The 45,703-nt window shown below is 34.5% G+C and carries 42 protein-coding genes, 1 tRNA gene and 1 pseudogene; 20 read left to right on the forward strand and 24 right to left on the reverse strand.

What is annotated here, in order from left to right; all coding sequences use genetic code 11:
* Positions 1-136: 136 nt before the first annotated feature.
* From K8V80_RS11680 to tsaB, 5 genes are all read right to left on the reverse strand, one after another.
* Positions 137-1,312 carry a 1-deoxy-D-xylulose-5-phosphate reductoisomerase gene (locus tag K8V80_RS11680; RefSeq protein WP_276778242.1) on the reverse strand — a complete coding sequence of 392 codons (1,176 nt, stop codon included), beginning with the start codon at positions 1,310-1,312 and terminating at the stop codon, positions 137-139.
* Between the two features lie 187 nt (positions 1,313-1,499).
* A complete protein-coding gene (gene rimM, locus K8V80_RS11685) occupies positions 1,500-2,021 on the reverse strand; it encodes a ribosome maturation factor RimM (protein WP_006743425.1) in 522 nt (173 codons plus the stop codon).
* The gene (gene murA, locus K8V80_RS11690; RefSeq protein ID WP_006743426.1) at positions 2,018-3,322 is read right to left on the reverse strand and encodes a UDP-N-acetylglucosamine 1-carboxyvinyltransferase; all 1,305 of its coding nucleotides are present in this window, start codon (positions 3,320-3,322) and stop codon (positions 2,018-2,020) included. Before murA ends, rimM begins: the two co-directional genes overlap by 4 nt.
* Before the next feature lie 59 nt (positions 3,323-3,381).
* Complete coding sequence (locus K8V80_RS11695; protein WP_006743427.1) at positions 3,382-3,987, reverse strand: DUF4290 domain-containing protein; 606 nt, start codon at positions 3,985-3,987, stop codon at positions 3,382-3,384.
* 43 nt (positions 3,988-4,030) lie between these two features.
* Positions 4,031-4,723 (reverse strand): tRNA (adenosine(37)-N6)-threonylcarbamoyltransferase complex dimerization subunit type 1 TsaB, encoded by a 693-nt coding sequence (tsaB, locus tag K8V80_RS11700; protein WP_276778244.1) that lies wholly within the window; start codon positions 4,721-4,723, stop codon positions 4,031-4,033.
* Positions 4,724-4,800: 77 nt separating this feature from the next.
* Here tsaB and K8V80_RS11705 point away from each other — a divergent pair, with 77 nt between their 5' ends.
* The 3 genes from K8V80_RS11705 to nadD all read left to right on the forward strand — a co-directional run bounded on the left by K8V80_RS11705 (position 4,801) and on the right by nadD (position 6,915).
* Positions 4,801-5,679 carry a YicC/YloC family endoribonuclease gene (locus tag K8V80_RS11705; RefSeq protein ID WP_006743429.1) on the forward strand — a complete coding sequence of 293 codons (879 nt, stop codon included), beginning with the start codon at positions 4,801-4,803 and terminating at the stop codon, positions 5,677-5,679.
* A gap of 3 nt (positions 5,680-5,682) precedes the next feature.
* Positions 5,683-6,249 (forward strand): guanylate kinase, encoded by a 567-nt coding sequence (gene gmk / locus K8V80_RS11710; RefSeq protein ID WP_006743430.1) that lies wholly within the window; start codon positions 5,683-5,685, stop codon positions 6,247-6,249.
* Between the two features lie 81 nt (positions 6,250-6,330).
* Positions 6,331-6,915 carry a nicotinate (nicotinamide) nucleotide adenylyltransferase gene (nadD, locus tag K8V80_RS11715; protein ID WP_276778246.1) on the forward strand — a complete coding sequence of 195 codons (585 nt, stop codon included), beginning with the start codon at positions 6,331-6,333 and terminating at the stop codon, positions 6,913-6,915.
* Here nadD and K8V80_RS11720 read toward each other — a convergent pair.
* Positions 6,905-7,798: a metallophosphoesterase gene (locus tag K8V80_RS11720; protein ID WP_276778248.1), complete on the reverse strand. Its 894-nt coding sequence runs from the start codon at positions 7,796-7,798 to the stop codon at positions 6,905-6,907. The two genes, nadD and K8V80_RS11720, sit on opposite strands and share 11 nt — an antisense overlap.
* Before the next feature lie 68 nt (positions 7,799-7,866).
* Here K8V80_RS11720 and K8V80_RS11725 point away from each other — a divergent pair, with 68 nt between their 5' ends.
* Complete coding sequence (locus K8V80_RS11725) at positions 7,867-8,766, forward strand: 1,4-dihydroxy-2-naphthoate polyprenyltransferase (protein ID WP_276778250.1); 900 nt, start codon at positions 7,867-7,869, stop codon at positions 8,764-8,766.
* Here K8V80_RS11725 and K8V80_RS11730 read toward each other — a convergent pair whose 3' ends face one another.
* Positions 8,767-9,258 carry a metallophosphoesterase family protein gene (locus K8V80_RS11730; RefSeq protein WP_276778252.1) on the reverse strand — a complete coding sequence of 164 codons (492 nt, stop codon included), beginning with the start codon at positions 9,256-9,258 and terminating at the stop codon, positions 8,767-8,769.
* A gap of 406 nt (positions 9,259-9,664) precedes the next feature.
* Between K8V80_RS11730 and K8V80_RS11735 the strand changes: the two genes are divergently transcribed.
* From K8V80_RS11735 to K8V80_RS11755, 5 genes are all read left to right on the forward strand, one after another.
* Positions 9,665-11,296, forward strand: a complete 1,632-nt coding sequence (locus K8V80_RS11735; RefSeq protein WP_006743435.1) for an ABC-F family ATP-binding cassette domain-containing protein — start codon at positions 9,665-9,667, stop codon at positions 11,294-11,296.
* A gap of 39 nt (positions 11,297-11,335) precedes the next feature.
* On the forward strand, positions 11,336-11,782 hold the full coding sequence (locus tag K8V80_RS11740; protein ID WP_006743436.1) for a DUF6769 family protein: 447 nt from the start codon (positions 11,336-11,338) through the stop codon (positions 11,780-11,782).
* Positions 11,783-11,883: 101 nt separating this feature from the next.
* Positions 11,884-13,026: an efflux RND transporter periplasmic adaptor subunit gene (locus K8V80_RS11745; protein ID WP_276778254.1), complete on the forward strand. Its 1,143-nt coding sequence runs from the start codon at positions 11,884-11,886 to the stop codon at positions 13,024-13,026.
* Between the two features lie 14 nt (positions 13,027-13,040).
* Positions 13,041-16,124, forward strand: coding sequence for an efflux RND transporter permease subunit (locus K8V80_RS11750; protein WP_276778256.1), 3,084 nt, complete (start codon positions 13,041-13,043; stop codon positions 16,122-16,124).
* A gap of 4 nt (positions 16,125-16,128) precedes the next feature.
* Positions 16,129-17,304 carry a TolC family protein gene (locus K8V80_RS11755; RefSeq protein ID WP_006743439.1) on the forward strand — a complete coding sequence of 392 codons (1,176 nt, stop codon included), beginning with the start codon at positions 16,129-16,131 and terminating at the stop codon, positions 17,302-17,304.
* Here the strand turns inward: K8V80_RS11755 and K8V80_RS11760 are convergent.
* A complete protein-coding gene (locus K8V80_RS11760; protein ID WP_276778259.1) occupies positions 17,299-18,735 on the reverse strand; it encodes a methyltransferase RsmF C-terminal domain-like protein in 1,437 nt (478 codons plus the stop codon). The two genes, K8V80_RS11755 and K8V80_RS11760, sit on opposite strands and share 6 nt — an antisense overlap.
* Positions 18,736-18,913: 178 nt before the next feature.
* Between K8V80_RS11760 and cls the strand changes: the two genes are divergently transcribed.
* The 3 genes and pseudogenes from cls to K8V80_RS11775 all read left to right on the forward strand — a co-directional run bounded on the left by cls (position 18,914) and on the right by K8V80_RS11775 (position 21,566).
* Positions 18,914-20,152: a cardiolipin synthase gene (cls, locus tag K8V80_RS11765; RefSeq protein ID WP_276778261.1), complete on the forward strand. Its 1,239-nt coding sequence runs from the start codon at positions 18,914-18,916 to the stop codon at positions 20,150-20,152.
* Between the two features lie 114 nt (positions 20,153-20,266).
* Positions 20,267-21,060: pseudogene (locus tag K8V80_RS11770) on the forward strand (thymidylate synthase).
* 11 nt (positions 21,061-21,071) lie between these two features.
* On the forward strand, positions 21,072-21,566 hold the full coding sequence (locus K8V80_RS11775) for a dihydrofolate reductase (protein ID WP_276778263.1): 495 nt from the start codon (positions 21,072-21,074) through the stop codon (positions 21,564-21,566).
* A gap of 1 nt (position 21,567) precedes the next feature.
* Here K8V80_RS11775 and K8V80_RS11780 read toward each other — a convergent pair whose 3' ends face one another.
* Positions 21,568-22,044, reverse strand: a complete 477-nt coding sequence (locus K8V80_RS11780; protein WP_006743444.1) for an Lrp/AsnC family transcriptional regulator — start codon at positions 22,042-22,044, stop codon at positions 21,568-21,570.
* A gap of 138 nt (positions 22,045-22,182) precedes the next feature.
* Between K8V80_RS11780 and K8V80_RS11785 the strand changes: the two genes are divergently transcribed.
* Together K8V80_RS11785 and K8V80_RS11790 are read left to right on the forward strand one after the other, a co-directional pair.
* Positions 22,183-23,454, forward strand: coding sequence for a M64 family metallopeptidase (locus K8V80_RS11785; RefSeq protein ID WP_006743445.1), 1,272 nt, complete (start codon positions 22,183-22,185; stop codon positions 23,452-23,454).
* Positions 23,455-23,478: 24 nt separating this feature from the next.
* Positions 23,479-24,012: a GNAT family N-acetyltransferase gene (locus K8V80_RS11790; RefSeq protein WP_006743446.1), complete on the forward strand. Its 534-nt coding sequence runs from the start codon at positions 23,479-23,481 to the stop codon at positions 24,010-24,012.
* Positions 24,013-24,138: 126 nt separating this feature from the next.
* Here K8V80_RS11790 and K8V80_RS11795 read toward each other — a convergent pair whose 3' ends face one another.
* The 9 genes from K8V80_RS11795 to K8V80_RS11835 form a co-directional block, all read right to left on the reverse strand.
* On the reverse strand, positions 24,139-25,209 hold the full coding sequence (locus K8V80_RS11795) for a hypothetical protein (protein WP_276778266.1): 1,071 nt from the start codon (positions 25,207-25,209) through the stop codon (positions 24,139-24,141).
* An 816-nt stretch (positions 25,210-26,025) separates the two neighbouring features.
* Complete coding sequence (locus tag K8V80_RS11800; protein WP_006743447.1) at positions 26,026-26,487, reverse strand: ExbD/TolR family protein; 462 nt, start codon at positions 26,485-26,487, stop codon at positions 26,026-26,028.
* Positions 26,487-27,080, reverse strand: coding sequence for an ExbD/TolR family protein (locus K8V80_RS11805; protein WP_006743448.1), 594 nt, complete (start codon positions 27,078-27,080; stop codon positions 26,487-26,489). Before K8V80_RS11805 ends, K8V80_RS11800 begins: the two co-directional genes overlap by 1 nt.
* Positions 27,081-27,119: 39 nt before the next feature.
* Positions 27,120-27,587, reverse strand: coding sequence for a hypothetical protein (locus K8V80_RS11810; protein ID WP_006743449.1), 468 nt, complete (start codon positions 27,585-27,587; stop codon positions 27,120-27,122).
* A 6-nt stretch (positions 27,588-27,593) separates the two neighbouring features.
* Entirely contained in the window at positions 27,594-28,400 is an 807-nt protein-coding gene (locus K8V80_RS11815) for a MotA/TolQ/ExbB proton channel family protein (protein ID WP_006743450.1), read from the reverse strand.
* Positions 28,401-28,476: 76 nt separating this feature from the next.
* A tRNA-Ser gene (locus K8V80_RS11820) sits at positions 28,477-28,564 on the reverse strand.
* Between the two features lie 166 nt (positions 28,565-28,730).
* Positions 28,731-29,507 (reverse strand): TatD family hydrolase, encoded by a 777-nt coding sequence (locus K8V80_RS11825; RefSeq protein ID WP_276778269.1) that lies wholly within the window; start codon positions 29,505-29,507, stop codon positions 28,731-28,733.
* Between the two features lie 35 nt (positions 29,508-29,542).
* Entirely contained in the window at positions 29,543-30,517 is a 975-nt protein-coding gene (locus tag K8V80_RS11830; protein ID WP_276778271.1) for a polyprenyl synthetase family protein, read from the reverse strand.
* A 60-nt stretch (positions 30,518-30,577) separates the two neighbouring features.
* Positions 30,578-31,276, reverse strand: coding sequence for an energy transducer TonB (locus K8V80_RS11835; RefSeq protein ID WP_276778273.1), 699 nt, complete (start codon positions 31,274-31,276; stop codon positions 30,578-30,580).
* Between the two features lie 252 nt (positions 31,277-31,528).
* Between K8V80_RS11835 and cmk the strand changes: the two genes are divergently transcribed.
* The 3 genes from cmk (at position 31,529) to pfkA (ending at position 34,199) form a co-directional block, all read left to right on the forward strand.
* The gene (gene cmk, locus K8V80_RS11840) at positions 31,529-32,224 is read left to right on the forward strand and encodes a (d)CMP kinase (protein ID WP_006743454.1); all 696 of its coding nucleotides are present in this window, start codon (positions 31,529-31,531) and stop codon (positions 32,222-32,224) included.
* Positions 32,225-32,246: 22 nt separating this feature from the next.
* The gene (locus tag K8V80_RS11845) at positions 32,247-33,110 is read left to right on the forward strand and encodes a 4-hydroxy-3-methylbut-2-enyl diphosphate reductase (protein WP_276778275.1); all 864 of its coding nucleotides are present in this window, start codon (positions 32,247-32,249) and stop codon (positions 33,108-33,110) included.
* 108 nt (positions 33,111-33,218) lie between these two features.
* Positions 33,219-34,199 carry a 6-phosphofructokinase gene (gene pfkA / locus K8V80_RS11850; RefSeq protein WP_006743456.1) on the forward strand — a complete coding sequence of 327 codons (981 nt, stop codon included), beginning with the start codon at positions 33,219-33,221 and terminating at the stop codon, positions 34,197-34,199.
* A gap of 419 nt (positions 34,200-34,618) precedes the next feature.
* Here the strand turns inward: pfkA and K8V80_RS11855 are convergent, their stop codons facing one another.
* The 4 genes from K8V80_RS11855 to K8V80_RS11870 form a co-directional block, all read right to left on the reverse strand.
* Positions 34,619-35,962 carry a citrate/2-methylcitrate synthase gene (locus K8V80_RS11855; RefSeq protein ID WP_276778277.1) on the reverse strand — a complete coding sequence of 448 codons (1,344 nt, stop codon included), beginning with the start codon at positions 35,960-35,962 and terminating at the stop codon, positions 34,619-34,621.
* Between the two features lie 20 nt (positions 35,963-35,982).
* Entirely contained in the window at positions 35,983-37,176 is a 1,194-nt protein-coding gene (gene icd / locus K8V80_RS11860) for an NADP-dependent isocitrate dehydrogenase (protein ID WP_006743458.1), read from the reverse strand.
* Positions 37,177-37,178: 2 nt separating this feature from the next.
* Positions 37,179-39,422, reverse strand: coding sequence for an aconitate hydratase (locus tag K8V80_RS11865; protein WP_276778279.1), 2,244 nt, complete (start codon positions 39,420-39,422; stop codon positions 37,179-37,181).
* 178 nt (positions 39,423-39,600) lie between these two features.
* A complete protein-coding gene (locus K8V80_RS11870; protein WP_276778285.1) occupies positions 39,601-40,353 on the reverse strand; it encodes an acyl-[acyl-carrier-protein] thioesterase in 753 nt (250 codons plus the stop codon).
* A gap of 232 nt (positions 40,354-40,585) precedes the next feature.
* Here K8V80_RS11870 and K8V80_RS11875 point away from each other — a divergent pair, with 232 nt between their 5' ends.
* On the forward strand, positions 40,586-41,197 hold the full coding sequence (locus K8V80_RS11875) for an FKBP-type peptidyl-prolyl cis-trans isomerase (protein ID WP_006743461.1): 612 nt from the start codon (positions 40,586-40,588) through the stop codon (positions 41,195-41,197).
* 78 nt (positions 41,198-41,275) lie between these two features.
* On the opposite strand, the gene K8V80_RS11880 is transcribed toward K8V80_RS11875, so the two are convergent.
* The gene (locus K8V80_RS11880; RefSeq protein ID WP_006743462.1) at positions 41,276-42,556 is read right to left on the reverse strand and encodes a serine dehydratase subunit alpha family protein; all 1,281 of its coding nucleotides are present in this window, start codon (positions 42,554-42,556) and stop codon (positions 41,276-41,278) included.
* Positions 42,557-42,773: 217 nt separating this feature from the next.
* On the opposite strand from K8V80_RS11880, the gene K8V80_RS11885 reads away from it, so the two are divergent.
* Positions 42,774-43,886: a PCMD domain-containing protein gene (locus K8V80_RS11885; protein ID WP_276778281.1), complete on the forward strand. Its 1,113-nt coding sequence runs from the start codon at positions 42,774-42,776 to the stop codon at positions 43,884-43,886.
* A gap of 11 nt (positions 43,887-43,897) precedes the next feature.
* Entirely contained in the window at positions 43,898-44,683 is a 786-nt protein-coding gene (locus tag K8V80_RS11890) for a porin family protein (protein WP_006743464.1), read from the forward strand.
* Between the two features lie 349 nt (positions 44,684-45,032).
* Here K8V80_RS11890 and K8V80_RS11895 read toward each other — a convergent pair.
* The coding region (locus K8V80_RS11895; protein WP_276778283.1) for a hypothetical protein at positions 45,033-45,703 on the reverse strand (671 nt) is incomplete at its 5' end.

Genomic DNA, 45,703 nt, shown 5'->3' on the forward strand with positions numbered 1-45,703 from the left:
ACTTTAAATAAACGTGCAAATAAGAAGTGTCCCCCTTCATGAACAATAACAAGCAGGGAAAGGCTCATCATTAATTGCAGTGCTTTTATTAAAAATGTTTCCATTACAATATTTCTCGATTATTATTATTACTATTCTATTTCATCACTTTTGAAACGAATTCAGAAGCGAAAATACGAGCCTCACTATCTGTGGCTACATAATCATCATAAGATGGAGTTTTTAGGTGAGCTACTTTAAGCATAGTTTGCTCAATAACATCACTCATCTCCAAAAATCCTATTTTATCCTTTAAAAATGCACTTACTACAATTTCATTAGCTGCATTTAAAATGCAAGGCATATTGCCAGCTTGATGCATTGCCTCATAAGCCAAAGCTAAATTTCTAAATCGGGTAATATCTGGAGTTTCAAAGGTTAATGTTGAGTATTCTACAAAACTTAATCTTTTAACTGAAGATTTTACTCTATTGGGATAAGAAAAAGCATATTGTATAGGTGTTCTCATATCTGGTGCACCCAATTGTGCTTTAACAGAACCATCTTCAAACTGTACCATAGAGTGTATTACAGACTGAGGATGTACCACAACATCAATCTGGCTAGGATCTACGCCAAATAACCATTTTGCTTCTAGAACCTCAAAACCTTTATTCATCATAGATGCAGAATCTATAGTAATTTTAGCCCCCATATCCCAATTAGGATGCTTTAGTGCCTGAGTTTTAGTAACTCTAGCTAAATCACTTAAAGATGTTGTACGGAATGGACCACCAGATGCTGTTAATATGATTTTTTCTATTGGATTATCGTATTCGCCCACTAAACACTGAAATATTGCTGAATGTTCAGAATCTACAGGAAGAATGGGAACTCTATACTCTTGAGCTAAACTATTTATTAACTCACCAGCAACAACTAAAGTTTCTTTATTCGCTAGTGCAATTATTTTTTTAGCCTTAATTGCTTCTATTGTTGGTTTTAATCCAGCATACCCCACCATTGCAGTCAATACAATATCAATAGGATGAGCTGTTACTATTTGAGTTAGAGCATCTGCCCCAGCATAAACTTTAATCGGTAAGTCTTGTAGAGATTCTTTTAAATAGGAATATTTACTTTCATTAGCAATAACTACAACATCTGGAAGAAACTTCCTTGCCTGTTGTATTAACTCATCTACTCTATTATTTGCTGTGAGAGCATATACCTCAAACAAATTAGGATGTTCACTGATTACATCTAATGCCTGAGTACCTATAGAGCCAGTAGAGCCTAATATTGCAATCTGTTTTTTTCTAACTTCATTCATAGTTTTGATCTTAGCGTAATCTACGCAACTTGAAATAAACGTTCGATGAAACGAAGCCAATTCAAATCACAAAAATAGATAAGGGGGATTCTTAAATAAATCTCCCTTATATTATAAGATATTAGCGCACAAAGGTAATCAATTATGCGCTAACAATACTAGGTTCTTTAGGGTATTTAACTGTTTCCTACAAAGAAAGTAACCCTTCAGGTAAATTCATTTGGATAATGCGTTTATCATCATCCACCCCTACTATCAGACTTTCATCAGCAGGGATTAAAATCTCTTCACCAGAATAATTTACTTTAAATAGGACATTAAGTGTAGATTCGTCAACATCAATAATTTCACCAATCTCACCTATTGTAGTATCCGTTATTAGAAAGTTTTTAAAGCTCAACCAAGAGTAATGGTCAACTTCTTCAGAAGATTCTACTAAAGTATTAGGTAAGTATATTTCAACTTTAGTAAACCGTTTTGCTTTGTTTTCAGAATCAACATCTTGTAATTTAATCAAAGCAGTAGTATCCGTTTTAAATCGATATTCTTCAATAAAAAATGGAACTAAAATACCATCAAGCTTACATATTATAAAATCAGGATCAGCTAAATCAAAGATGTCATTGATAAATTCTACTGAAAGTTCACCTGAAATACCGTGAGTCTTTGTAAAAAAGCCCACCTGAATAACTTCTTCTTCTCTTATCATATACGTGTAATTCTTGCCCCTATAGCATTTAGGCGATCTTCAATATTCTGATATCCACGGTCTATCTGTTCTATATTATGAATACGACTCACCCCTTTTGCACTCATTGCAGCAATTAGCAGAGCAATACCTGCACGAATATCTGGAGATGTCATATTACCTCCACGGAGTTGAATCTGTTTATTGTGTCCATTAACAACAGCACGGTGAGGATCGCACAAAATGATTTGAGCGCCCATATCAATTAATTTATCGACAAAGAATAAGCGACTTTCAAACATTTTTTGGTGAATGAGGACACTCCCCTTTGCTTGAGTAGCAATAACTAACATAACACTTAATAAGTCGGGTGTTAATCCAGGCCATGGAGCATCAGCAATAGTCATAATAGAACCATCAATAAAAGTATCTATCTCATAACCATCTTGAGCGGGGACAAAGATATCATCACCTATTTGCTCAAGCTCTATGCCTAGTCTTTTAAAACTATCTGGAATAATTCCTAAATTCTCGTAAGAAACATTTTTAATCGTAATTTCACTACCAGTCATAGCAGCCATACCAATGAATGAACCCACTTCTATCATATCTGGCAAAACAGTATGTTCGGTACCTTTCAACTTATCCACACCTTCTATAGTGAGTAAATTAGAAGCAATACCACTGATCTTAGCGCCCATTCTATTCAACATCTTACAGAGTTGCTGCAAATAGGGTTCACACGCTGCATTATAAATAGTAGTAATCCCTTCAGCTAAAGTAGCAGCCATCACAATATTTGCTGTACCCGTAACAGAAGCCTCATCCAATAACATATAGCAACCCTTTAGTTTACTAGCTGTCAATTCACACATACCATCGGCATCGTTATATTCGAACTTTGCACCTAATTTTTGGATTCCAAGAAGATGTGTATCTAGTCTACGACGACCTATTTTATCTCCTCCAGGTTTGGAAATAACAGCTCTGCCAAAACGAGTAACCAAAGGACCTATCAACATTACTGAACCACGCAAACTAGAACATTTTTTCAAGAAATCATCACTTGCTAAATATTCTAAATCTACATTTTCAGCTTTAAAACTATAGGTGTCAACTCCTTTCTTCTCTACTTTAACACCAATTCGTCTTATCAATTGGATTAAGTTATTTACATCAAGAATATCAGGAATATTATGGACAGTAATTTCTTCAGAAGTTAGAAGTGAAGCACAAATAATTTGTAAAACTTCATTTTTTGCACCTTGAGGATAAATATCACCATGCAATTTATGTCCACCTTCAATAATGAATGAAGCCATAGCTAAAAAGTTATAACAGGTTATACAATTATATAAACACTATAATAGTCAAAATTTTTCTAATGTTTATAATTTCGACGTTGATTATTTCTATTCTTAGGGCGATTTTGATATTGTGAGACGCGAGCATTCATTATTTTAAGGATAGCATCATTCAGTCTTAATGTTCCTCTTGATAAATCTCTCAAATCATTATCAATTTTTTCGTCATCAATAGAATCTCTATTCCAAGTTGTATAACTTTTTTTCATATGGTTTGCTATCAACGCAACCAAATGATTCTTTTCATCCCCATCTTCTAGTTTATCTGCCTCACTGATAAGTTTTTCAATAGTTTTACCATAGTGACGAAAGCGGATACGAGTTTGAGGGTAAGGTAGAACTGAAGGGCGAGTATGAAGATTGTCTTCACGCACAATTTCGTAAGGATAGTCAATATCAAGCTTAAAATCGGACATTATAGCTAAATGATCCCATAGTTTATGTTTAAAATCGGGAACATCGCGCAAATGAGGGAACATATTCCCCATAATATCTATTATCGTATTTGCACATCGCTGACGTTCACTTCTATCCTCAATAGTCAATGCGTAATTAACCATATTCTGAATACTTCTACCATACTCTGGCAAAGGCATTCTCATCTTCTGTGTATTATACTCCATACTTTCCTTTCATAATTTTCTTTTAATATTCTTACTATACAACTTATAGTATATTCTTTTTAGGCTTAGTTGCTACAAATTCTTTCAAGTAGAAAGGTTCAAAATAGGCTACATCCACAAAGTCTTTATTCCAAATTGCTTTTTCGGCTAAAGGCATCATACTACCAGCCAAAGCATTTATATTGTCAATAAAGTGAGCATTCGGATGAGTTATTTGGTCTTTGCATTTTGCAGCACCATCACCAAAGAAATACACAGGTTGTTTATCTAAAAACTCAATATAAGAGTTTTCATCAATAATATCTGCAGAGATCGGCTTTTGTTCATTCAAAGATCTATCATAGATAGCAGAATAAACTTCCATTCTACGAGCATCAATCATTGGACATAATAGAGCATCTTCGGGTATCTCCTTATGCAACAATACAGGCACAGCCAACACTTTAAGTGTAGGTATTGCTATTAATGGAACATTGCGACCATAACAAATCCCTTTTGCCATTGAGACACCGATACGCAAACCCGTATAAGAACCTGGTCCACAACTAACAGCAACTGCATCTAAAGGAATTCCATGACTATCTATAAACGATAGGGCTTCATCTACGAATACGCCAAGAAGTACGGCGTGTGAAGGTCCCTTAAATTCTTCTTTCTTAAATATTACATCTGTGTCTTGACTTACTGCAACTGAGCATACAGCAGTAGACGTTTCAATGTGTAGTATACACGACATAACTTTCAATTTAATATTGTGCAAAGATAACTCATAATTACGAAAAAACCTTTATTTTTGTGCAAAACAACAAGTATATGATACAATCAATGACGGGATATGGTAAAGCTATTGCCACTCTACCCGATAAAAAGATAACAATCGAGATTAAATCTCTTAATAGTAAATCATTAGATTTATCAACAAGGATAGCTCCTGCATACCGTGAAAAAGAGATTGAAATTCGTAAGATTTTATCAAAACAAGTTTCTCGTGGTAAAGTAGATTTCAATCTATGGATTGACAAAGAAGATTTATCTGATGCTGCAGTTACGATTAATGAAGCTCTTATTGAAGGGTATTATAAGCAAATTAGTACAATTTCGCAAAATTTAAACATCCCTGTTCCAAACGATTGGTTCCAGACACTCCTTAAAATGCCAGATGTTCTTACTAAACCAGAGATACAAGAGGTTAGCGAAGAAGAATGGCAAATTGTTCTAAAAACAATTGAAGAGGCTATTGAGCACCTAAATACATTTAGAAACCAAGAAGGTGCTGCTCTTGAGAAAAAATTTGTACACAATATCGATACAATAGAATCTCTTCTAGCTACTATAGATCCTTACGAAAAAGAACGTGTAGAAAAAATCAGAGAACGCATTACTGATTCTCTTGAAAATGCTCTTGACGTAGAATATGATAATAATCGCCTAGAGCAAGAACTGATTTTCTATATTGAGAAATTAGATGTTAACGAAGAAAAGCAACGTCTTAAAAACCACTTAACTTACTTTGTTACTACACTTAACAGCAAAGCTGGTCAAGGAAAGAAACTAGGTTTTATTGCTCAAGAAATTGGTCGTGAAATTAATACACTTGGCAGTAAATCAAACCATGCAGAAATGCAACGTATCGTAGTTCAAATGAAAGACGAGCTAGAGCAAATCAAAGAACAAGTATTGAATGTATTATAAGTAATGGCGGGAAAACTAATTATATTTTCGGCCCCATCGGGTTCGGGCAAATCAACAATAATCAACCATCTTCTTACTCAAAATTTAAATCTAGCCTTCTCTATATCTGCTACTAGCAGACCTCCTCGTGGCTCAGAGAAGCATGGTATAGAATACTTCTTTTTAACTCCAGAAGAGTTTAAGAAAAGGATAGCGAATAATGAGTTTTTAGAATATGAAGAAGTTTATCCAGATCGCTTCTATGGCACTTTAAAAAATCAAGTTGAAAAGCAAACTGAAGCTGGTCAAAATGTTATTTTTGATGTAGATGTTGTGGGTGGATGCAACATCAAAAAATATTTCGGAGATAAAGCCCTTTCTATTTTTATTCAACCCCCTTCTATTGAAGAACTTCGCAAACGATTAGAAGGAAGAGCTACTGATTCCCATGAAGTTATTGAACAAAGAATCAGTAAAGCTGAATATGAACTAGGCTTTGCTTCAAAATTTGATTGTGTTATTATCAATGATAATCTAGAGCATGCTTTAAATCAAGCAGAGAAGATTATCAAAGATTTTGTTGAAGCATAAAATATAATCCTCAAATACACTGAACCTCAATAAGCATATATTTGTATACCTATTGAGGTTCTTTTTTTATACCCTATAGAGATGAAGAAAAAAATTGCAATTTTTAGTGGATCTTTTAATCCGATACATATCGGACACTTAGCACTAGCCAACTATATTTGTGAATCCAATTGGATTGATGAATTGTGGTTTATGGTAACACCTCATAATCCACTAAAGGAGGTAAGGGATCTAGAATCCGACACTCTTCGTCTTGATATGGTACAACTAGCCATACAAGGTTATCCTAAATTCAAAGCATCTGATTTTGAGTTTGCTCTTCCCCAACCTTCGTATACCATCAACACCTTAGATGCATTAAAAGAAAAGTACCCAGAATATGAGTTTTATCTTTTGATAGGTGCAGATAACTGGGACTTATTTGATAAATGGAAAGATGCAGATAAATTGATTTCCAAATACAATTTATTAATTTATCCTCGCGTAGGACATACCATTAACAAAGAAAATCTTCCTGAACATGTATATTATATTGACTCACCCGTTATAGAGGTTAGTTCGACATTTATTCGTGAGAATATAGAGAAAGGGAAAGATTTCAGATATTTTTTACATCCCAATGTTTATTCCTTTATCAAGGATAAAAAATTATATACTAACGAATAGATTTTAAGTGGATGAGTACTACCTCACTTGGAGCTCCTATTCTTATATTTTTATTAGACGTACCTATTCCATTAGTTACAATCATTGGGATCCCTGCAGAATTATAGACCAACCCCGTTAGAAATTTCTGATCATATTTTGAAGGAACAATTGGTGCTACACCAAAGATTCTAACTTGTCCTCCATGAGTATGTCCAGCCAACACTAAATCAGAATTACGAATAACAACATCTTCGGCATAATCTGGAGTATGAGTTAGTAAAACCACAAAATCTTTATCCGATAACCCCAAAGTCGGTGATATTCCATTTTTTGTCAGATTAAAAGGATTTTTAATTCCTACCACTTGAATAAAAGAACCTTTATACTTAATTGTATCTACTTTATGCTCTAACAGCTGAATACCATTGCGCTGCATAGCCTTAGCTACAACATCATATCCACGTTCATAATCATTATTCCCCATTACTCCATAAGCACCCATAGCAGGTTTTACTTCTCCTAATCTATCAAAAAGGGTATCAATTAAGTTGGTATTTTCATGATAATCGCCGCCAAGACACATAATATCATAGTTCAATGTTTTTAAATAAGAGATCAGAGCATTCAGATCTTTAGTCTTAAAAAGACTCGGATAATGTGTGTCAGAAATAAACAAAATAGTCTTCCCATCAAAAGATTTAGGAATATCGGTATGTACCACTGTATATTCTTTTAAGCGATCTATACCACACTCTGCCACATTTAGTCGAGTAGTGGTAGAACTAATACCAGGCTTTCTACTTACAGTTAAGCTATCTTTTGATGTACTACAAGAAGTTAGTATGAATAGTAGGCACGTTACAATGCCTAGCATATATAAGGAATGATTCTTTCTTTTCATATTTTTATTCTAAACTATGTTATAAGCTTTTTATATCTTTGCAAAACGTATTCAAAACTACAGTATTAATGGTTAATGTACAAACAAACTCAATACGTGCTTGGATATTGGCGGCACGACCTAAAACTTTATCGGGGGCAATTGTTCCCGTAATTATAGGAGCTTCTCTGGCTTACTTGCACGATTCTTTTCAACTAATTCCAACTTTGATATGTATTACTTTTGCTGGATTAATGCAAATTGCAGCCAACTTCATCAACGATCTATACGATTATCTCAAAGGAACAGATAGAAAAGAAGATCGCTTAGGACCAGATAGAGCTTGTACTCAAGGATGGATTACTCCAAATGCGATGAAGAAAGGAATAGCTGTAGTTATAATAATCGCTTGTGCTATTGGTTCAACTCTCATCTATTATGGCGGCTGGACTTTAATTTTGATAGGTATCCTATGTGTTATCTTTGCCTTTGCTTACACCACTGGTCCTTACCCTCTATCTTATCATGGCTATGGAGATATTCTTGTCCTTCTATTTTTTGGTTTTGTTCCTGTAGGCGGAACTTACTATGTTCAAGCGCTAGATTGGAATATGGACGTAACCATGGCATCCATAGTGTGTGGATTAATTATTGACACTCTACTTGTAGTCAACAATTACAGAGATTATATTGCTGATTTTAGGAGTGGAAAAAAGACCCTTATTGTACGCTTTGGAAAAGATTTTGGAGCCTATTTATACCTAGGTTTAGGATTAGTAGCTTCAGTTATTAGTCTTACTTTTGTTTATAAAGGATATATATTTGCTGGTATTTTACCTCAATTTTACCTCATCCCTCATATAAAAACTTATGCAGAGATGAAGAAAATATATGAAGGAAAAAAGTTAAACCTTATATTGGGTAAAACTTCTCAAAACATACTACTAATGGGTTTTCTACTTTCTTTAGGTTTTATTTTAAGTAGATAATTAGCCTGCTAATTCTATAACTTCTAAATCTTTAAAAACACCTTTATCTATAGTAAAGCGCACCATTGTACGCACTTTGTGAAAACCCGAAATTCCTGCTGCTCCAGGATTGATATGTAACATATTTAATGTTTTATCATATTTTACTTTTAAAATATGAGAGTGTCCACTAATAAACAACTGAGGGGGATTAATAAATAGAGAGCTCTGAATTGAAGGGTCATATTTACCTGGATAGCCTCCGATGTGTTTTATAACCACTTCTGCACCATCTACTTTAAAACGATTTACCTGAGGATAAATCTTACGTATATCTTGTCCATCAATATTTCCATAAACGGCTCTTACTTTCTTATACTCAGCTAGTTTTTGAATTAAAACGAGTGAACCTATATCTCCAGCATGCCATATTTCATCGCAATCAGCAAAATAAGTTAAATACTTATCATCCCAATATCCATGAGTATCTGATAATAATCCAATTTTTGTCATTCCTATTTCGTTTATTAAACGAAGGTACAATCTTTAGAGAAAAACAACAATCAAACTTTAAAATAGTCCTTTTCTCATCTTCATATATTTCCTCGTACATAGATAGTTTAACGGATATCTATTATCATCATGACACCGACAAGAGTAAACTTTGACACCGACATCGTAATGACATGTCGGTGTCAAAGTAAACCTACTCTTATTCCTAAAAGATCATTTATGACATGAGGCTCAACACTTTCAGTAGAGCTAGTTCTCTACTTTTTCAAAATCGATTTTACAATTAGTATATCATTAAATTTTAATATTCCCCTTTCCCACTTCATTATCTTCAATATATTTAAGAAATAGACTGATAGACAACTCGTAAATTAAGAGTATCTTTGCCGCTTCAATTAACACATTTATGGTATCAGTAGACGGATTAACAGTAGAATTTGGAGGTTCAGCCCTATTTAGTGATGTATCTTTTGTAATAAACCCTAGTGATAGAATAGCCCTAATGGGTAAAAACGGAGCAGGTAAATCTACTTTGCTTAAAATTTTATCAGGAAAAAGAGAAGCTACTCGAGGAAAGGTTGCTGCTCCAAAAGATTGTAAAATAGCTTATTTGCCTCAGCATTTAATGACAGAAGATGGTAGAACTGTCTTTGAGGAAGCTGCTCAAGCTTTTTCTCACATCCACGATATGGAAAAAGAGATTGCTGATATCAATGAACAACTAGCTACAAGAACAGATTATGAGAGCGATGAGTACATGCAGCTCATAGAACAAGTAGCTACATTAAGTGAAAAGTTTTATACTATTGAAGATATCAATTATGATGAGAATATAGAAAAGGCTTTACTGGGGCTAGGCTTTTCTAGAGCAGACTTTGATCAACCTACCAATAAGTTCAGTGGTGGCTGGCGTATGCGTATCGAATTAGCTAAACTATTACTCCAAGAACCTGATGTCCTTTTACTTGATGAGCCTACAAACCATTTAGATATTGAGTCTATTCAATGGCTTGAAGAGTTTTTAGTTGCCAACAATAAAGCAGTTGTAGTTATTAGCCACGATAGAAAATTTGTGGATAGCATTACTACTCGTACGATTGAAGTTACTATGGGTAGAATTTACGATTACAAAGTAAACTATTCTAAGTACCTAGAGCTTCGAAAAGAAAGACGAGAACAACAATTAAAAGCATACGAAGAACAACAAAAGTTCATTTCTGATACTAAGGATTTTATAGAAAGATTCAAAGGAACTTATTCTAAAACTTTACAAGTACAAAGTAGAGTTAAGATGCTCGAAAAACTCGAAATTATACAAGTAGATGAAATTGATACTTCAGCAATTCGACTACAGTTTCCTCCTGCACCTCGCTCAGGAAGTTATCCTGTTATCATGGAAGGCGTTGGCAAAACTTATGGAGATCATGTTGTATTCAAAGATGCCAACTTAGTAATTGAAAGAGGAGATAAATTAGCTTTCGTTGGAAAAAATGGTGAGGGAAAATCAACCCTAGTGAAATGTATCATGGAGGAAATCGAACATGATGGAGAATTGAAAGTTGGTCATAACGTCAAAATAGGCTATTTTGCACAAAACCAAGCATCTCTACTCGATGAAGAGTTAACTGTATTCCAAACGATTGACGATGTAGCCGTAGGTGAAATAAGAAATAGGATAAAAGATTTATTGGGTGCCTTTATGTTTGGAGGAGAAGAATCAACAAAGAAGGTAAAAGTACTTTCGGGTGGAGAAAGAACTCGATTAGCTCTTCTTAAACTTTTATTGGAACCTGTAAACTTATTAATTCTCGATGAGCCTACCAATCACCTAGATTTAGTCACTAAAGATATTTTAAAACAAGCACTGATTAAGTTTGATGGAACATTTATTGTTGTTTCTCATGATAGAGATTTCCTAGATGGACTAGTAGATAAAGTCTATGAGTTTGGTAATAAGAAGGTAAGAGAGCATCTAGGTGGAATCTACGATTTCTTGGAATCCAAGAAAATAGAATCACTTCAAGAATTAGAACATTAAAAAAAAGTTTATCTTTGCCAATATACCCTATATAGATAAATGCTTAAAAAGAAATTCATAGCGTGGACACTAGCTTGTATTGCTCTCCTGATGATAGCGATACCTACTATTCCACACCATCATCATAAGGACATGTATACGATATGTCTCAACACCAGTGATGATGCTATGGATTCTTCTGGGCTTTGTGATTGCGATCTAAAAGGGGATTGTCAACATCAACAAGGTCCTTCTTCTGATAAGAAAACATGTACCTCTGGCTGTATCACCAATATTAATGCTATCAAACTGGATATGAGTGATATTGATCACTTACAACCCTTTGATTTCCAGCTTTTCAATATTCATATCTCTGAATTACTGATATCCTTTTTATGCCCTGATAAGCATTTGGGGCATTGTGATACTTTATATATTGAAAAGGAACATTTCGTCCCCCTCATTGCTCCTTTTGGCAAACGAGCTCCCCCATTTTATAATGCATAAATAGAATAAGCGCTTCTTATCATACTAGACAAGAAGTCGTTTATAAAGTCGTTATTGGACTTTAAACCCACAAATCTATCTATCATTATAAAAATCTCAAAATGAACAAAATATTATATTTTGCACTTTGTAGTGCATTCTTATTAGGTGCTTGTAAAGCAAACACCTCAGAAAACCATGACCACGCCGAAGAAGCTCACGCACACGACCACGAACATGGAGAAAATGTAGTAGAACTCTCAAAAGAAAAAGCGAAAGCAGCAGGGGTCCTATCAGATATTATTAAAGTAGAGCCTTTTCAAAATGTAATCAAAACAGGAGGTAAGATTCTAGCAGCACAAGGAGATGAGTCTGTTGTAGTAGCTACCATTCCAGGGATTGTTAGTTTACCTCATAAATTGGTTGAGGGATTAGCTATACAAAACGGACAAAGAGTCGCTTCATTATCTTCAAGAAATATTCAAGATGGTGACCCAGCACAACGTGCTCGCATCAATTTTGAAATCGCAAAACAAGAGTATGAACGTGTATTACCACTAGTCGATAGCAAAATTATTACTCAAAAAGACTTTGCTAAAATCAAACAAGAATACGAAAATGCGCGTATCAGCTATGAAGCAAATGCTAAAGGACACACAGCCAACGGACAAGATATTAAATCTCCACTAGCTGGTTATGTGAAATCAATCTATGTAAAAGAGGGTGATTATGTTAATGTAGGGCAGCCACTAATGAGTATAACTAAAAACAAACGTCTGTACTTAAGAGCAGAGGTTTCTGAGCGATATTATACGCAATTAAAAGATATTACGTCTGCACACTTTAAATCATCTTACTACGACCAAGTTTATAAACTGGATGACTTGCAGGGAGAAGTTATTTCTTTTGGCAAAAACCCATCAGAAAATGGTTATTTATTACCAATTACCTTTGCTTTTAATAATATAGGAGATATTGTGCCAGACTCTTTTGTTGAAGTGTATCTCCTTTCTAAAAATAAAGAAGATGCAATAGCCCTACCCTACTCTGCAATTACTGAGGAACAGGGTTTGTACTTTGCATACAAGCAACTCTGTGAAGAAGAGTATGAGAAAGTAGAAATAAAATTAGGAGTTGATAATGGAGAAAAAGTAGAAATACTTTCTGGGATAAAAGAAGGCGATAGAATCGTACAAAAAGGTGCTCAGCAAATTAAATTAGCTTCAGCAACTAGTTCTATTCCAGCTCATACACACGAACATTAAAATAGAGTAGAACTATGCTAAATAAAATAATACATTTTTCATTAAAGAATAGATTAGTAATCTTATTCGCAGCTATTCTATTGATTATTGCTGGGACATACGTGGCCAGTCATACAGAAGTAGACGTCTTTCCCGACCTCAATGCACCCACTGTTGTTGTGATGACAGAAGCTCATGGAATGGCAGCTGAAGAAGTAGAACAATTAGTTACATTTCCCGTAGAAACCTCTGTAAATGGAGCTACTGGGGTAAGGAGAGTAAGATCTTCATCCACTACAGGCTTCTCTGTCGTATGGGTAGAATTTGATTGGGATATGGACATTTACCTTGCCCGTCAGATTGTTTCTGAAAAACTCGCTATTGTAAGTGAATCTTTACCAGACAACATAGGTAAGCCAACTCTTGGACCTCAATCATCTATTCTTGGAGAAATGCTGATCATTGGTATGACAGCAGATTCTACGTCAATGCTTGATTTGCGTACTTTAGCAGATTGGAGTATCCGTCCTCGATTACTTTCTACAGGAGGTGTTGCTCAAGTTTCTGTACTGGGTGGAGATGTAAAAGAGTATCAAGTACTCATAGATCCCAATCGGATGAAACATTACGATGTCTCTTTAAATGAAGTTCTAGAAGCTACCAAGCAAATGAATCTGAACACGAATGGTGGTGTTATCTATGAACATGGAAATGAATATATCGTGCGTGGTATTCTATCCACCAATGATGTTGAGCTTTTGGGTAAATCTGTTATCAAGACCATAGACAATCATCCTATTTTATTAGAAGATGTAGCGAACGTTAAAGTTGGGGCGAAAGAACCCAAACTAGGAACTGCATCAGAAAAAGGAAAACCTGCTGTATTACTCACTGTCAACAAACAACCAGCAACGAGTACCATTGAACTTACTGAAAAGATAGAAGAAGCCTTAGAAGATTTAAAACAAACTCTTCCGACAGATGTCAAGATTAGCACAGATATATTTCGCCAGAGTCATTTTATAGAAAACTCCATAGGAAATGTGGAACAAGCTATTATTGAAGGAGGTGTATTTGTAGTAATTGTACTCTTCCTTTTCTTAGCCAATATAAGAACTACTATTATTTCTCTAGTTACTATACCCATTTCCTTTGTATCAGCAATATTAGTTATGCACTATATGGGCTTAACTATAAACACAATGAGTTTAGGTGGTTTAGCTATAGCTATAGGTTCATTGGTAGATGACGCTATTGTTGACGTAGAAAATGTTTATAAACGATTACGGGAAAACAAACTGAAACCTAAAGAAGAGAGATTGAATACTCTAGAGATAGTATTTAATGCTTCTAAAGAAGTGCGTATGCCTATATTAAACTCTACACTGATTATTGTAGCTAGTTTTGTTCCCCTCTTCTTTTTGAGTGGAATGGAAGGACGTATGCTCGTTCCTCTCGGCATCTCATTTATCACAGCCTTATTTGCATCAACTGTTGTAGCTTTAACTTTAACTCCGGTATTATGTAGCTACTTATTAAATACCGACAACACCGATAAAGTACCTAAAGAAGCTTTCTTAGCTGTTTGGCTAAAAAAATATTATAAGATAAGTCTACACTGGGTACTAACCCATAAAAAAGTAACTGTTGGATCAACATTAGCTTTATTTGTAGCAGCATTAATCACATTCTTCACCCTAGGTAGTAGCTTCTTACCTCCTTTCAACGAGGGATCATTCACTATTAACATAAGCTCATTACCAGGTATTTCTTTAGAAGAAAGTGATGCAATGGGGCAACGTGCTGAAAAAATATTGATGAACATTCCCGAAATTCAAACTGTTGCTCGCAAAACTGGTCGTGCAGAGCTTGATGAACATGCATTGGGTGTAAATACATCTGAAATTGAAGCTCCTTTTGTTATTAAAGATAGAAGTAGAAGTGAATTAGTAGCTGATGTACGTGAAAAGCTATCAACAATCAATGGTGCAATGATAGAGATTGGTCAGCCTATCAGTCATAGAATTGATGCTATGCTCTCGGGTACTCAAGCCAATATTGCTATTAAATTGTTTGGCGATAATCTAAATCGTATGTTCCAAATAGGGAATAACATTAAATCTAAGATATCTGATATTGAAGGAATTGTCGATTTAAATGTGGAGCAGCAAATTGAGCGCCCTCAATTAAAAATTACTCCCAACAGAACTTTGCTTGCTAGGTATGGTGTTACAATGCCACAATTCGCAGAGTTTATCAATGCCAATCTAGCAGGAGAAGTAACATCTCAAGTTTATGAGCAAGGTAAAACTTTTGATTTAACTGTGAAGGTGAAACAGGATGTCAAAGACACTATGGAAAAATTAAAAGATCTATTGATAGACACATCTGATGGAAAGAAAGTACCAATAGCTCAACTTGCTGAAATAAAATCGGCTATGGGTCCGAATACCATTAGCAGAGAAAACGTAAAAAGAAAGATTGTCATTTCTGCCAATATCGCTGATAGAGATTTAAGAGGAGTGGTAAATGATATACAACAACGCATAAAAGATGACATTCAACTACCAGAAGGTTATCATATTGAATATGGAGGACAGTTTGAAAGTGAACAGGCTGCTAGCAGAACTTTAGCCATAACTTCTATAATGTCTATTATGGTTATCTTCTTACTTTTATACAATGAGTTCAAGAGTGCAAAAGAAGCTGGTGCAATCTTATTAAACTTACCTTTAGCTCTTATTGGTGGCGTGTTTGTTCTAGCTTGTACTACTGGAGAATTAAGTATTCCAGCAATTATTGGATTCATTTCTCTATTTGGAATTGCCACACGTAACGGTATGCTTTTAATTAGCCACTACAATTATCTACAAGAAGTGGATGGAATGGCGATAGAAGATAGCATTATCCAAGGATCATTAGATCGATTAAACCCTATTTTAATGACTGCTTTGACCTCTGCTTTAGCATTGGTTCCTCTTGCTATCAGTGGAGATTTACCAGGAAATGAAATTCAAAGTCCTATGGCTAAAGTTATTTTAGGGGGATTATTAACATCCACTTTATTAAATGGATTTATCATTCCTATTGTCTATCAAAAAATGCATCAAAAGAAATAAGAATATGAAAAGATATATCATTTTCGCTTTAAGTCTGTGTACAGCATCGCTTGCATTTGCTCAATCTGATCTTCAAGTCATATTAAAACAAATAGAGGCGAATAATCCAGAGATTCAGGCGAATCAAAAATTAATGGAAGCACAGGTATGGGATACAAAATCTTCTAACAACCTAGATAACCCAACAGTATCTTATGCTCATGTATGGGATTCTAAAAACAAGAGTGAAACAGAAAGCGAACTAGAAATTACACAAGGGTTTGAGTTTCCAACAGCTTATATTCACAGAAACAAAGTAAACAAAAGAAAAATAAAGGCACTAGAAGCAACTTTCCTTTCCCAACGCCAGAATATATTGCTTCAAGCAAAAGAAGTTTGTTTAGATTTGATTATGCTTCATCAACAAAAGACAATTTTAGATCAAAGACTAAATTATGCAGATAAGCTATATGAAGCGTATCAAAAGATGCTCGAAGCAGGTGATGCTACAAGCATAGAAGTAAATAAGATTAAACTTGAGAAATTAAATATTCAAACGGAGTCAACCATCAATGCATCTGAATTAAAAAAGAAAGAAGCAGAGCTTGTTACTTTAAATGGGAACAAACCTATTTCTATACTTCATAGCGAATATCCATCAATTGATTTACCTGATTATAATTTAATTAAAGATGAAGCATTCGATTCTAGTTTTGACATCCAATATGCTCGTAGTGAATATGAGGCGGCTGTCAAACAAATAGCTGTAAATAAGGCTGGATGGTTTCCTCATTTAGAACTAGGTTATAAAAGGAATAGTGGTACAGGACACCATGCCAACGGACTTGTTGTTGGTTTTTCTATTCCACTATTTAATAATCGAGGAAAAGTAAGTAGTGCAAAGGCCAATGCAATAAGCAAAGCTTTCTCAGAAGATTTGGTAAAAAACAAGTTACAGTCAGAAATTTATCAATCGTATGAAGAAGCCAAAGCCATGAAAGAGCAAATTGACTCTTATGAAAAAACTCTAGATATTGAGGGAGCACTGAGTTTACTAGAAAAAGCCCTCCAAGGTGGAGAGCTTAGTATGACGGCCTATTTTGTTGAGATAGCCACAGTATATCAAAGTGCACAGAACTTGATACAAATACAGAATATGTATCAAAAACAAATAGCTAAACTATATAAACACCGCTTATAAAGTAAGAAGCTGCTGGGGCATATAACCACTTCTTATCCTCCACTCAGTAGGATATAGATTATTTGATCGATTGCCCAAGCTCTTTACAAAGCCTAAAGGCATATTCTTATAAGTTAGAATAACAAAACCCTTAGAGGTCATTGCTGGTAAAGTAATGGCCTCTTTGCGTAAATAAGCAATAGCCTGTTCATAACTTATCTCTACTTTCTCAAAAGTATTTATTTGAAGTAAGTTACTTAAAGCCAAAGCATGATGAGGAATACAGGCTTTCCCTTTGATATAAGCAATAGGTGTACCCGCATGTACTATGCGCATTTTCTCCTTTTGGTATAACTGCAAATAAGGCATATATAATTTAGGAAAAGCAAAAAGTGTATCATTATATACCACGCTATCATAGACCTCATTGGAGTTGTTAATCCAATTTATTGACTCTTCAAATATTTTATTATTAATCGCTTCTTGGGCTGTAATGCGTTTTTTACTCTTCCCTTTTTCTTTAGGAAAGCGAAACTCTACCACATCATCTTCCTCTAAAGGTTTCTGAATTACCGAAACAAAAAATCCCTCTCCCTTTGTTTTATGAGGCATAAAACGATAGGTGTTGAGTGTTTTACTATACAATGATCGAGTGATATTCCAAGAATCTTCTATTTGAACAGGCAAAGATTGAGCACCATAGGTATCTAGTATCCAAGCCACATTTTCTTCATTCTCTTTTGTATTATAAGTACAAGTGCTATAGATTAATAATCCTCCTGGTTTTAAAGAATGCCAAATAGAGGAAATAATATCCCTCTGTCTCTTCCAACACACGTCAACATTCTCTACACTCCACTCAGCAATAGCTCCTTCATCTTTTCGAAACATCCCCTCGCCTGAACAGGGCACATCTGCGACAATTAAATCAAACATATTAGTGTATTCACTAAAATCTTCTGAACTATTATTGGTGACAATAACATCGGGATGCCCCCACTTAAGCAAGTTTTCAGAGAGGATTTGTGCTCTTTTTCTAACTATCTCATTTGCTATTAAGAGGCTATTAGAAGGTAATAAACTTCTTAAAAGAGTTGTTTTACCACCTGGAGCAGCACACAAATCCAAAGCAACAATATTCTTGTGCGGCAAGTGTTGTTTTACAATCTGTTCAATAAACATAGAAGAAGCTTCTTGCACATAATAAGCTCCTGAATGAAATAACGGATCATAAGTAAAAGTAGGACGAGCACTTAAATAGAACCCTGATTCGCACCAAGGTATAGATTCGAAAATATCTTGAGACAAACAAATACCATATTTATCTATCTTATTTTGATTTAAACGAATGCTAATGGGTTGAGGCTCTTCTAAGGCTTCACTCAACTTTTGCCACTCAACATCGCCTAATAAACTTTGGGTTTGAGTTATAAATTGTGGAGGTAAATTCATATTTTAAAAATAAAAACGTGCAAATATCCTTCTTTTTATCTTTCTATCCAACACTAAACAGTCTAAAAAAGCATTCTTATAAAACTCATTTAGACTCTTAACGTTTCTTTTAATATGGAAGTTATAAAAAAACGATATTAATTGTACCTTTGCCTATTCAACTTAAAAATAAAACATTTTGAGACAACGTATAGGAATATTAATACTCTCTATATTTTGCTTTCTTAACTTAAACGCCCAGACAGAACAACCCAGTGATTCTATTTTTACAGAGTTCCTTAAAGAATATGGAATTCCTGTAACCAACAATAACGACGTTAAGTTACTACCAAACGGAAGAGAGAAGTTTGAAGACCTTTTTGCCCACATGAGAAAGGCCAAACACCACATTCATCTTGAATATTTTAACTTCAGAAATGACTCCATAGCTAAAGCTGTATTTGAGCTACTTGCTGAAAAAGTAAAAGAAGGAGTTGAAGTGCGTGCTCTCTTTGATGCCTTTGGGAATTGGTCAAATAATAAACCTTTGAAGAAAAAACATATTCAAGCCATACACGATTTAGGTATTGAAATTGTAAAATTTGATCCAATTCGCTTCCCCTACATCAATCATGCAATGCATAGAGATCATCGTAAAATTGTTATTATTGATGGTATAATAGGCTATACGGGTGGTATGAACATAGCAGATTATTACATTAATGGCTTGCCCAAAATAGGAAATTGGTATGATATGCACATGCGTATTGAAGGTAGTGCTGTAAAATACTTACAAGAAATATTTTTGAATACTTGGAACAGAGAAACAAAACAACATATTGGTGGTCCTAAATATTATCCCGACCCTATTCAAATAGATAAGAATATTCAAAAGCCAATAGCAATTGTTGATAGATGGCCCAAGCGAACTCCCAAAGCGATTAGAGATACCTATAAAGAAGCCATATTATCAGCTAAACATAATGTTCGCATTATTAATCCCTACTTTTTACCTACTAAATCTATTCGTAAGGCATTGCATAAGGCTATGAAGAAAGGGGTAAAAGTAGAAATTATGATCCCTCTAAAATCGGATATTCCTTTTACACCTGAAGCCTCTTTTTATGCCGTAAATAAACTACGTAAAAAAGGAGCAGAGATATATCTTTTTAATGAAGGCTTTCACCATACAAAGACAATGACTATTGATGACCATTTTTGTACTGTGGGCAGTGCCAACTTAAATAGCCGAAGCCTCAGATACGATTATGAAACAAATGCTTTCATAATGAATGAAGACGTCACTCATCAGCTAGATTCACTTTTCTTTAAAGATATGAGTAGAAGTACTAAATTAACAAAGGAAGGTTGGAAAAACCGATCGGGTTGGAAAAAATTTGTAGGCTGGTTTGGACACCTTCTTACTCCATTCTTATAATTTAAGAGATTCAATCAAGCAGATAAATCTATCTAAGAAGTTAGAAGAAAGCAATAAGAATATTATTTTTTGATACCTTTGTTATTTATAAGCGTAAATGACTAATATAATAAAATGAAACAATATTTAGACTTACTTCAAAGAGTTAAATCGGAAGGTGCAAAAAAGAAGATAGAACTGGAACTGGTACTATAAGTGTCTTTGGGCACCAAATGCGATTTAATATGGCAGATGGCTTTCCATGTCTTACAACAAAGAAATTACATCTGAAGTCTATTATTTACGAACTATTATGGTTTTTGAATGGGGATACCAATGTAACATACCTGCAAGATCATGGAGTAAGAATTTGGAATGAATGGGCTGACTCTAATGGAAATCTAGGTCCTATTTATGGCTATCAATGGAGATCTTGGCCTGGCTACAATGGTGAAACTTTTGATCAAATAAAAGAAGCAATTCGTATGATCAAAGAAACCCCTGATTCAAGAAGAATTCTTGTCAGTGCTTGGAATGTAGGCTGCATATCTGAGATGAAATTACCTCCATGTCACATTTTATTTCAGTTTTATGTTGCTAATGGTAAACTTAGTTTACAATTATACCAAAGAAGTGCCGATATATTTTTAGGTGTTCCTTTTAATATTGCATCTTATGCTCTACTGCTACAGATGGTAGCCCAAGTTACAGGGTTAGAAGCCGGTGAATTTATACACACTCTAGGTGATGCACACATTTACAATAATCACCTAGAACAAGTTGACTTGCAACTTACCAGAGAACCTCGTAAGCTCCCTAAAATGCACATCAATCCAAGAGTAAAAGAGATTGACCAATTTAAATTTGAAGATTTCGAATTAACTGATTATAATCCTTACCCACATATACCAGGAAAGGTATCTGTATAAATATTAATACTATGCCTAAAATAACACTTATTGCTGCTATAGATAGAAATAATGCCATTGGGTATAAAAACCAATTACTATACAAACTACCCAATGACTTAAAACGCTTTAAAGAGTTGACAACAGGTCATACACTCATCATGGGCAGAAAAACTTTTGAATCTTTACCTAAAGGAGCTTTACCCAATAGACGAAATATTGTTCTTTCAAAGAGTGTGAGTACTCCCTACCCTAAAACTGAGGTTTTTGAATCTTTAGAAAAAGCTTTAGCTCAGTGCTCTGAGGATGAAAAAGTATTTATAATGGGTGGAGAAAAAGTGTATCATCAAACACTTTCTATAGCAAATGTGTTAGAAATTACAGAAATAGATAGTGAAGTGAGTCAAGCTGATGCCTTTTTTCCTGAAATTAACAAAAATGTATGGATAGAAAAAAAGCGTATTCCCCATCCTGCTGATGATAAACACGCTTTTGATTTTTATTATGTTACTTATATGAAAGAATAAATTATTCTTCAGTAGGTAATTCATCCAAAGGAATCTGTCTGTTTATGGCTTCATTGAACGATATAAGAGTTTCAGTTCGAGCTAAACCAAGAGGTTGAAGCTTTGTATGGATAATACTTAAAAGATGATTATTATTTCGTGCGTATATCTTAATAAAGATATCATAACGACCTGTAGTAAAGTGACATTCCACAACTTCAGGTATAGCACGAAGAGCTGCAATGGCCGACTCAAAGTTTTCACGTTCTTTTAGGAATAAACCCACATAGGCACAAGTTTGAAAACCAACTTTCTCAGGGTCCAATATATATTGAGAGCCTTTAATAACTCCAACATTAATCAACTTTTGTATTCGTTGATGAATAGCAGCACCAGAAACCTTGCATGCTCTAGCAACCTCTAAAAAAGGGATACGAGCATTATCAGAAATCAATTGTAATATTTGTCTATCAAGGTCATCCAATTCATACTTACTCATAATAGTCACTATTTGATTTATATTTATAATCAAAGGTACGATATAATAGTAAAATAATAACATTATTGACCATATAAACTTTAAATCTCAACCTAAGGATTTGACAGTAAATAACTAAATTATCAAAATCTAAATAAGATGAAACAACTACTTTGGCTAATAGGTATATGCTTGACTTTACCACTGAATGCACAACATTTTGAGGAGTTCTTTGAACACCGAACATTACGTGTAGATTATATTTTTAGTGGAGATAGTAAAAAACAACAAATAAGTGTAGATGGTTTATCTACCTATCCTATTTGGGCAGGTAAAACAAAGAAATTAGCCATTAATCCACTTAAAGGAAATGGATCAATTCGAGTTAATGATGAAACTACCGGAGAATTACTTTATACATATTCGTTTTCTTCTTTGTTTCAAGAATGGCTCGATACAGATGAAGCAAACCATATACAAAGGGCATTTGAAAATACTTTTTTAGTACCTTTTCCAAAGAAAGATGTTATTATCACAATCAACTTATTTGATATTTCTCATAAACGAATAGCCAAACTATCTCATAAAGTGAGTCCTAATGATATATTAATAGAAAAGAAAGGATTCGAAGATATTACCCCATACCGCATTCTTCAAAGAGGAAACGTAAAGAATCCTATTGATGTGGCTATTTTAGCCGAAGGATATACAGCTCATGAGATGAATCGTTTTTACCAAGATGCAGAAAAGGCTATGGAAAGTATTTTTAATCATGAACCGTTTAAAAGTAACAAGGAAAAATTCAACTTTATAGCAGTTGGAAGTATATCTAAAGACACAGGCGTAAGTATTCCTCATAAAGACAGATGGCGAGCAACTGCTTTTGGAGCCCATTTCGACACTTTTTACTCAGAAAGATATCTAACTACAAGAAATGTAAAATCAATCCATGACGCATTAGCAGGTATACCTTATGAGCACATTATACTTCTTGCAAATACAGACCAATATGGTGGTGGGGGAATATACAATTCCTACACACTAACTTCTGCTCATCACGAGATGTTTGAACCAGTTGTAGTGCATGAGTTCGGACATAGCTTTGGCGGATTAGCAGACGAGTATTTTTATGAACAAGACACAATGACTGATATTTACCCTTTAGATATTGAGCCTTGGGAGCCAAATATCACAACACTCGTTAATTTTGAATCAAAATGGAAATCAATGCTGAAAGAAGGCACTCCCATCCCTACATCTTCTAGTGATACTAAGAGTTATCCTTTAGGTGTATATGAGGGAGGAGGTTATTCTACTAAAGGCATTTATCGTCCTGCCTTCGACTGTAGAATGAGAACAAATACATTTGCTAATTTCTGCCCTGCATGTCAAGCAGCATTAACGAAACTGATCAACTTTTATACTGACTGAAAATAAAACTTAATTAAGATATCAATGATAGAATTAAAACGTATTACAACATCAGATACAGCTCACTACGAGTTTGTTGAACATCTGCTAACAACATCTTTTCCTTTGGAGGAATATAGACCCTTAAAACAATGGATGACTCACACAGACTCAAATGACCTATTCCAAAACAATATCGTTTTAGATGAAGGTAAGCCTGTAGGGCTACTTACTTATTGGAACTTAGGCAAATTCTATTACATAGAGCACTTTGCAATCTCAGAACCTCTAAGAAATAAAGGATATGGACAAAACGTTCTTGACCTACTAGAAAAAGAGGTAGATATGCCGTTAATTCTAGAAGTTGAAACTCCCGACAACGAAACAGCGAAAAGAAGAATCGAATTTTATAAACGATACAACTTTACATTATGGGCGAATGAATATACTCAGCCACCTTATAGACCTAATGGTATGGCTGTACCAATGCTATTGATGAGTAGAGGTGATCTTAATCCAGAAAGAGACTATGACGAGATATGCGAAAAGTTATATCAGGAAGTATATAATATTGAATAATTCAACATTATAAATTCAGAATATATAAAGCTCCAATAGACATCACATCTATTGGAGCTTTATTTGTTATAATAATTGTAAATGACAAGACTCTACATTTACTAAACACCCCAAAGCATTAAGAAATCATTTATACCTTGCTTTTAATACAATGGGGCCTAATTCTTTTATTTCATCTTGATTAGTAAAAAACACTCTTCCATTTTTAGATAAAACCTCCCAAGCAATAGCACTAGTTATATCAGGCATTGTTGGATCATCAACAAACTCAAAAGTCTTCTCTCCAGTCATTTTTACGGGCTGTGAAAAATCCTCGTGAATAATAAGTACATCGCCACGACCACCTACTACAGCACGATACATTTCTTGTAAATCTGTTATAACTAATCCCTCAGAAACAGACTCATTCATATCAACAATAGCCTTAGTTCTATTTTTAAACTGAATGTCTTTAAAGAGCTCCCAACCTTGTCTAATAATATCATGCTCACTAGCATTATTATAATTAATAAGTGAATGTCCTACATAAATTTCTGGCTTACTAGCTACCTGCTGTAAAAAACTATAGTTAGCAGCTGTAGAGATAACAAGAACATTCAACCCTTCTTCATTAAATATTTTCACAACAGATTGATCTACTTCTCTGAAAAACTTTCTTATCATATCATCTTGCAAATCTGGATCACTTTTTAAATCTAAATTCGTCACATAATATGGATTTTCAGTAAATGGAAAATTATCACGATGTATCTCTTGAGTGATAGTATCATTCATAGCTTCATATAAATGTACTCCCCCTTGAGAAAGAACTAATATAAAATACTCCTCAACACGACTAAAAGATTTAATCACAGATCGTATATCAAACTTATCACCAACAATCACTCGATCAGCATATGTAGGCCAAGTCAACCTTATATATTCTTTATTATTATTTGATAAGAAGATGTGCAAACTATCCAAATTAAGCCTTACATCAATTTCCTTGCCCACATTAACAATATTAGCCAAAAGAGGTTCTATCGTACTTCTTTCATATTTATCTAATACTTGTTTTTCGGCTTCAGCTAACAGATTTTTCAGTTGAATAGAATCTTTAGTAGTATCAGGGTGAACTCTATGCGTATTCATTGAAATTGTTACACTAGGATTATTCCTTTCGTTTGCTAATTGTAGTATTTTATCCTTCGTCGCCATAAAATAGAATTTTTAAAATTTAGTATTTCACTGATTATATGGTACTCATTCTATATACCCAACACGAACTTAGGATAAAATGTTCCTCATTTTTAAAAGTTACAATTAATCATATATAACTTGATAATCAATATATTAAAATGCAAAAAGGAAGAGAAAAATACATTTTAAAACAGTTGTTATATTAAAGAATGAAAAGAATAAGAGATAGATTAAGCTACTGTCGCAACTAATGAATTATACCTAAATATACAACATACAATTCTTGATTAATAAGTGAATTTTAGTTAAGGCCACAAGTAGATATTTAAAAGTAGGTATACCTAAATACATAAAAATATTTTTCATACCAACCAAGCAGTTATATTAGATATAAAGAAAAAACAATTGAAGTTGCAAATTATAGAAATCTTTAAAATTCAGCGTAAAACAATCAATTTTATCGGATATTGCCGAATCTCATTCTTGCATAAACCTCTAGGCATAGGTAGCAAGATAAAATTCAAAGGAAACTACTAGATATGAGTTGCATCTATCTATCCATTACTAACTAAATCAAAAGATAAACATATACTAAAAGCCTAGTAAACTCTTTAAAGCCCGAGAGAGTTTCAAAATGAGATAAGAGGTATTGATTCTTTTAACCTCTCATATATTATGTGAATAGTTCCAATGACCATCTTAAACTTTAAATTAGTACCGATGGAATGTGAATATTTAGTGCCTAGATACCAAAAAGAGGGTATGTCGATCGACATACCCTCTTTTAATATATTTAAATCTCGCAAACTAATAAAGTTTTATACGAGAGGTGATTTATTCACCCTTTTTTCTAGCAGAATAAGTAATTTTCAATGCAGATGCCTGTCTTAATTCAGTCTTTACATCCGATACAATACCCATTTTTGTGTCTCCGTCAATTTTTAAAGATACACGCATAAGCGGTTTATCTTCTTCGTTCATAGATGCACGTTCTTGAGTTACAAACTCACGAATATCACCTTCTTGTGAAGCGAATGAATCATTGATTTGAACACGGCTAGCAGTACCACTCTTTCTATCAACTGGAGGTCCAATATAGATAAAAGTTACAAGTGATTTCTTTTCTAGCTTTTCTAGTTCTGTACCTTGAGGAACTTGAAATTTAACTTTTAAAGACACTTCACGCATAGTAGTTACGATCATGAAGAAGAATAAAAGTGTAAAAATTAAGTCGGGTAAAGAAGAAGTATTCAGCGTAGGCATACCCCTTTTTCCGGTTTTATTAAACTTTCCCATTATTTTTTCCCTCCATAAGTTTTAGGCACAGCTTCTGAAATCTTCTGTGGATAAATCAAACGAACAGCTTTTTGCTGATCTTCAGATAAAGAAGCAAATGGTTTTTGCCACTTTTCTCTTGAGATTTGATCACGAAGTTCATTATAAGCAGCTACCAGCTCGTTTTGAACCTCAAAGTATACTTTATAAGAAGTATCACCATCATTTTGAACTGAGATAACATGGTTTTTAGTCACCACATAATCACCAAAATAAGGTATTTCCATTGTTACTTTTTCAGGTTTATTGCTATCATTGCTCGGATTAGCAATAAATTCCTTTGCTCTTTCTCTTAGTCTACTAATAGGAATAACTTCACCATTACACATGAGTTCGTTATTTCTATTAATCATAACTGCAAGAATATTTCTCTCCTTAATTTTAACGTCATCGTTAACTTGCTCATTTTCATCTGGCATAGGAGGAAGCTGTCTAGCTAACCCCATATCAGTATCCATAGATGTAGTGATCAAGAAGAAAATTAGCAATAGGAACGCAATATCTGCTGTAGAACTTGAGTTAATCTCAGGAACCGATCTTTTTCCTTTTGCCATAGTTATTACATTTTAAATTTAAGTGTATTCGTAAATAAATTACGAGAATCTTCTTTTAACGCTACTAAAGATCATAGATGCAATAGTAACTACTAATAAGAAGTAAATAGAGTATAAGAACATATCTGTTAGCTTTAACCAGAATGGAACATTATCTGTACCATCATAGCCCGGTAAAACTAAAGCTTCTTCACTACCACTAAACCATGCAACAACTAAAACTGCAACTAGCAATAACACACCAATTAGTGATTTTATTGCTTTTACTGGATTTTCTTTTAAAGCTGCTCCAAATTGAAACACGAAAGCCAAAACAGTCACAGCAATAGCAGAACCAAGCAATACATACATCAGATATATCAATGCTTCAGTATTTGCTGGGTTAGAAAGTTCAGGAACAACTGGCTCTGCCATCTCTCCACCAAAGTAGAACATTCCTAGAACGATCAAAATAACAGCAAACAATGCATATAAGATATAATATGATATTTTATATGATAATTTCATTGTTTATTAGTTTTTGTATTTCAAGTTATATTTAATGATCAAATCAAGAAGTGTTACAGAAGAATCTTCCATTTCACTTGTAATAGATTCAATCTTAGCAAGAATATAGTTATAGAATACTTGTAAGATAAGAGCTACGATCAAACCAAAGATAGTTGTAATCAAAGCAACTTTCATACCACCAGCAACAACTGTTGGAGAAATATCACCTACTTGTTGAATCTTATCAAACGCCATAACCATACCAAGTACTGTACCTAAGAAACCTAAAGATGGAGCCATCGCGATGAATAGAGTAATCCATGAACAGCCTTTTTCTAGGTAACCAGCTTGTACACCACCGTAAGAAACAATTGATTTTTCTACTACGTCTATACCTTGATCAATTCTCATAAGACCTTGATAGTAAACAGAAGCTACTGGACCTCTAGTATCTCTAGCGATATTTTTTGCTTCTTCTACATCACCTTTTTCAAGTGCTGCTTCAATTGATTCAACGAATTTTTTTGTGTTGATTTCAGCTAAGCTTAGGTAAATGATTCTTTCAATACAGAAAGCTAAACCAATAACTAGAGCGATAGCTACTAAACTCATAAAGAAAGCATCACCTTCAATAAACTTTGTTTTTAATTCTTTGTGAAGGCTACCTTCAACTACGAAATCATCAACAGCTGCGTCTGCTTGAGCAACAGCATCATTTGAAGGAGTTGCTTGTTCAGTTTGAGCCTCTGCAGCATCTTGTGCTTGAGCTAGCTGAGAAGAGCCAAAAGCCATAGCTCCAACAACAGCAACAATTGCAAATAACTTTTTCATTGTGTGTCTAATTTTTAAGATTAATTAATTAATTTAATATTTACTTTTTGTTGATTTAATTTAGTTATCTAATTCGCGGAGAGAGCGGGATTCGAACCCGCGATACACTTTTGGCGTATACACGCTTTCCAGGCGTGCCTCTTCAGCCACTCGAGCACCTCTCCTCTCTTCTGTTTTTCAAAAATTCAATATCCTAAGAGGAAAATGCCCAGCTTAAAATATATTTTAGTTACAAATGTATTCTTTTTTTTTATCATCTCCCTATTATTAGGAGATATTATATAGCTACTGTTCTATAAATTAATAAACTTTAAAAACTTTCTTGCCGATTTATAATGCAAACAGATTAAAGGTATTCATTTTTGTTTGATCTGCCATTCTTTCTAGTGAAATATTATAAATTTCAGCTAATTTTCTAATTACATGAAAAACATACGCACTCTCATTTCTACGACCTCTAAAGGGAGCTGGAGCTAAATAAGGTGAATCTGTTTCAATCAACAATCTATCTAAGGGTGTTTTTTTTATAAATTTAGAAAGATTAGAGTTTTTAAAAGTTACTATTCCATTAATCCCAATCATCCAATTTTTAAGAGGTAAAAATCGATCTAAGTCTTTTTCCTCTCCTGAAAAACTATGAATAACACCTCTCGTATTTTCAAACTCAGGTTTATTCAAAATTTCTTCTATTTCTGAATAAGCATTACGAGCATGAATAACGACCGGTAAATCTTCTTCTAAAGACCAGTTTAATTGTTTTTCAAAAGCAAGTATTTGCTCTTTTTTAAAGCTTATATCCCAATAAAAATCTAGTCCTACTTCTCCTATTGCAATAAATCGACTCCTATCTAAAGTCAATTCTTTATGAATTAGCTCTAGCTCTTCTTGGTAGTTCTCTTTAACAGATGTTGGGTGCAAACCCATCATTGGTTTTAAATAATCGGGATAACGATCGCACACACGCAACAACCTATCTATAGACAAAGAATCAATGTTTGGTAATAAAACCTGAGAAACTCCTATTTCTTGAGCATTACTTATCACTGTTTCTAAATCCGAATCAAAATCTTCTTGATAAAGATGAGCATGAGAGTCTATAAAATCCATAATCTTCCTAAAATAATAATTTTGTCAAAATATTATCAAATATTTCTAATCATTAATTTAGCAGCAAGATCTTGGAGTAGCTTTTTCTTATCATCAGAAACTGATACTAAAGATAAAGAATTTAATGCTTTATCATAATATTCATTCATTTTCTGCTTACAAATCTCATCTATTCCCAATTCATTATAAATCTCTGTAATGGCTTTAATCTTCTTCTCTGAGTTAAATTCTTTAGTATCAATCCAGGTTTCCAAGTCTTCTTTGACTTTACCGGTAGCCCTATTACATGCTTGAATAAGCATATATGTTTTTTTATTACTTACAATATCATCTCCTGTCTGTTTTCCAAAAACTTTAGGATCACCATATACATCTAAGTAATCATCTTGAAGTTGGAATGCTAAACCTACATTTAGTCCAAAATCATACAATAGATTCGTATCTTCATCAGATGCTCCTGCTATAATAGCACCCATTTTAATGCTACTTGCTAATAATACAGCTGTTTTCAATCGAATCATATCTAAATAATCTTCAGCTTTTACACTGTTTTTAGTTTCAAATTCAATATCATACTGCTGACCTTCGCATATTTCTAATGTAACCTTATTAAATTCATTTAGAACAGCGGACAAGTTTTCTTGAGGAGCTTTTGCCAATAAATGATAGGATAAAATAAGCATAGCATCTCCTGATAGAATAGCTGTATTAGCATTCCAAACATTATGCACTGTTGGCTTATTTCTTCTTAAATCAGATTTATCCATTAAATCATCATGTAGCAATGTGAAGTTATGATAAACCTCTATTGCACAAGCAGCAGGAAGAGTCTTTTCTAAATCATCTTTATACAACTGATAAGCCAATAGCATAAGAATAGGACGAATTCTCTTCCCTCCTATTGACAATACATAATGTATTGGCTCATAAAGATTTTTAGGATCTTTCTTTTCGTTAAGAGACTTTAAGTAATTGTTTACTAATGATTTTAAATCAGATGTAGTTTTCATAAGTATCGTACTTCAAAAAAAAAAGGCTGCAGCTAGGCAGCCTTTTTTATCTATATAAGATTATTTTAATCTAAATGTTACTGGTACTGTATATTTAACACGTACTGTTTTACCACCTTGTTTACCTGGTTTCCACTTAGGCATAGACATGATCACACGGATAGCTTCTTTGTCTAATGAAGGGTCAACCCCACGCACAACTTTAGGATCAACAATTGTTCCGTCTCTATTAACGACGAATTCTACAACTACACGTCCTTGAATACCATTTTCCTGAGCAATAGTTGGGTATTTAATATTCTTACCCAAGAATTTCATCAGCTCTGCAATACCTCCTGGAGGTTCGGGCATTTCTTCAACCACAACGAAGATTTCTTCTTCTTGAGGTGCTGCTTCTTCAATGACTGTAGGAGCTACGAACTGTTTCACTTCCACTTTTTGACCTAAATCCTCATTTGTTGCAATTTGTATATCAGCAACATCTTCATCGTCATCAACAACGTTAAGGATTTCTGTCACCTGTGGCGGTACTTCCGCTGGTGGTGGTGGTGGAGGAGGGGTATTATCTTGCTCTGTAATAGGCATGATATCCTCCTCGAACGAGATGTCTGCTACGGCCTGGCTTGTATCGATCTTTATATCGCGTTTAGACCACTCGAAAGAAACGAATAGCAACGCAAGAACGATAACATAACCTAGAATGTGCCAAGTTGATTTTCTTGGCTCCAAGTCCGCTTTAGGGGATTTTTTTACTTCCATATTATGTTTGTTAATAAAATGTGATCAACTTTATGTATTCGCAAATATAGGATTATTTCATTTATATGTCATTTTTATATTGTAGATTATCTTATTAATAGCTCTATTTTTACATTTATTAAGAAATAAACTGATATAGTTTTCCGTTATTTAGAATGTCTATAAGCTATTAAAATTAAATATTACTGTATCTTTGGACATATATTCGAAGTAAAACAGATATATTTTACGCTAATCCAAACATAATCAATTATGAAGAAGATAACTATTGCTGTAGATGGATTTTCATCATGCGGTAAAAGTACGATGGCTAAAGATTTAGCTCGAGAAATAGGTTATATCTATATAGATAGTGGCGCAATGTACAGAGCTACCACATTGTTTGCTCTTCAAAATAACATATTCGATAGTAATAATGAAATAGATACTTCTCTATTAAAAGAATTACTTCCATCAATGATAATTAGTTTTAAACTAAACCCTGAAACAAAAACTCCTGAAACTTACTTAAATAACCAGTTAGTAGAGAAAGAAATTCGCTCTATGGAAGTTTCTCAACGAGTAAGTCCTATTGCTGCAATAGACTTTGTGAGAGAGGAGATGGTGAAGCAACAGCAGGCTATGGGTAAAAATAAAGGAATTGTCATGGATGGAAGAGATATAGGAACAACTGTTTTTCCTAATGCCGAACTTAAAATATTTGTAACTGCTACACCACAAGTGAGAGCTCAACGCAGATACGATGAAATGATAGCAAAAACAGGGAAGGCTGATTTTAATGAAATATTAAAAAACATTGAAGAAAGAGACTATATCGACCAAAATAGAAAAGTGAGTCCACTTAAACAAGCAGACGACGCACTTGTTCTAGACAATAGCAGTTTAACAATTGCCGAACAAAAAGAGTGGTTACTTCAACAATTTGCACGAGTAGCTTCTCAAAGTTAACAACATTATTACTTAATATTTTATGGCACAAATAGAAATAGATAAAGGCTCTGGCTTCTGTTTTGGAGTTGTCACAGCCATCACTAAAGCAGAACAGGTTCTAGCTGAAGGTAATAAGCTATACTGTCTAGGAGATATCGTCCATAATAGCAAAGAGGTAGAGCGCCTAAAAAAAATGGGATTAATATCGATAGACCACAGTCAGTTCGAAAAATTAAAAGATGCGACAGTACTTTTAAGAGCACATGGCGAACCACCATCAACTTATGAGTTGGCTAAAAAAAATAATATTACAATAATTGACGCTACTTGCCCTGTTGTTCTAAGACTTCAGAAAAAAATAAAGAAAGAGAATGATACAGAAGAAGAAAAAGACAAACAAATTGTAATTTATGGAAAAAATGGTCACGCTGAAGTTTTAGGTCTAGTAGGGCAAACAGAAGGAGAAGCCATCGTCATAGAAAGTTTAGAAGAAGCCAAACAGCTTAATTTCAATAGAGATATTCGCCTTTATTCTCAGACGACGAAATCTCTTGATGAATTCCAAAAAATTGTAGCCTATATTGAAGAGCATATTTCTCCAAATGCTACATTTAAATTCTTTGATACAATCTGTAGGCAGGTAGCAAACCGAATTCCTAATATTAAGAACTTTGCATCTTCACATGATCTTATTTTCTTTGTTAGTGGTAAAAAAAGCTCCAATGGGAAAATACTATTCAATGAATGTAAAAAGATGAATGAAAATACTCATTTTATAGATGGGGTTGAGGAAATCAATTTAGATTTACTTAAAGAGGCTAAATCTATTGGCATTTGCGGGGCAACTTCTACACCAAAATGGCTAATGGAAGAGATTTTAAATTTTATCCAAAATAAAGAGTAATAGATTTTAACTTTATTTATTATTTAAGACGTTTGATTTTTATCAAAAAAGGAGAATTAACCCCCTTTTTTCTATCTTTGTAGGAACTACTTTAAAAAGCAAATCGTAATGAAAACTATTCAGTGTGTAGGGATACTAACCTCTGGTGGTGATGCACCAGGAATGAATGCGGCTATACGTGCTATTACCCGTGCAGCTGTATATAAAGGACTAAAAGTCAAAGGGATATATAGAGGATACAAAGGTCTGGTTACCGGAGAAATCAAAGAATTCAAGAGTGAAGATGTTAGTAACATCATCCAAATGGGTGGAACTATCCTTAAAACAGCAAGATGCAAGGAGTTCAAAACCGAAGAAGGAAGAAAACAAGCTTATGAAAACATTCAAAAAGAAGGCATCGATGCTCTTATTGTAATCGGTGGTGATGGTTCTCTTAGCGGAGCTAGAATTTTTGCTCAGGAATACAATCTTCCTTGCATCGGACTACCTGGGACTATTGATAACGACTTATTTGGTACAGATATTACCATAGGTTATGATACAGCCTTGAATACTATACTTGATGCTGTGGATAAAATTAGAGATACAGCCTCATCTCACGAAAGACTATTCTTTGTTGAAGTGATGGGACGTGACGCAGGTTTCTTAGCTCTCAATGGAGCTATTGCTGCTGGAGCAGAAGCTGCTATTATACCAGAATTCAGCACAAAAGATGACCAATTAGAAGCTTTAATTAGTCGTGGATTTAGAAAATCTAAAACAAGTAGTATCGTACTTGTAGCAGAAAGCGAACTAACAGGTGGAGCAATGCACTTAGCTGAACGCGTTAAAAATGAATATCCTCAATATGATGTACGTGTTACTATTCTGGGTCACTTACAACGTGGTGGTAGTCCAAGTGCCAACGATCGTATCTTAGCTAGCCGCTTGGGTGTAGCAGCTATTGATGCCCTTATGGAAGGTTATCACAATGTAATGATTGGTATAGAAAATGATGAAGTAGTTTATGTTCCTTTTAGAAAAGCTATAAAGAATGATAAACCGATAAAAGAAGAGTTAGTGCAAGTACTTGCTGAACTTTCTATCTAATCATACTGAATCAAATATTATAATATGATAAGGACTTGTCTTTTAATAGATGAGTCCTTTTTCTTTTTTTAAATTTTAATCAAGACTGATTTATCGAAGTCTATACTTACAGAAAACAAGAGGTATTACTCTAATTAGGTAAGAATACACTAATATCGCCTTATGTACTCTTAATTTGTAGAAGAAAGACAAGGCATTGCGGGGTTATTTCACCCCTTTAAGAATATGACTTTGACACCGACATGAGAACACTCTGACACCGACATGACGATTACATGTCGGTGTCAAAGTATACTATCTTTCCTCTTAAAATACGCCATCTCGCTAACAGTTTAAAAGAGGTTTGCTCATTAACAGAAATATAAAATGGGCTACCTAAAAAATAGATAGCCCATTGTTGAGAGAGAGTATAAAAAAACTTATCTCCTACTTAAAGGAACATAATCTTGATCAGTAACAACTGTCTTATAAGCAGGACGGATAATACGTTTACCTTGGAAGTTTAATTCTTCATTTCTATGAGCACACCATCCTACGATACGAGCCATAGCAAATAATGGAGTATAGATTTCATGAGGTAATCCTATCATTTCATATACGAAACCTGAATAGAAGTCCACATTACTTGAAACTGTCTTTCCATTTGCTTTTACTCTAGCAAAAGTCTTAATCGCTCGATCTTCAAGCAGCTCAAGGAATGCAAATTCTTTTTCTCTTCCTTTTTCCTTAGCCAAATCTCTAGCCAATTCTCTTAACAATAAAGCTCTTGGATCTGAAATGGTATACACAGCATGGCCAATACCGTAAATAAGACCACTCTTATTGTATACTTCTTTACGCAACATGCGTTCAAAGTATGCATCAATTTCTTTGGTATCCGACCAGTTGGTTATGTTTTCTTGTAAGTGATGGAACATATCCACAACTTGTATATTGGCACCACCATGAAGAGGTCCTTTTAAGGAGCCTATACCAGCAGCAATAGCAGAGTAAGTATCTGTACCCGTTGATGATGTTACACGTACTGAGAATGTAGAGTTGTTACCACCACCGTGTTCAGCGTGCAACATGAGTAATAAATCTAATGTACGAGCATCCAACTCTGTGAAGTCTTTCATTAGCATATACAAAAAGTTTGCTGCTAAACTTAATTCTTCTCTAGGGTGCCTTACGTGTAATGAACGACCAAAGGTAGCGTGTCTCAACATATTATAGGCATATGCTATAATGGTGGGGAATTTAGCTATCAAGTTAATACTTTGGCGCATCAAGTTATCACGAGAAGTATCATCAGGATTTTCATCAAACGTATATAATTCGAGAACACTACGAGCCAAAATATTCATAATATTAGAGCCTTCTAGTTCTAATATGTTCATAAATGTTTTATGCTCCAAAGCTGTATTATCTACCAATAGCTTTCTAAAATCTTCCAATTCATCTCTATCAGGCAAATCTCCCGATAAGAGCAAATAAGCTACCTCCTCAAACCCAAAGCGCTTATCAGCCATCACCCCATGTGCTAAATCTTCAACATCATATCCTCTATAGAAAAGCTTTCCAGGAATAGGCTTCATGCCTCCCCCTTCAATCCTTTCATAACCTACAACATTACCTATTCTGGTTAATCCAACTAAGACTCCTGTACCGTCATCGTTACGTAAGCCTCGTTTTACATCATATTTTTTGAATAAGTCATTATCAATCTTGGCACAATCTTTCATCTTTTCTGAAAGCTTGTAAATTAAAAATTCATCTTTCATAGTTACCAGTTTAAATTAAATTACAAATCCTTGATTCGTTTAACTAACTCGTCACCGAAATCCGTTGTAGTTAATTGAACGCTATTTTCCATAAATCGAGCTAAGTCATAGGTTGCTCTACTTGCTTCAAAACTTTGTTCAAGTACCTTAACAACTAAGTCTGCGGCTTCTTGCCATCCCATATATTCAAGCATCATCACTGCTGATAAAATAATAGAACATGGATTCACCTTATTTTGACCAGCAATGGCTGGAGCAGTACCATGGGTTGCTTCAAAAATAGCATAACCAGTATCGTAATTTATATTTGCACCTGGAGCGATACCTATACCTCCTACCATCGCAGCCAATTGATCGGATATATAGTCACCGTTTAGGTTTAATGTAGCAATAACACTATAGTTTTTAGGCTTAGTTAAAGTGTTTTGCAAAAATGCATCTGCGATATTATCATTAATAGTGAGTTTACCTGAAGCAATAGCATCACCAAATTCTCTTTCGGCTAACTCATAACCCCATTTACGGAATCCACCTTCAGTAAACTTCATTATATTCCCTTTGTGTACTAAAGTAACAGTTGGTAATTCATGATCAATAGCATATTGACAAGCTGCTCTCACTAAGCGTTCTGTTCCTTCTTTTGAAACAGGTTTTATACCAAAAGAGGAAGTCTCTGGGAAACGCACTTTGGTTACACCCATTTCATTGTGAATGAAATCATAAAACTTCTTTGCTTCTGGAGTGCCTGCCTCCCACTCAATACCAGCATAGATATCTTCTGTATTTTCTCTGAAGATATGCATATCTACAAGCCAAGGAGCCTTAACTGGAGATTCAATACCCTTAAACCACCTTACTGGGCGTAAGCAAACATATAAGTCGAGAGTTTGTCTTAATGCCACATTTAGTGAACGAATACCTCCACCGATAGGAGTGGTTAAAGGTCCCTTAATACCCACTAAATACTCCCTAAAAGCATCTAATGTTTCATCAGGTAACCAAGATTCAGTTTGGTTAAAAGCTTTTTCTCCAGCAAGTACTTCTTTCCACTCAATAGCACGTTTGTTGCTATAAGCTTTTTGAATGGCTGCATCAATTACTTTTTGCATTACTGGAGTTATCTCTGCTCCTACTCCATCTCCCATTATAAAGGGAATAATTGGTTTATCAGGAACAATAAGTTTCCCTTTTTTATCTTTAGTTATTTTATTCATAGTTATCTAGCGTTTAATGCAGATCCAGCACGGAACCATTCAATCTGCTGTTGGTTATAGGTATGTTGAACTTCAAATTCATCTTTTGAACCATCTGTATGAGTTACCACTACTTTCAGATTCTTATTAGGAGCGAAATCTTTTAATCCGATAATAGACAATTTGTCTTTTTCTTGAATCTTATCATAATCTGCAGGATTTATAAATGTAATAGCAAGCATCCCCTGTTTCTTTAAGTTGGTTTCGTGAATACGAGCAAAACTCTTAGCTAGAATAGCTTTTACATTTAAGAAACGAGGTTCCATAGCAGCATGCTCTCTACTTGAGCCTTCACCATAGTTATCTTCGGCTACAACAATTGAAGAAATCTCTTTAGCCTTGTATTGTTTCGCAGTACCCGAAACTGTCTCATAAGTAGAGGTTAGTTGATTCCATACTTTATTAGCTTCATCATTGAATGCATTTATAGCACCCATAAGCATGTTATCAGATATATTTTCAAGATGTCCTCTAAATCTTAACCAAGGACCAGCCATAGAAATATGGTCTGTAGTACATTTTCCTTTTGCTTTAATAAGAAGAGGCATATCTACCAAATCGCCACCATTCCATTTAGGGAAAGGTTGAAGCAACTGTAAACGTTGAGAATCCGAAGCCACATTAATTTCTTTTTTAGCTCCTGTGGGCGCAGTATAACCAGCACTACCATCTTCAAATCCTTTTGGAGGCAATTCGTATCCACTAGGTTCTTCTAGTTTCACCAATTCTCCTTTATCGTTTTTCAATTTATCAGTAAGAGGATTAAAACATAAATCACCAGCAATCGTCAATGCAGTAACTAGCTCTGGTGAAGCAACAAAAGCATGAGTATTTGGATTGCCATCTGCACGTTTAGCAAAATTTCTATTGAAAGAAGTTACTATAGAGTTTTTGCGTGTAGGGTCATCAGTATGACGTTTCCACTGACCAATACAAGGTCCACAAGCATTTGCCATTATTGTAGCTCCCACTTTATCAAAAACATCCAGCATTCCATCTCGCTCGATAGTAGCTCTAATCTTTTCAGACCCTGGATTTACAATAAATGGAGAAGCCACCTTAATTCCTTTGTTTACAGCTTGTTTAGCAACCGATACAGCTCTTGTAATATCTTCATATGAAGAGTTAGTACAAGAACCTATCAAACCCACTTCCATCTTTCGAGGATAATCATTTTTCTTTACTTTTTCTGCAAACTCAGATATTGGAGTAGCAGCATCTGGTGTAAATGGACCATTTATATAAGGTTCTAATTGAGATAAATCTATCTCTATAACTCGATCATAATATTTTTCAGGATCAGCCTCAACTTCTGGATCTGGACGAAGATCTTTTTCTACAGTATTAGCAAGCTTAGCTACTTCTTCTCTATTAGTAGCTTTCAAATACACACCCATTCTATCATCATAGGGGAATAAAGATGTAGTTGCGCCTACTTCAGCACCCATATTACAAATTGTGCCTTTACCAGTACCAGACAAGGATTTAGTGCCTTCACCAAAATATTCTATAATGGCATTGGTTCCTCCTTTAACAGTAAGTATCCCAGCTAGTTTCAGAATAACATCTTTTGGAGCAGCCCAACCATTCAGTTTGCCTGTTAGCTTAACCCCAATAAGTTTTGGCATTTTTAATTCCCATTCCATACCAGTCATTACATCAACAGCATCTGCACCACCCACACCAATGGCAACCATCCCTAGACCTCCAGCATTGGGAGTATGAGAGTCTGTTCCAACCATCATTCCACCTGGGAAAGCATAGTTTTCAAGTACAATTTGGTGTATAATACCCGAACCAGGCTCCCAAAAACCAATATTATAGCGAGAAGAAACATCACGCAAGAAATCATACACTTCTCCATTTGTCTTATTCGCTATCTGTAAATCTTTTTTGGAACCTTGATAAGCCTGAATCAAGTGGTCACAATGTACCGTTGAGGGAACTGCCACTTTCTCTTTGCCAGCATTCATAAATTGGAGAAGAGCCATTTGAGCAGTAGCATCTTGCATAGCAACTCTATCAGGTCTAAAGTTCACGTAATCCACTCCCCTCTCATAATTCTTAAGATCTTCATCTTTAAAGAGATGAACATAAATTATTTTCTCAGCCAAGGTTAAAGGTCTATTCAAAACCGATCTTACTTTGGCAATTTTACTGGGATACGCTTTATAGAAGTTGCGTATCATTTCAATATCATGTACCATACTTAAGGTTTTTATATCGTTGTTCAGTTTATTAACACTTGCTATTTGATTTATGTTTAAGCATTTAAGGCTTTTGTAAGTTGTAATTATTTGCCAAATTCTTTTTTTATTACACAAAAAAAGCAGATAAGCCCATTTAAGCTTATCTGCCCTATTTAAATCTATAAATTTTTCTCTATTATTTTTTAGTGTTAAAAATAATTTTAGATCGACAAACTACTTGTTCGTCATTTCGTTTTACTTCAATATGATATTCTATCTCATCTACAGCATCAACATAAAAGCTTAGCTTATCACCATAATAACTTTCTGCCACGTATGCCATTTCAAATCTCTTCACACCTTGATATTTGAATTTTTCCAGAGGAAATAGGTCTAATATATGTTCGATATAACGTACACTATTTACATGTCCATTTATATCTATGTCCGTATATTTCGCTTCTAAGTGAGTTATGGGTGTAGTGGTAGATACTTTTATTCGAGAAGGCTTATCAATAGGACAAGGCTTATCTACTATATATTGACTAATATCACCACCGTGAAGTTCTATTAAATTAGCTGGTTTACGAGTATTTAGATTAATCATTGCCCACACAGAGCGTGCATAGCCAATACATTTATCATCTTTATCATATATCGCATAATTTCTATCTGTAAATAAGCGATAAACATTCTCTACCCATGTCTGTATTGTGAAATTCTCATATTGATAAGGCAAATCATCCAACTCAATTGCTAACCGTGAAAGTACCCAAGTATAGTTATCTTCGTTTAGCTTAGCTATACCAAAACCTCTTTCTGAGGAGTGAAAGCCTGCACAGTTTAATAAATGATTCCCCAATACTCCTAACGTTAACTTGCCTGAGAAGTCAACATGAAATGGTTCGGCAACATATTTGTATGAACCTATTTTCTTATCATTATCCATCATAGTTCATTTAGTCCATTAAGAATTGGCAAAGATACTCTAAATAGAAGTTATTGACTTACTGCCGCTCGATAAATTTTGTTTCTATTTATTTTAAAAGACTAATACTTCTACTTTAAATCGTTAAATGTACTACTCAGAAGAAAGAAACTTAAATTTATTCCTATCTTTGCCAAACTTTATACGTACTACTCTGTTAGTACTCTATTCTTTAACTTAAAAATTGATTTCAATGGCTATTACTGATAATAAGTATATTGCAGTAGCATACAAATTATATGCACTAGAAGATGGTAATAAAGAGATGATTGAAGAGGCAACAATTGACCGCCCATTCCAGTTTATCTCTGATTTAGGAACAACTCTTCCAGCATTTGAACTTGGAGTAAAAGATTTGAAAAAAGGAGAAAGCTTTTCTCTTACTTTGACCAAAGATCAAGCTTATGGTGACTATAACGAAGAACATGTTCTTGAATTACCAAAACATATCTTTGAAGTAGATGGAAAGTTTGACAACGAACACATCTTCCCAGGTAACATTGTTCCTCTTATGGATGAAGATGGTCGTACTCTAAACGGTGCTGTACTTGAAGTAAAAGACGATATCGTTGTTATGGATATGAATCACCCACTAGCTGGTAGTGACATCGTATTCGAAGGTAGCGTTGTTGAAACAAGACCTGCTACTACAGAAGAAATTCAAGGTATGGTTAATATGATCACTGGCGAAGGCGGTGGTTGTGGTTGTGGCTGTGGTTCATCGGACGATTGTGGATGTGGCTCTTCAGATAATGAAGGAGGCTGTGGATGCAATAGTGGTGGTTGCGGTAGCGGCTGTTGCTAATATTAATTGACTTTAATCAGCAAAATAAAAGGAGAGATTTTTCAATCTCTCCTTTTATTTTTATCCTATCGACGTTCATTATTTATTCGTCATAATATCTAGAACAATCTTATCTGTTTCGAGCATTCCAGATGAACCAATGCGAGTTAAATTTCGTATTGTTTTATCCACATCTTCATCAACAATACCTTCTGCAGAGGTTACATATTTACCATCCATAGCCATCATCGCAGAGAGCATTGCAGTAGAAACACCTGTTGCCACTTTTAAGGAGCAACTAGGCTTAGCACCATCACAAAGCATCCCTGTTATGTTTGCAATCATATTTTGAATGGAATAACATACTTCTTTATAACCACCTCCCATTAGATAAGTTATACCACAACTCGACCCAGTACCGGAGACAACACACCCACATAGTGCTGATAATCTACCCAAACTTTGTTTGATATAAATTGCAGTAAGATGGCTCAAGATTAATGCCCTAGCTAAGTCTTCTTCCGATTTACCCATTTCTTCTGCATAAACTACTACAGGTAGAGTAGCAGAAATACCTTGATTGCCACTGCCCGAATTACTCATCACTTTCACCATAGCTCCAGCCATACGAGCATCACATGCAGCAGAGGTATAAGATAGCACCTTGGTGTACACACTCTCGCCTATTAGATTGCTCTTACTGCCTGTTAGTAGCATACGCCCAATGGAGTGACCATAATTCTTATCAAAGGCAAATTCAGCTGCGGCTTTATTCACTTTGCCTGCTTCTAAAATAAAACGGATATTCTCAAAGGATTCAGTAGTTGCAAAATCATAAATGCAACGAAGGTTAAGTTTTACATCCTCCTCATTTTCTTGTGCAGAACTTGAACTTTCAGCATTGAAAAGTACTTCTGCATTCTTTGATAAGTAAACGAAATGCGTATGATTGCCTGAAATAATAGCCTTTGCAGATTCATCTCCATTATAGGCCCTCACTTCAATATATAGCTTATCACAGCTTTCTTTTTTTAACTCGATGTTTATATCGGTATCTTTAATGTACTGACTTGCTTCTGCCACTGCTTCAGGGGTACTATCTTTAAGTACTTCAAGCCCGTATTCGGACTTACCTATAATTACCCCTAAAGCAATAGAAATTGGAAGACCTATCTCATGAGTACTAGGAATACCCACGCCCATAGCATTTTTCAACATGTTTGCACTAAGAAACACTTCGATTTTGTTAGGTTTAGTCCCCAAAATTTCTTTCGCTTTTGCTACACATAAGGCTACAGCAATCGGCTCAGTACAACCAATCGCTGGAACTACCTCCCTTTTAATAAGTTCGATAATTTTGATCCTATCTAAGTTCGTCATAACTACCTGATTTTGGTTAAAGCAAATGTAATCATTATTATCATATTATATCAATTTTTATACCTCATTCCTTGAGCAAAAATCATTCAGATTAGAACATTCAAAGGTCTGTATTTTAGGCATTAAGATATTAAACATCACTTTTATCTACCGTATTTATGTTTATAAAAAAAGGAACATTACCTTTGTACGGTATTAACATTAATAATTGTCTAAAATGAAATTATTCCGAACCCTGCTTTACTTATCTTTTGTACTGATTGTCAGTGCATGTATAAAAAGTGAAGAACCTAATGCTGAAGCAGATATTACAGCATGTACGGTAAGAGAACCTGATATTTTAAAAACTGCTCCTATTGTTAATAACGACGAAATAGGAAAATACAGTGTGATGATTATGGTTCATAAGCATGCTGATATTACTAAAATTACTCCGGAATTTACTCTTACTCCTGGTGCAACCATTGAACCAGCTAGTGGGATTACTCAAGATTTTACAAATCCTATTACCTACACGGTTACATCGGAAGATAAAAACTGGAAAAAGAACTATATAATTTCAGCAATAAGGACTGATTTACCCACTAAATATTCTTTCGAAACTCTTTCTTCAGACGATGGGAAAGGAAAATATCATACTTTCATTGAAGTTTTCAAAGGGCAAGAGGTTTTAAGATGGGCTAGTGGAAATAGTGGATATTCGCTGACTGGTATGCCCAAAACAGCAGAAGACTTCCCTACAGTACAAGTAGCTCAAGGCTATACAAATAATTGTGCAAAATTAACCACTAGAGATACAGGATTCTTTGGTAGCCTAAACAAGATGCCAATTGCTGCAGGAAACTTATTCTTAGGCCAATTCAACGTGCTTGAAGCGGTAAGCAAACCACTTGAGGCTACTAAGTTTGGCCTACCATTTAGTCAAAAGCCTCTCCAGCTAAAAGGATGGTATCAATATACCCCAGGTGAAACTTACAAGGACCATGGCAAACCCGTTGCCGGTAAGATAGACGAAGCAGACATCTATGGAGTATTCTATGAAACAGATGACAATTTAGAAACATTAGATGGCAGCAATTCACTAACTCATCCTAATATTATAGCTATAGCTAGAGAAGACCTTCCTGCTACAACTAAAAACATGTGGACTGAATTCAACTTTAATTTCAAATATAAAGAAGGCAAAACGATAGATCCTCAAAAGCTAAAAGATGGAAAATATAAAATTGCTATTGTATTTACCTCTAGCAAAGATGGTGCACACTTTAGTGGTGCTATAGGAAGTACTCTTTATGTAGATGAAGTAGAATTAATTGCTGAAGAATATTAAATTTTAGAGTCATGAAAAGATATTATAAACATATATTGCTTTTACTAGCTGTTTTTAGCTCGGTAAATATCTATGCACAAAAGGACCGTAACTGGGGTATTATATGGTCTGCCTTAAAAGGATTAGAATACGAAGTTAAAGGAGGTATTAACATTGGGGGGACATCTCCTCTTCCTTTGCCTTCCGAAATTAGAGAAATAAATAGCTACAGACCAGACTTAGCCCTATCTCTTGGTACAGAAATCTCCAAATGGTTTGGACAAAATGATAGATGGGGATTTATCTTTGGTCTAACTCTAGATACTAAAGCCATGAAAACTGATGCTACGGTAAAAAACTATGGTATGGAAATCATTGGTGACGGTGGAGAAGAAATAAAAGGACAATGGACAGGTAATGTGAAAACAAAGTTCAGAAACTCATATATCACGCTACCTCTATTGGCAGGATATAAAGTATCAAAACGTGTGAACCTTAAATTAGGACCTTATTTCTCTTACGTATTAGAAAGAGATTTCTCAGGTCATGTTTACGATGGCTATTTGAGAGAAGATGATCCTACAGGTCCAAAAGTGGAATTTAAAGACGGTAGTACGGCTACATACGATTTCTCTGACGATTTAAGAAGATTTCAATGGGGATTGCAGTTTGGTGCTGAGTGGAGAGCATTCAGACATCTCAATGTATATGCCGACCTTAATTGGGGATTAAACAATATCTTTAAGAAGGATTTTGATACTGTCACCTTCAATATGTATCCCATCTATCTGAATATGGGTTTTGGATATGCCTTCTAAACAAAAAAGAATAACAATATTAAAAAGCAGAAAGAACTAACCTCTTTCTGCTTTTTTTGTATAGTCATTATCCACTTAGCCACACCCTCTTTTATAACGATACAACTAAGTATCTTCATTTAAAAAAATTCAGAAAACCATATTAAATTCTTAAATCAATAGAATAAAACTTTTATTTACATCCTAGTCAAGAGATCATCATGTCGGTGTCATGATGTTCTCTTGACTAAGGCAAACCTTTATCATATCGGTGTCATATCAGATACCTTTATAAACATAAAGCATACCCCAAACGACATAAAAAAAGCCCACCTACATGAGATGGGCTTCCATTTTATTATTATGAAAATTAATGCTTATTCATATTCAAACCTAGTTCAAACTCTTCTGTTTTCCCAAATAAATCATCTACTTGCTCAAAAATAGATTTAATAGCAGGTTGTAAGTTCTCAGGGATGACACCCGATTCTAAAATATTTGGAACCATCTTCATATACTTCTTAACAAACTCTAAATCTAGATAGCATTCTAGTTCTGTATCATTTTTATCTAAATCATAAGAAATAACAAAAGGTTCTTTCATATATTTTGTCATCATTTCGATAGACATCTCATCTGTTACCTTAGCTTCTTTAATAATAGCATCGGCATGCAACTGTACTGATAACTTTTCTTTAGGAAGAACTTTATAAGTAGCCAATCCTTTTACAGATTCAGTAAATTCTGTAGCTTGTTGATCTTTATAGGAAGCAGTAATATTACCATCTTTGTGAAAAGTAACAGTTTCTATAACAGTTTTCAACTTAGGGTTGACAAAACTTTTAGCCATATCAATTAGCTGACTTACTTCTAATACTTGCTCTCCATTCTCTTTAGGCAAAACAATTTGAAAATCTTTTACCCCCTCTTTGGCTTCCCATTCAAAAATCAAAGGTGAAGTTGAATCTAAATTCCAGGTTCCAACAAGCTTACTAGTTTCTTCTTCTGGATCTTTATTATCATCATCGTCACTACTACATG

It is taken from the genome of Bacteroides coprosuis (assembly GCF_020741705.1).
Taxonomy (GTDB): Bacteria; Bacteroidota; Bacteroidia; order Bacteroidales; family Bacteroidaceae; genus Bacteroides_E; species Bacteroides_E coprosuis.

What these genes read in the sequence shown, in the direction of transcription:
- K8V80_RS11745 (WP_276778254.1), top strand. Translation starts at nt 11,884, where the DNA reads ATGAACAAAATATTATATTTTGCACTTTGTAGTGCATTCTTATTAGGT.
- K8V80_RS11730 (WP_276778252.1), bottom strand. Translation starts at nt 9,258, where the DNA reads ATGACAAAAATTGGATTATTATCAGATACTCATGGATATTGGGATGAT.
- K8V80_RS11795 (WP_276778266.1), bottom strand. Translation starts at nt 25,209, where the DNA reads ATGGCGACGAAGGATAAAATACTACAATTAGCAAACGAAAGGAATAAT.
- K8V80_RS11830 (WP_276778271.1), bottom strand. Translation starts at nt 30,517, where the DNA reads ATGAAAACTACATCTGATTTAAAATCATTAGTAAACAATTACTTAAAG.
- K8V80_RS11790 (WP_006743446.1), top strand. Translation starts at nt 23,479, where the DNA reads ATGATAGAATTAAAACGTATTACAACATCAGATACAGCTCACTACGAG.
- K8V80_RS11735 (WP_006743435.1), top strand. Translation starts at nt 9,665, where the DNA reads ATGGTATCAGTAGACGGATTAACAGTAGAATTTGGAGGTTCAGCCCTA.
- K8V80_RS11780 (WP_006743444.1), bottom strand. Translation starts at nt 22,044, where the DNA reads ATGAGTAAGTATGAATTGGATGACCTTGATAGACAAATATTACAATTG.
- K8V80_RS11890 (WP_006743464.1), top strand. Translation starts at nt 43,898, where the DNA reads ATGAAAAGATATTATAAACATATATTGCTTTTACTAGCTGTTTTTAGC.
- K8V80_RS11815 (WP_006743450.1), bottom strand. Translation starts at nt 28,400, where the DNA reads ATGAAAAAGTTATTTGCAATTGTTGCTGTTGTTGGAGCTATGGCTTTT.
- K8V80_RS11800 (WP_006743447.1), bottom strand. Translation starts at nt 26,487, where the DNA reads ATGGGAAAGTTTAATAAAACCGGAAAAAGGGGTATGCCTACGCTGAAT.
- K8V80_RS11705 (WP_006743429.1), top strand. Translation starts at nt 4,801, where the DNA reads ATGATACAATCAATGACGGGATATGGTAAAGCTATTGCCACTCTACCC.
- K8V80_RS11695 (WP_006743427.1), bottom strand. Translation starts at nt 3,987, where the DNA reads ATGGAGTATAATACACAGAAGATGAGAATGCCTTTGCCAGAGTATGGT.
- K8V80_RS11750 (WP_276778256.1), top strand. Translation starts at nt 13,041, where the DNA reads ATGCTAAATAAAATAATACATTTTTCATTAAAGAATAGATTAGTAATC.
- K8V80_RS11880 (WP_006743462.1), bottom strand. Translation starts at nt 42,556, where the DNA reads ATGACGAACTTAGATAGGATCAAAATTATCGAACTTATTAAAAGGGAG.
- K8V80_RS11865 (WP_276778279.1), bottom strand. Translation starts at nt 39,422, where the DNA reads ATGGTACATGATATTGAAATGATACGCAACTTCTATAAAGCGTATCCC.
- cmk (WP_006743454.1), top strand. Translation starts at nt 31,529, where the DNA reads ATGAAGAAGATAACTATTGCTGTAGATGGATTTTCATCATGCGGTAAA.
- nadD (WP_276778246.1), top strand. Translation starts at nt 6,331, where the DNA reads ATGAAGAAAAAAATTGCAATTTTTAGTGGATCTTTTAATCCGATACAT.
- K8V80_RS11845 (WP_276778275.1), top strand. Translation starts at nt 32,247, where the DNA reads ATGGCACAAATAGAAATAGATAAAGGCTCTGGCTTCTGTTTTGGAGTT.
- K8V80_RS11885 (WP_276778281.1), top strand. Translation starts at nt 42,774, where the DNA reads ATGAAATTATTCCGAACCCTGCTTTACTTATCTTTTGTACTGATTGTC.
- K8V80_RS11740 (WP_006743436.1), top strand. Translation starts at nt 11,336, where the DNA reads ATGCTTAAAAAGAAATTCATAGCGTGGACACTAGCTTGTATTGCTCTC.
- K8V80_RS11825 (WP_276778269.1), bottom strand. Translation starts at nt 29,507, where the DNA reads ATGGATTTTATAGACTCTCATGCTCATCTTTATCAAGAAGATTTTGAT.
- K8V80_RS11855 (WP_276778277.1), bottom strand. Translation starts at nt 35,962, where the DNA reads ATGAAAGATGAATTTTTAATTTACAAGCTTTCAGAAAAGATGAAAGAT.
- K8V80_RS11810 (WP_006743449.1), bottom strand. Translation starts at nt 27,587, where the DNA reads ATGAAATTATCATATAAAATATCATATTATATCTTATATGCATTGTTT.
- rimM (WP_006743425.1), bottom strand. Translation starts at nt 2,021, where the DNA reads ATGATAAGAGAAGAAGAAGTTATTCAGGTGGGCTTTTTTACAAAGACT.
- gmk (WP_006743430.1), top strand. Translation starts at nt 5,683, where the DNA reads ATGGCGGGAAAACTAATTATATTTTCGGCCCCATCGGGTTCGGGCAAA.
- tsaB (WP_276778244.1), bottom strand. Translation starts at nt 4,723, where the DNA reads ATGTCGTGTATACTACACATTGAAACGTCTACTGCTGTATGCTCAGTT.
- K8V80_RS11720 (WP_276778248.1), bottom strand. Translation starts at nt 7,798, where the DNA reads ATGAAAAGAAAGAATCATTCCTTATATATGCTAGGCATTGTAACGTGC.
- K8V80_RS11835 (WP_276778273.1), bottom strand. Translation starts at nt 31,276, where the DNA reads ATGGAAGTAAAAAAATCCCCTAAAGCGGACTTGGAGCCAAGAAAATCA.
- K8V80_RS11805 (WP_006743448.1), bottom strand. Translation starts at nt 27,080, where the DNA reads ATGGCAAAAGGAAAAAGATCGGTTCCTGAGATTAACTCAAGTTCTACA.
- K8V80_RS11775 (WP_276778263.1), top strand. Translation starts at nt 21,072, where the DNA reads ATGCCTAAAATAACACTTATTGCTGCTATAGATAGAAATAATGCCATT.
- K8V80_RS11875 (WP_006743461.1), top strand. Translation starts at nt 40,586, where the DNA reads ATGGCTATTACTGATAATAAGTATATTGCAGTAGCATACAAATTATAT.
- icd (WP_006743458.1), bottom strand. Translation starts at nt 37,176, where the DNA reads ATGAATAAAATAACTAAAGATAAAAAAGGGAAACTTATTGTTCCTGAT.
- K8V80_RS11785 (WP_006743445.1), top strand. Translation starts at nt 22,183, where the DNA reads ATGAAACAACTACTTTGGCTAATAGGTATATGCTTGACTTTACCACTG.
- K8V80_RS11680 (WP_276778242.1), bottom strand. Translation starts at nt 1,312, where the DNA reads ATGAATGAAGTTAGAAAAAAACAGATTGCAATATTAGGCTCTACTGGC.
- K8V80_RS11725 (WP_276778250.1), top strand. Translation starts at nt 7,867, where the DNA reads ATGGTTAATGTACAAACAAACTCAATACGTGCTTGGATATTGGCGGCA.
- K8V80_RS11760 (WP_276778259.1), bottom strand. Translation starts at nt 18,735, where the DNA reads ATGAATTTACCTCCACAATTTATAACTCAAACCCAAAGTTTATTAGGC.
- pfkA (WP_006743456.1), top strand. Translation starts at nt 33,219, where the DNA reads ATGAAAACTATTCAGTGTGTAGGGATACTAACCTCTGGTGGTGATGCA.
- K8V80_RS11870 (WP_276778285.1), bottom strand. Translation starts at nt 40,353, where the DNA reads ATGGATAATGATAAGAAAATAGGTTCATACAAATATGTTGCCGAACCA.
- K8V80_RS11755 (WP_006743439.1), top strand. Translation starts at nt 16,129, where the DNA reads ATGAAAAGATATATCATTTTCGCTTTAAGTCTGTGTACAGCATCGCTT.
- murA (WP_006743426.1), bottom strand. Translation starts at nt 3,322, where the DNA reads ATGGCTTCATTCATTATTGAAGGTGGACATAAATTGCATGGTGATATT.